The sequence below is a fragment of the Pseudarcicella hirudinis genome, from assembly GCF_900115665.1.
GTDB classification, from domain to species: domain Bacteria; phylum Bacteroidota; class Bacteroidia; order Cytophagales; family Spirosomataceae; genus Pseudarcicella; species Pseudarcicella hirudinis.
The window spans coordinates 230,687-288,357 of sequence record NZ_FOXH01000001.1 but is presented as its reverse complement, the minus strand read 5'-3'; the positions used below and the strand labels follow the sequence as shown (position 1 = coordinate 288,357).

The following is a 57,671-nucleotide window of genomic DNA, read 5'->3' as shown; positions in this document are numbered from 1 at the left end:
TGATTTACTACCATTATCAGTATAACTTGCAGACAAAGTATATCTTCCTCTGACATCATTCTCACTGTGCTCTTTCAGGGTAATGCTGCTCTGCACAGGAAGTTTGGTTTTCTGTTTTTTCCGATTTGTCAAAGAGAAGATATAATCCACCATTTCCTGGGCATCCTGTAATGAAACCTGCGGGTGTGCACTCATTACATGCTCAGTACCCCAGTTTCCACCACCTCCGCTGATAATTTTCTTTGCCAGCATCAAAGGAGCTTCTTTTTGGCCTTTATAGCGTTTTGCAACTTCAATCAAAGCCGGCCCTACAGATACTTTGTCGATGGTATGACAGGCTTTACAATCGCTGCTATTCATCAGATTTTTACCGACAGTATTCGTTTCTATATCTGTTCCTGCTTTGCTGTTTTTAGCCTCAGCGTCCAGTAAAGCAGGTTGCGCATTATAATCGAAAAGTACTTTAATTTTCTTAGGATCGATTGTTTTATCTTCCTCATCACTCACTTTCACTTTGTAAACAAAAGGTTTTTTGTCCCAGAAGAAAGATTTATTACCAGGGGTTTCAATTACTACTTTTGGTTTAACATTCCCGACTTTTACAATCAGTGTGTCAGTATTACTGAAGCCACTCTGATCGCTTACTTTCAGTACTGCTTTATATACACCGGGTTTCTGATAGGTAAAAGCCGGATTCGGCATTACAGAACCTACGGTCTTTCCATCAAATAACCATTCATAGCTAAGTCTGTCATCATCATCCGGATCTTTACTTCCTTTACTGCTGAATAGCACTCTCAAAGGAGCTTTTCCGGCAATTTCTCTTAATTCAGGCACATTTTTAGTTTCCGAAGTAAGGAAAACCGTCTGGTTAATATGAGCTGCCACAACAGAATCCGAGATACTGGCTTTAGCCAAAGGAGGACGGTTGCCGCTGTTATATTCTATTTTCACCAGGCGGGCATCATCATTGTCTGCGCCATATACCGAACCATATTCAAGCATATACATCACTCCGTCTTTTCCAAAAGTAAGGTCGATCGGGCGTCTGAAATCCCCCTGAGTGGCCATGAAAGGCTCACTTCTCAGGTAATTTTCATTTTTGTCAAAATCTAAAGCAATCACCCAGTTTCTCATCCAGTCGAAGACAAACAGTTTTCCGTCGTAGTATTCAGGAAATTTGTTTTTAGAAGAGGCGGTTTTATCAAAAGAGTAAAAAGAACCGGCCATTGCACTTCTACCTCCCAAGCCAAGCTCCGGAAATTCCTTTGAGGCGGCATAAGGATACCAGATCATGGCTGGTTGGGCAGGAGGCAGTTGCTTCAGGCCGGTGTTGTTAGGCGAATTGTTTACTGGTGCTTCAGCAATAAATTTTGGCCCGGCGGTTTTAGTTGTAAAATCCCATTTGGCATAAGCGTAATTATTTCCGACGAAATACGGCCATCCATAATTCCCTGCTTTTTTTGCCTGATTAAATTCATCATACCCTCTTGGGCCCTGAATGCTGTCTTTTCCGGCGTCGGGGCCAATTTCACCCCAGTATAAGACAGAACTATGAGGGTTTACAGCAATTCTATATGGATTCCGGCAGCCCATTACATATATTTCAGGCTTTGTTCCGGCAGTACCTTTCGGGAAAAGATTTCCTTCCGGAATAGTATAACTTCCATCTGCTTCCGGGTGAATCCTCAATACTTTTCCTTTAAAATCATTGGTATTTGCCGAAGATCTCTGAGAATCCAGGCTATAGTATTCACTTCCGCTGCGTTCATCAATCGGAGCATATCCGTCTGAAGGAAAAGGACTTGAACTATCTCCGGTCGACAGGTACAGATTTCCGTTTTTATCCCAGGCTAGTGATCCTCCGTGGTGAGCGCCGCTTACCTTTTGTACGGGAACTTTCAAAAGAACCTTTTCAGAAGAAAGGTTCAGGGTATTATCAGGATTTAGTGTAAATCGGGAAAGATTAAAATCAATCGGTTCATCCAAAACCGGAGGGGAATAGTACAGATAGATATAATGATTTCTCGAAAATCCGGGGTCTAATGTTACGCCCATCAATCCTGTGCCGCCAATCATAGCCACCTGAAATTTATGTACCAGAGCGTACTTATTGGTTTTTGTATCGTACAGAGAAAGCTTACCATTCATTTCTGTAAAAAAGATTCTGCCATCTTCTGCAACGGCTAGTTCCATCGGAGCATTCAGGTCATTAACCAGAACTGTTTTCACGAAACGGTTCTGTTCCGGAATAACTTTGGCATATGATTTACTGAAATCCAGGGTAACATTTTCTCCCATAGCATATCTGATACCTCCCAACAAATGCTGAAGAAAAAGTGGTTCTGTATAGCTGGAATCCTCATGTCCCCCTCCGGTATAAAAAGCTCTTCCTCCATCAAATTCATGATACCAGGCAATAGGGTGTTTTGCCCCGTTAGTTCCGCCTTCATAACTATTTTCATCAAGATAAGCGAGAATATTGATACCCGAATAAAAGGATTTATAATTGTACCATTCATCTGTCCGCTCCCATTTGTCCGGAAGGCCTTTCATAGAAATATGGGATTTGTCTGTTACTTCAACCGTTGCTTTTCTGACATTCGGATTATGCGGATGGCTTGAAAAATGTGCCCCCATCAGCTTGTCATACCAGGGCCAGTCATATTCGGTATCTGCGGCAGAGTGGATACCAACATAACCCCCTCCTGCCTGAATATATCTTTCAAAAGCCGTTTGCTGTTCAGCATTTAATACATTTCCGGTGGTACAGTTAAAAATTACAGCAGCATATTGTTTCAGGTTAGGTTCATTGAAAAGCGTCGCATTAGTGGTAGTATCTACGTCGAAGCCATTTTCGATACCAAGCTTACGAATGGCAGCAATACCATAAGGAATAGAAGTATGTTTCCAGCCTTTGGTTCTGGAAAAGACCAGCACTTTTAATTTTCCTGCCCGGTTACCGGAAATTCCGGCAGAGCATAAGATAAAAGCAAGGATAACAAGGGCTAATGAGCCTGTTTTAAAAATAGAGTTTGATTTTGGTAAAAGCATATATTTAAATAATCATAGTTGCATGGCTAAGTCAGGAGTTGTCTTTCTGAATGGCTGTCCCGAAAAATTCCGGTGTAAAAGTATTGATCATTAATTTCAAAATCAAGCAATATTTTTTATAAAAAACTGAAAAACAGATACTTACAATAAAAATAATACACTTTAGGCCCGAAACAATTCACTTGATTATTCCTTGATAATCAACGATTAACAGCTCAATAAGACAGGATTTGAACAGAAGGGCAATACACTTAATTATTTCCGGATTTTTTAAACTTATCGAAGATTATTATTTGATAAGGGATATATATGTATGAACGATTACATATATACGCCATCGCCATAGACAGGTTACATTCTTCCGTTGCAGAGTTTTAGTAAGGTGTCACTGCAACGGAAGATTTGTTATTTATTTCAATTCAAGCTCTTTTGTATTGATTTTGGATTGGTCTCCTACTATTTTTTGCATAGCAATCAGCATTTTTTCTCTTAGCTGAGGATATTGTCTGGCAATATTATGCATTTGTCCGGAATCTTTTGCCAGATCATACAATTGAAACTCCGGAGAAAGTCCGGTTTCAATATTCACATCCCGGATTATCTTCTGGCCTTTGCCGGGAGGAATCAAAAGGAAATTTCCTTGTCTGAAGGCCAGCCTTCCAGAAGCTTCCAGCACCAGTTCGTTTCTGCCCTTTTCTGATTTTCCGATCAGGACATTCAGCAAATCCTTGCTATCCGGAGAAGAATTTTTCACACCGGCCAACTTGGCAAATGAGGCCATTAAATCAACCTGGCAGATTACTGCATCTGAAATCATAGTTTTGGTAACGCCTTTCCAGCAGGCAATAAACGGAACTTTTGCTCCTGCTTCAAACAAACTATATTTTCCTCCTCTTAATCCTCCGGAAGGAGTATGTTTCCCTAATTTTTCAACAGCTTCATCATAATAACCATCATTTAATACAGGGCCATTATCACTTGAAAAGACCACGAGGGTATTTTCTAACAGACCTTCTTTTTTCAGCTTTTTCATAATCTCTCCTACACACCAGTCTGCTTCAAGAATTGCATCTCCGCGTGGCCCCATTCCTGATTTACCAACAAAACGCGCATTAGGGACACGGGGTACATGAGGTTCATGCAGGGCATAATACATGAAAAACGGCTTACCTGTTCTGGCAGGATGATGATCGTCTATAAACGATTTGACTTTGTTCAGAAATATATCTGCCATGTCCTCATCAACCCATAATGCAGATTTGCCACCTTTCATATATCCTATTCTCGGTACTCCGTTATGTACACTCTGGTTGTGTCCGTGCTGCCATTTAAGCTTCGTCATAAGCTCAGGATTGGAAATAGCTGTCGGTTCTCCTGCAAAGTTTTTCTGATAATCAACCAATAAAGGATCCGCGGGGTCTAATCCTGCTACTTTTCTGTTCTCTACAAACACTGTAGGTACACGGTCGTTGGTAGCCGCCATAATGTAGGAATAATCAAATCCAACGTCGTTCGGACTTTTTTGAATTTCTTTGTTCCAGTCGAGATTTCCGCTTCCCAGGCCCAGATGCCATTTTCCAACTACTCCGGTGAAATATCCGGCCTTTTTAAGCATTTTCGGAAGCGTAAGGGTACTTGTATCTATCAGTAGCGGAGCATCTCCCGGTAAAATACTTGTACCTTTCGTCCGCCAGGGATAGCTTCCGGTCAGAAAAGCAAAGCGGCTTGGCGTACAGGTTGAGGAGGTAGCATAACCATTGGTAAAACGAACGCCTCCATTTGCCAGCTCATCAATATTAGGTGTCTTTAAAGTACCTCTTTTGTAAGCACTTACATCTCCATAACCCAAATCATCAGCATAAATTACCAGGATATTAGGTCTCTTATCCGGATTACTGATTATTTTAAATCCGGCCAGAAAAACTGCCGGTAAAATAGCAAACAGCACAAGGAATCTGGCGGGTAATCTGAACTTTTTATTTATCATGAAGCAAGTATTGTTTTTATAAGAAATGTGTATCAATTGGTAAAAGTACAAATCTTATCATTAGTACTCCAATACCTTAGACCCTAAACTATAAATCAATAAAAGCAGATTTGGCCAGAGGATGTGCCGGAAGAAGAGAGTTGCTGGCCGAAGAAGGTAACCAGAGAAGATTAAACGAAGAGTATGAGGGAACCTGGATATGAAATCAGGATTCCCTCTTCATTTGTTAATTCACGTATTTAGTACGTAATGCGGCAAGTTTTTCCGGAGTCAATTCCATTTCAGTTACCAGGAACTTATCCATTGAGCCATATTGTTTTTCAATGGCCTGAAATGTGTTTTCCAGATAGGCAGGATTTGCGCCTAAAAGAGCTTTTACAGATTTCTCATCCATTCCCTGCTGAGTAATCATTTGCTGCATGCGTTCTTTTCCGGCTTTCCAGAATACATTGGTCGCTTCGTAGTCGGCCATTACAACTTTTTTATCTACACCTAAGGCTGATAAAACCAGAGCAGCACCAATTCCGGTTCTGTCTTTTCCGGCGGAACAATGAAACATTAATGCCTGATCACCGTTCAAGAGTAATAACTGGTCAAACATTGGCTTATATTTAGCTTTCAAATGATCTGTTTTGCTATAAGTGGCAATCATAACAGAATCACGACTTGCTTTGCTGCTCATCATAGCACTCATCTGCGAGAGTTTGATGTTTTCGCTTCCGGCAGGAAGATTTATCCATTGTGTTCCCTGAGGTAAACGGTCCGGTGAGTTTTTAATTTCATCCGGTCCGCGTAAATCACATACTGTAGCGATATGACGATCAGACAAAACCTGTAAATCCTTATCTGTAAGCTTACTTACATCAGCAGAACGATAAATCTTTCCCCATTTCACAGTATGTCCGCCTTTGGTCGGGTATCCGCCTAAATCACGGAAATTAGAACCTCCCTCCAACACAACTTCACGTTTTGGATTAAATACCAATGTATCTTTCTGCTGGCAATATGCGAAAGCCGGAATTAGCATTCCTGCTATTAAAAATATTTTTTTCATGACTTATATCGTTTAATTATTAATTTTTAAAAGAGAATGCTTTCAGCATCTTTTGAAAAATATCATTGTTCTGATAAATTCCTGAAAATGCTTCAGCGCCCGGACCAAAAGCAAAAACCGGAATCATTACTCCTGTGTGACCTTTCGTCACATATTTTGCTTCTACTTTCCCTGTTTTCATATCTCCGCCGGTAATGGCAAGTCCTCCGGTTTCATGATCTGCAGTAATGATTACCAGGGTATTTCCATCTTTTTGAGCAAAATCAATAGCTTCTCCGATCACTTTATCAAAATCAAGCATTTCATTGATTACATACTCTGTATCGTTAGCATGTCCGCCCCAGTCGATCTGAGAACCTTCTATCATTACGAAGAATCCTTTTTTATTCTGTTTCAGGATATTAAGGGCAACTTTGGTTGATTTCAATAATTCTTCTCCGCGTCCTTCAGAGATCTTTGGCTGTTGTTCCTCCGCCAGAAATGCTGCCAGTTTACCTGTTGAAACTTTCTCAACTTCAGCAATAGAATTGGCAATCTGATATTTACGTGTTTTCAGGCTATCAATCAGATTTTTACCATCCTTTCTGTTTGCAAAATATTTTCTGCCTCCACCAATAAATACATCGATATCTGTTTTAAGAAAATCTGCTGCAATTTCTTCATCCATACTTCTTGAAGGCTGGTGAGCGATAAAAGAAGCTGGCGTCGCATGGGTAATAGAACATGTTGCCAAAAGACCTGTTGCCAGACCATGTTTTTCAGCGATTTCAAGAATTGTCGGCAGGCTTTTTTTAGCACTGTCAACTCCGATTGCCCCGTTATAGGTTTTTTTCCCAATAGCAAAAGCCGTAGCACCCGCTCCCGAATCCGTTACGTATTCATCTGAAGCCTGATTTTTATGAAATCCGATAAACTGACTGCGTTCAAGATTCAGTTTACCTTTGTTTGCGGTAAGTCCTGCATAAATCTGCCCCACTCCCATTCCATCACCTATTAGTAGAATGATATTTTTAGGATGCTTTACTTCCGGTTTATTTTGTCCGAAAATAACAGTCGGAATACACAAAATAATGAGGAAAAATCTAAGAAATGTGTTCATAAGTATACATATAGTAAAAGTGAAAATCCGGTAATCCGACAGAATATGCCAAAGCATTTCTAAAGGATTACCGGAAAAGAATCTGTTTATTTTAATGACCAAAGGTCTTTATACAAATCATCTGTACCACCAAACTGGCTTTGAATTGCTTTGGTGTAATTCTCTGTATTATAAGTTTGCTCATCAACCGGATACTGCCAGCGTCTTGGTAATTTTCCGACAGCATTTAAGCCTGAACCGGTCGTTACAAAAGTAGAAGGATAACCCGTTCTGCGTTGGTTATAAAATGCCTCCCATCCTGAGTTCTGGAAAAATGCAATGTATTTTTGTGTAAGAATCTGTTTTAAACCATCTGCATTATCACCCATATAGACAACCGCAGGGTTTTTCAGGAAATTGCTGATTGAAACCGTAACTGTTCCAAGTGTTTTTCCGGTAAGGTCACCGATAGTAAGGCTGGATCCTTCTGAAAGTCCATAAAAACTCAGGGAAGCATTAATTCCTGCATTGTAATAAGTTGAAGCATTTGCTCCGCTTATCCAACCTCTGTTAACTGCTTCGGCAATATTGAAACACATTTCAGGATAACCGACGATGATATAAGGCTCAGGTCCTGTCTGTGAACCATAATATCTGTTAAAATTGGTAAAAGAATACTTTCCGGCTGTTGAATTGGTGAACAGGTCACCTACTCCCATTGAATTATCAGAACCTACATAAGCTGTAAAATCATCTACTTTTTTGCCTTTAATCAATTCCGCAGGAGCAGGAGTTGCTACTACAAATGTTCTCGGATCCTGTGTGGCAGTAGTAAGATTCAGATATGTTGCTGAAACATTCTGATAGTTATTGTTACCATCTTTAGGCGTATGAGGATAAACGTTATACGCAGCGTTAAATGTAAATACCATGTTATCAGCATTATTGGCCATAATCGGATATTTACCGGGATTATTGATTACATCAGCAAACTTCTGTTTAATTCCCAAGTCTGAAGTATCATCAGCTCTTTTGCTCAGGCTCACCAAAACTCTCAGTTTATAAGTATTGATCAGTTTTTGCCATTTTTTAAGATCATTACCATAATAAATATCTCCGTCAATTGCACTGATTGTACTGTTTAGCGGAATCAATTGGCTAAGATCAGTATTAGCATCTTCCAGTAATTGCAGACATTGCTTGTAAACATCTTTCTGACTGTCATATTTCGGGGTAAGGTTATCTAATCCTAAACCGGCTTCCGACATCGGGATATCTCCAACTCTCTGAGTAAGCCAGATAAACACATAAGCTCTGAAGAATTTTGCCAGTGCTGAATAAGCATTTACCTTCTGATTTAAGGTTTTAACAGCCTGCTCATCCATTTTATTAACGTTTTTCAAAATACCGTAAGCAGTCGCAGAACTTGACCAGCCATAAATATTTTGTCCACCGTAATAAAGGTTATTTGATACGATAAACTGGTTCCAGCGATGAACCTGATCCCAGGGACCTTCAAAAACGTTACCAGGTCTTCCGTCAGTTACGCCTCCGCCCTGATAAATATCATAAACAACTCTTCCCAAAAGTAATGAAGGAGGTACTACCTTATTTTCACTGGCTACGTTTGGGTTTAACTCTAAATCATCATATTTCTGACAACTGCTCAATACCGCCAGCAGAGGCATAATCAGTAATAATTTTGTGATATATCTTTTCATGTTGAATGCTGATTTTCAAGTTTTATGACAAACAAACATTGAGGATTGCCAAGTAACTTTTGTTAAAAATGGATTAAAAGGTCAGGTTAATATTCATCCCGAAACGACGGGTAGTAGCAGACTGCAAGCCCGGATTTTTCAATGTACTTCTGTCTGATGAGTTATAACCTGACGGATACTGGTCAAGGTCAAAGTCTGTTCTTTCTGCGAAATACAATAGATTTCTACCTACAATAGAAACTGAGGCACTTTTAATGAATTTGTTATTATTGAGGAATCTTGAAGGAATAGTGTATCCGATAATGATTTCTCTTAATTTCAGGAACGACTTGCTGGTCAGATATGCTTCGTCAATTGTGTTATTATAAACCGACTGAGCATAAGTCTGTACCGTTACTGCTTTTCCGTTTGGTGCAAATTTCAACTCATTGTAATTACTGATATTTCCGGTTGCATCAAATTTCGGAGTACCATCTGTAATCACTACCCCCTGGCCTACATAAGCAGGTGTGGCGGCAACTGTTCCAAGTTTAGTACTCTGCCATTCTTTTAGTCTGGCTGCACCATAAGCTCCCTCCGTCAATTCAATCTGATTTCCGGCATTAAGAGCATACGCGTAAACGTTGTCATAAATTACTCCGCCAACTCTTCCGTCAAGCTGGAAGCTGAATGAAAGGTTCTTGTATGAAAATTTATTGTTCACACCAATTACAAAATCCGGATTGGTATAACCTAAAAGCTGTTTGTTATTTGTTCCGGTCGGAGCATTTAAAGGAACACCTGTTGAGGAGTTGATAATCTGGCCATCCGGACTGCGAAGGAATTTATATCCGTAATATCCATCCAGTCTGTCACCGATTTTGAAAACGTGATCAGGACCAGCCAGATAAATACTGGTTTCTCCGTGGTAAATATCCTTAAGCGTTTCTTTATAGGTTGACCAGTTTGCCAGCACATCCCAGTTAAATCCATTGGTATTTTTGATAACTGAACCGGAAAGTGAGATCTCCCAGCCATTTTTCTGAGAAGTTACCCCGTTTACAGTCTGGCTGTAATAACCTGTTGAAGAAGCGATATCCAATGGGAAAATCTGAGGACCATTGATTGAAGTGAAATAAGTAACATCCAATCCTAATCTGTTTTTCAGGAATTTCATATCCAAACCTGCTTCATAAGAAGTTACAGAATAACTTTGAAGACTTCTGTTCGCCAAAGTACCGGAATAATTCGCAGAAGGTGTGTTGTTATACAGGTTACTGATATTGTAAGTGTTTTGGTTTGTATAACTTGGTCCGTCATATGAAGTAGTTACTTCACTGCCATATCCGATTAAGCCTGAAAGATTTGAGCCCGTTACCGCTTTATAGGCCGTACCGATTGTTGAACTGGTTAAACCACCTTTTACATTCGCATAAGAAGCACGTAGTTTCATGAATGAAACGGCTTCCGGTAAATTAATATAATCTGAAACTACAGTACTAACTGAAACTGAAGGATAGAATATTGAGCGGTTTTCTTTCGGCAAAGTAGAAAGCTGGTCAATTCTTCCGGTTGTACCAAGTGTAAGGAAGTTTTTATAGCTGAAATCTGCGGTATAATAAGCACTGGCAACCTCCATATCCGAACGGAAATTGTAGGCTTTTACCGGGAATTTCGAGTTACTGAAATCATAAACACCCGGAACAATCAGGAAGTCTGTAGTTGATAAGTTTGAATTATAACGGAAAGTTCTGAGGTTTCCTCCGGCAATTGCTGAAATGTGGAAATTTTTAGTAATATCCTTATTGAAGTTTAACAGGACATCTGTGTTATTTTCAAAAAGATCTCTTCTGTCTTCACGGTAATCACCTTGTCTTAAATCCGGAGATTTATATGTAATCATTGAATAAGGAAGTTTCTCTGTTCTCAACTGATTCCAGGTTGTTACCTGAGTTCTGGCAGAAAAATTAAGGAAATCATTGATTTTATAGCTTAGTTTTGCATAACCATAAATATCTGTCTTCTGATGCTCTCTCAACCATTCATAAGCCATGAAATACGGGTTATTTTCACGACCATATTCTGCATAATATTGCTGCACACCAGGCTTTCCTGTCGGGCCTTTGTAATAATCACGCATGTCATTGATATCCCAGCTGCTTGAACCATATACCTGGAAAATATAGGTATAACCTTCAGGGCCGGAACTCGCATCCGGAATATTCGGAGAATTTTGCAAGTTAAGGTTAAGGTTTCCTTCCAGTTTCAAACGGTCTGTAAAATTATAACCTGAAGAGATGTTGAAATTGGTAATATTCAATTTAGTATTTGGCGCCATCCCTTTCTGATAATTATTCGAAATTGACATACGCAGGTCATATTTTTCGCCACTTGCCGCCAGAGAAACGTTATTGGTTGAAATAACGCCCATTTCCATGAAATTCTGGAAGTTATTTGCTCCTTTTGCCAGCCATGGTGTTCCCTGACGAATACCTGTTACCGGATCTACCGGGCTGTCATATTGCGGAACATTTTGTCCTTCAAAACGCGGACCCCAGATATTGGTACGACGGAATTTACCATCTTCGTCATATGGTTTATTACCATAAGCATACTGATAGTTAACACCATAACCATATTCACTTTGTCTTTTCGGAATAGCTAAAAAACCTGTTTCAACCATTGTACTTGAATTGAAATCTACAGAGAATTTTCTTTTATCTTTCGTTCCTTTTTTAGTAGTAACCAGAATTGCTCCGTTCTGACCTCTGAAACCATATAAAGCTGCAGCATTTGGGCCTTTCAAAACGGTGTACGTTTCAATATCATCCGCACTGATATTCCAGGTGTCAGAGTTTACCGGAACACCGTCAACTACAAACAAAATGTCAGAATTTCCTCTTAAAATAATCTGAGGACGACCTAATAATTCAGCAGACGGACCTACCGTTAAACCGGCAATTTTACCAGCTAATGAGTTAAGCGGGTTAGGTTCTCTGGCTTTTACCAATTCCGATCCTTTTACATCCTGAGTAGTATAACCAATCGTTCTGGTTTCTTTTTTAATCCCTAAGGCAGTAACTACCACCTCTTCCAACTGCTTATCATCCGGTGCCAGGATAACATCCAGTGAATTACGGTTTCCAACTTTTATTTCCTGGCTGGCAAAACCGATCGATTGAAATGTCAGTATGGTATTGTCGTTTGTAATGCTAAGAGAGTAATTCCCGTTTACATCACTGCTTGTACCTCTGGTAGTCCCCTTTACCAAAATATTGATACCCGGAAGCTGGGTGCCATCAGTACTTACTACTTTCCCTTTTAATGTTCTTACCTGTGCATACGTAGCGCTCATTATCCCGGACAGGATCATTATCAGCGCACTTAATGCAAAAAAACGAGTAAAAGTCTTTTTCATTTTTTTCTATTTATGAGTTCAACTAAAAATTGAGAGTCATTGTAGCCGGGAAATATTCCCGGCTGTACGGTAGTTAGTTTTCGGCACAAAAGTATTTAGATTATTATGTGGGGGTAATTACAGAATTGTAAAGGATTTGTTAGAAGAACCTGGATTATTGTACTCAAAAAAGAAGGGTTTTATGCAGATTTTTTAAAGGTTTAATCGGTAACATATAACTTTAAAAAGAACTATTTAAACTTTATCCTACAGATGGGATTTATCGTTTTATTATTCTGTAAACAGGAAATGAATCAGATAACAATTTGAACATATATGGTTAATAATTAGCATGTTATATCATTGTTATGTACTTGATGCATGATAATTCTGTCCAAACGCTCATCTTATCTGAAGCGTCCGGAGAGAGCATATTCCGGCTCCTGATCCAATTACAATTCTTATCATTTTTCATATGCTGTCATAATCCTGACCCGATGCTTCAGGCATTTCAATCAAGTCTGTAGTTTAATTTCAGAAAACCTTAGAAAAGGAAAGGCATAAAAAATCCTTAATCTTTTGAAGACTAAGGATTCTACACTGTTTTTCTATAAACCAATTTTTACTTTACTTTTTCCCACCAGTTATATGATTGGAGACTGTCATTCAGATAAACCCATTCTCCGATCATAGGGTGCAGTAAGGGCAGATTTCTTTTCTTACTTTCTCTGACAACTCTGATAATGGGTTCATCCCAGGCATGAAGTGCCAAGGCAAATTTAGACCAGTGTACCGGAAATAATCTTTTCGCTTTTAGATCAACAGCAGCCTGAACAACCTCTTCCGGCTGCATATGAATGTATTTCCAGTTTTTATCATATTGCCCGTTCTCCAGAAAGACAAGGTCAAAAGGGCCAAATTTTTCACCGATTTCTGCAAAATGCTTGTCGTAACCAGAGTCCCCTCCTATATAAATCTTATGATTGGGTGTTGAAAGCACGTAGGACATCCACAATGTTCCGTCCCGTTTCAATCCCCTCCCGGAAAAATGACGTGCCGGAGTAGTATTCAGCACAAAACCATCTGCAAGGATTACCTGTTCATTCCAGTCTTCCTCAATGATATCCGCCGGATTATACCCCCAATATTCCAGGTGTTCTCCCACACCCAGTCCGACAATTACCTTTTTCACCTTAGGCTTCAATGCGATAATCGTTTCATAATCCAGGTGGTCATAATGATCATGTGAGATAAACAGATAATCAATCTCCGGCAATTCTTCAACCTTATAAACATCGGATCCTTTGAAGCTTTTCGTCGTATATGGAATGGGGGAAGCAGAACCGCTTAATACAGGATCTACCAGAATGCGTTTGCCATCCAGCTGCATAAAATAAGAGGAATGCCCAAACCATACAAGTACATCATCCGAAGGATTTAATTTCATCAGATCTACCTTCTTTGAAGGCAAAACAGAATCCGGCTCTACCCTTTTGCTTTTCTGGAAAAAAAACTCCTTAAAAACAGTATAATAACTGACGCCTTCTGTTAATGAAGGTGTTTCGGTCCTGTTCTGAAAAGAACCGTCTTTATAATTCGGCGATTGTCTGATGCGTTCCAGGCGTTTACCACTCGGTGATTTGCCAAATTTAGGAAGCTGCATATACCCTCCTGCTATCACTGCTACTCCTGCAATAAAAACTGTTATGACCATAAATATTCTTTTAATTATTTTCTTCATTTTTCTTTAAGTAAAATATCAATACAGCATTTTCAACCAATGACTCTATGATTTTATGTATCGGTAATCTTTTCAAATTTTCAGTTATTCAAGAAACATAAACTGACTAATCGCTCTATTCTTTGGACAAATTTATAAACTTATCATTTTCCAGATCATCTCAAAAGAATCATCGATCAGCAGTTTTCGTTCAGAATCGGAAAGCTTTGAATTTGAAATATAATCATGTACCCCATAGAGGTGACTGGTCAGCAACGTATTGATCAGGTCTTCCGGAAGTGGCTTAAACGTTTTTGTCAGAATACCGTCTTTTATCATATTCAGGATCAATCTGCTCTGTTTTTGTATCTCCTCCGGAGCGAGAAGCAATAAATAGGGAGAATTCAAAAACTGCTTTGTGAACTTAAATTCAAGATTATTCTCCAGACTCCAATCCATGCCTGCAATGTAAAACTGCCGGAATTGATCTTTAATTGACTCATTTCCCGCTGTCCCGATCTGCCAGCAAGCTGTAAGTCTTGTTTTAATATCTACGTAAAGCGCTACAATTAAATCATCCTTTGTTTTATAATAATGGAACAAGGTGCCGGTAGCAACACCTGCCTCCTGAGCGATCTTGCCGGTTGCAGTTCCATGGAAACCATAGGCTACAAATAGTTTTAGCGCTGCTTTTAATATTTCCTGTTGCTTATTCATAAAATTGACTAGTCACTCTACAAATATACCGGAAAAATAATTCAACATCAAAATATTAATGAACAATTGTTACTCTCAGAGCTTTAAGTCCTGAAACGCCCTGCAAATCTTCGACCTCAAGTTTTTCAATATCACTTTCCAATAAATTCTCAGCCTGTAAGGTTTTTATGTACTGAATATATTCCAGCTTGTCCGCTTCATTTGAATAAACGATAACAATTTTTCCAGTTTGGGTAATCCGCTCATTTGTGTTTTTGATATTAGCCTTATCAATCCGCTTTTTAACTACCTCAAATCTGATGTTATAGCTGCCGTCCACATCGAAACGCTTTTCATCCATTTTAAAACGAATGTCAATCGAGGAATGATAAACCATAATAAGTGTGGCAACATCCAAAGGATATGCAAGGGTTGGTTTTAGCCGGTAATGAGCCCTTTCCATTTCACAAAGTACCCTGAGCTGCCATAAGCGTAATTCATAAAGCTTTTTTATACCAAATTCCAGGGCAGGTGAGATAGAATGACCAATGTACAGATTATGTTCTACACCATCTGTTTTAAATCGTTCATAATAATGTGGGAATACAGACTGAGCTTCTTTCTGTCCTGTATCAAGAATCCGGGAAAGCTTATCATTAATCATTGTAATACTGGTCTCATACTTTCTTCTATAATCATGAAAAATACCTGTATCCCGCTCCATTTCACTGAAATAGCTGGTAATATCAGGCAATAAGTCAGGATTATTGAGCTCTTTCAGTCGCGTATGTATCTTATTTTCAAGATAATTGCTAATGTATAATTCTGTTCCTTCTCTCAGTCCGACTGAAAGGCTGCCAGAAAAGTCGTTTATTTGCTGTCTTTCCTGTAAAAAAGCATTGTCTCCGGCAACATAAAAGTCATTCACTTTTTCCAGAAGAGACAAGAGCATTTCCAATTGTTTTTGAAGGTCTTTCTGAACACTCAGGTTTCTGGCTTCGGAAGAACCTCTTATGTCAATCTGACCATACAAGGGATAAACATCCGGAAATACAATTTCTTTCAGGGTGTACTCTCTTCCTAACTGTTGTTCATACACGAGCCTCTTTGCCTCATCACGGAATTTCCAGTAAACGCTCTCATGAATGGTTGTATATTTATCCTGAATAACAGCCTGTACCTGATTTTGCAATCCAAAAGACAAGCGTTCTATTGTATCTGCCAAAAAAGGCATCACAACCTCCAGCTTATTGGCATTGATGCTGTTCAGCTCTTTTGTTCTGAAAGCAACAACTTCCATCACACCGAATAAATGGTCGTCTTTTACAACCGGAGCCAGGATAAAACTTTTAATTTGCTGATCCAGCAGGTGTTTAGCCAGAGGACTCAGCGGGTTTTTCTTCAGAAATTCTGAAACATCAGATACGGCAAAAAAAACTTTCCTTTCAATTATACTCCGATAAGAATCTAAACACAATAGTTTTCGGGCATCTTCATGGTGGTTTTCGGGTAAAATATAACTCGGTAATTGCTGCCCGAAAGTATCCGGACTAAATTTATTTTCATCCTCGTTAAAAACAGTAAAACCAATATTGAGATCAGGAATACGATAAATAGAGCGGAAAATAGATTCAATTGCTTCCCGGAAGCCATTTGTACTAATGGCAAGAAGCTTTTCTTTCAAAATTGAAACCGCATTTTCCACCGTGGCATCAAACAGAGTCATAATAGCAAATCCTTTCACAATCCAGCTTTCTTCAGGAAACTTTTCCTTCCATAAGGCCACATCATCGTAATTATTGAGTAAGTGCTCTATATCTTCCGGTGTCAGAGGCACTGATTTTTCTGTAGGCAGTATTTCCAGAAAATCAGCATTGTATAAAATCCTGTAATGCTTGATAATCCCCTCAGCCGTGGGAATGTCATAAAACAGCGGTTTATTGAAATCCAGTCTGGTTCCGTAATATTCATTGAGGATAAGGCAGCAGCTTATTACATAGTACTGATGTTCATCAAAATCACGAATATTAATATCAAAATCCGGCCCGGCGGCATTCAATATATTCCGGAATCGTTCTGTATGATTGAAAAAGATATTAGTATAAGGAATATTTATTGCCTTAATTTCATTCAGCGTAAGTGTTGCAGGAAAATAATCAGCCAGTAAACGTTTAATTAATTCCTTATTTCCGGTTACCTGAGAAATATCCGTTATACCATTTCTGAGTTCCGGATAAAGGGCAACTTCTTCCAGCAAAGATTGCGCACGAAGCGAATCTCCATGAGCAGCATTTGCCGCCACTTTCTCAAGGTTTTCAATAATATGACAAAAACAAAGTTGTAACCGGAAAGGTGTGTCCGAAAAAGAAAGCAAATCCATATTGGTATTTTATCATTACTGGCATAAAAATAACAATATAAATTGGTGTCTGTATCTTTTCCTTTGGTTGTTTGCCTTTAAACAAACCATTATTTACCTTTCTCGTTTAAGAGTTTTCCTGTAATGCTGCCATTGTCTTCCCAAACACAAAAAGCCTGCCGCTCATTAAGCGATACTATTCTCGGATATCTGCCATTTCCTAAACTAATCGGCTCACTTTGCCCGGACTGAATAAGCCAGACCTGATTCTGATTTTGCCAGGTGATAAATGTATTCTGATTAGTAGTAGCGATTGAAGCATTTCTGCCAGAAGAAATCAGTGATTCAGGTTCTCCGGGATTTGACTTAAACAGCTGTCCTTCCCGACGCCATACCGTAGTTAGTATTCCTTTTTTATTCAGACTGATTGCTCCCCCATCCATAGGGCATGCATTTAATTTCCAGGTTCCGCTTCCCATTTTCTGAGCAGGCAAAAAGGTATTACCTCCATCTTTAGAGGCAGTAACGTACATATCTCTTGAGCCATTGATCCAATTTCTGTACATTGCAAAAACCTGATTTTTATCCATTATTACCGAAGGCTGGCAACACTCGCAAACAGTAGAATCAGGTGAACGGTAAATAAGCTTATTCTTTGCCCAGGTTTTCCCTCCATCCTTAGAAACAGCACCAAAAATTTTATTTTTGCGATCATTACGCAAGTCAAGCCAGATAACAAAAAAAGTATGCTGACCGTCACTTGCTAAGGCATTAAATCCTTCTTTGGCAATTTCAGGCACATCATTAATAGCAAAGCGTTTTCCCCATTCTCCCGTCTTACGGTTTAGTACGTAGGCATATAAATCACCTTTTTTATCAATGGCTGTGATTACGGTTGAAAGTTTTGAAGAGGCAATCTGAGGCCCGCGCGACATCCCCAGATGTAATCCCGGCAAACTATCCACAGGTATTGGTGAGGCAAATGATTGCCCTTTATCCTTTGAAAAAGTATAATAAATTACATTCCCCTTCCCAAATACTATTTCTATTGACTCATTTTCTCCTACACAAACGGATGGCTGCATGCCTTTTCCGGGAAAAATAACTTTTTGCCCATAAGTAATTGATGTGCTTAATGCCAGAAGGAGAAGAATTTTGTTAAACATAACGACGGTTTAATGTTAAAATAGTGAATCAGATTTGCAGGATTCTTATAATTTACGGCCATTTCTAAGATCATACACAAATGCTAGATACAAATAAGTAAGAAATGTTTAATCCTTTTTTGCATTATAAGGAATCAAAACCGGTATTACTGTTGTTGTGTGTCAGTGAAAGATGTCTGAATATTTTAATTGATTAAATTTCCCGAAAATAATCTGTTTTGTAAATCTGCATTCGAGGATAGAATATTATCAACGGACTATTTTATAGAATTTACCTGAATATAGATCGTTCTGAACCTGACTATTATCATTACACTGTTCCGTTTCTTACAATTTTAAGTACTTTTTACACCTTTTCTTTGCAAGGTTTAGTTTTGTCATCTGATTGACAATCATGAAGATCCGCTAAAATCTGATAAAAACCGTATAGCTTAATTTCTGCCAAAATGATATTCAAAGAAATCCGCCCAAGTCTGAAGTTACAGGCATATATCAAATGCTTCTATCTTTATGAGTCTCATTCAGACTTAAACTACGACGATATCGTATTTCCAAGCGGAACAATGGAGATCATTTTCAATCTGGGAGAAGGAAACTGGAAAACAGGAAAAGGTAATGTATTTCATACCACACCTGCCATAGAACTATGGGGACAAATCACTAAGCCTATGAATATAAAGTCGTCAGGCAAAAACACCATGCTTGGCATTAGGTTTTATCCTCATTCAGCTGCCTATTTTTTTAATGAAAATGTCTCGGAATTTAACAATGAAGTAATTGATGCAGCAGACTTATTAGGCACATCTTTACGCAGTTTACAGGCAAGATTATTGGAAACAAAAGATCTTACTTCCAGAATATCACTTGTTGAAGCGTACTTTTTAAACAGATTGATTCTTTCCGAAAAGAAACATGCTAAAATCAAGTTTATCGGAGAAATTGTCAATAGTCTGCAAAACAACTTTGAGAGTGAAAACATCCATTCCATTTCCGTCAGGAATAACATCTCTGCACGTTATCTCAACATCCTGTTTTCACAATACACCGGATTACCGCCCAAACTTTTTCACAAAATCAATCGCTTCCAATACAGCCTGAATCTTGTAAATAACAATACTCAAAAGCTAACCAGCATAGCTTACGATTCCGGGTATTTCGACCAGTCGCACTTCATCAAAGAGTTTAAAATGTTTACCGGTACAACCCCTACCTCATTTTCTTTACAAGCCTCTCCCATCAATCAGATTCTGACAAATATTTAAGCACTTCCGATTTGTACAATTTCCGGAAATTCATCTGTTATAGCTTTGTAACTGACAAGCATTCAAATACAAAACTTTAACAAACACAAAAATGAATTTACCTAAAAAAGCAGAGGATGTTCATGCAGTTCTTGCAGACGCCTTTAACACGGGAGATGTCAAGGCAGTAATGAACCTATACGACGTTACAGGCATTATTGTTCCTGAACCTGGTAAACCGGTTTCCGGGAAAACACAGTTTGAAGAAGCCATTACCGGCATTCTATCGATCAAAGGCAGAATGGAAATTAAGACCGTTTATTGTTTTCAAACCGGAAATATTGCTCTGGGAAGGTCTGAATGGAGTATTACAGACAAGGGTGAAACAAAAATCAGTGCCAAAGGGATCGAAGTAATGAAACAACAGGTTGACGGAACCTGGAAAATTATTGTCGATCACGCTTTCGGTGCAGAAAATAACCTTGTCGCCTGAGCCATGTTTATCCTCCTGAAACAGCCTGACTTTTCAGGCTGTTTTATATTCAAAGCTTCTCTTTATTCTAAGAAAACTGAGGTTAAAATCGCCATTTTCAAATTCGGCAAAATGGAAAAACATTAAAAAAAGAAGCACTTCCGATTTGTACAATTTCATGATTTGCTTACTTCATAAATTTACCCCGGAATACTCGTTAATGTAATAAACACAACACTAATCATGAACAAATTATTCTTTTTCATTCTCGTGGCAGCGGCTTCCGCTTTACTGTCTTCCTGTACTGACCATTCCCCTCGTTCAGAAGAAGCAAAACAAGCCATCGCAGAAAGTAATGCGATTTATTTCCAGGCTTTTGTAAAAAATGATTCCTCCATATTTATTAACCGCCATGCAGAAGATGCCTGTATCATGGCTCCAAATGCTCCGCTTATGTGTGGCAGGACTGAAGCGGCAAAGTTCTTCAGAGCTGCCTATGATAATTATGGCATGAGAAACGGAAAATTTATCACCACAAATGTATATGGTAACGGAGCAGAATTTGTCACAGAAGAAGGAATCTGGCAATCCCTTGACGCAAATGGTACGCTGTTTGACGAGGGTAAATTTTTAGTTCTATGGAAAAAAACAAAAGATGGCTGGAAAATGTACCGGGATTCATTCAGCAGTAACAGGAATTTAAAACAGTCAACAAAACGATGAAAAACAGATTTGAAGATTTTCTGGCACTCCATAAAAATACTAAACCTCTGTTTTTAGGCAATGTATGGAATGTACAAAGTGCCAAAGCATTTGAACAGCAAAAATTTAAGGCAATTGCTACATCCAGTGCCGCAGTAGCAGAAAGTTTAGGCTACGCAGATGGTCAGGAAATGAGCATTGATGAATACATGTTTATCATTAAGCGCATTTCAGCCAGCAGCTCAATCCCTTTTTCTGTGGATCTTGAAGCCGGTTATGGAAATACTGTAACTGAAATCTGTAATAATATTGCCGAATTATACAACATAGGCGTATCTGGCATTAATATCGAAGATTCAATCATTGCCGACGGGAAAAGAAGCATGGAAAATGTTGAACATTTTACCAAAAAACTTCAACAAATCTGCCGGCAATTAAATGCAGAACGGATCAAAATGTTTATAAATGTGCGTTCCGATTCATTCCTGCTTAACCTTCCAAATGCTTTGGACGAAGCTTTATCCAGAATCCGTGCATATCAGGAAACAGGTGTACACGGGTTATTCCTGCCTTGTATCACAAAAATTCAGGATATTGAAAAAGTGGTAAAAAGTTCAAAACTTCCTGTAAATGTCATGTGCATGCCAGGTCTGCCGGATTTTGAACAATTACAAAATGCCGGTGTAAAAAGAATAAGCATCGGACCTTTCTTATACAAAAAAACTTACGGACAACTTGAGGAATCAATTGGCAAAATAACAGATGAAAATCGTTTTGACAGCCTTTTCTAACTCAGTCTGAATGGCATCAAACCGCAGCCAGAAGAAACAGCATCATTTTCGGAAGAAATTTCAAAGATGATGCTGTTTCTTGCTTTATGTCAAGCCACTCAAAATTAGATAACTATACGAAAGATCAGAACATTGATTTTCACGATAAAGTTGATTATCATTATCGGGAAATACCTGTTTTGCATTTAATTCATATGAAAATCCATTTAAAATCATGAAAAAAGGCATACTCTTTTTAGCATTATTTCTTCTTCTATTCAAATATTCATCGTATGCCCAGCAAGTAACAGACTCCACGAAAATCGGGCTAACTTTCAAAACTGCTCCGTGGTATGTACGGGCCATGCCGATTTCACTTTATACAGGTATAACCGGGAAATATGCAGACAGAATACCTCAGTATATTGAGGTTGGAAAATCATTCCGGGTGATAGACCTTGGTTTAGCCCTCGGGCGGTCATCCTTGCGTCCGGACAGTACATTATTCACAGAAGTCAAAGTAACGATGGACGTCTGTAATTACGGTATTTTTGCTAATGAAATGACAATCGGAGGAGGCAAACTTTTTGACCATAACGGGAGCATCATGCTGGAACTTTCTTATACCATTTTTGCTCAGTTAGGCCCTAAGTGGGGTTTGGGACTGGTGTCAGGCTACTATGATTATACTTCCGAAACGGTAGATAATTCAAGGGTATTTTACGGTCTGTTTTTCCGGTACGGCATTCAGCGAACAGACTCAGGAGGACTTTTTGGTCTGGGAAGGGGCCGTGGCAGATCGGGCAGAGGGCATGGCCACGGAAGGTAAAATAAATCCCCTGATTTCCCTTGGTGGTGTTTAAGCCCGGCATCACCAGCAATCAAAAGAAATTTTATTTAATGTTTTCTCTCCTAAAAGTGAGATACCCTTTCCTCCTGTAAGATTAAGAATTGAACTTAAAATCAATTCTTATGAAAAAGGTATTTCAATGCTTCATTTCGACTATTTTAACTCTGGGGTTATTATTTGGCCCTGGTTTTTTCTACAATCCGGCAATCATCAGAGACCCTCAGATCTGGGTCGTCGTTCTGGCAAGCGTAATTATGTTTTCAACCCAGCCTGAAATCAGCAAATCTGATATTTTCAATAGCAGTGACCAATACTCAATGCTGGGAATTATGCTGATGGGCATTGTTGTTACAAATATTACCGTAATAGAATTCGGAGTGTTCAAAAAGGTCAATAATTCCCTGAGTTTCATAAATATCATCGGATTATTAATGATTTCCGGAGGGCTGATTTTTAGAATTCATGCCATCAATGTGCTTGGAAAATACTTTAGTAATGCCGCTGAAATCAAAGATAAACATCAGTTATTTGAAGGAAATATTTATTCTGTCATACGCCATCCCAGTTATACAGGAGCTATTTCCAGCATTATCGGAACGATATTATGGCTAAATTCCCGGCAGACCTTACCTATTTCAATGTGTCTGGTATTTCTTGCGTATTTTCACCGGATTACTCAGGAAGAGAAAATTCTGTCCTTGCATTTCGGAGAAAAGTACCGGGAATACTGCAAACGAACCGGGGCATTATTACCAAAATTGCGCAGCCTGGTTTTCCTGAGCATGAAACTTCCTGAAAAAAAGTAGTGCAAATGTGATACACGGGTTCTTACCATACGATTAAAGGGTGTTCAATCTAAACACTTTTTATCATGGTAATAAACATAACACTGGCGGAAAACAGCAATCAGCGTTTTGCCGCACATCAATTAGTCAAAGAAACCTATTTACGGAAATTCAGCGTAAATATTGATGAATTACATTACCTGCATCCGGAGCAATTTGACTGTGACACACTCCTCGCCTATTCGGGAGAAAGTAATGAAGTACTGGGAACAATGAGTATTATGTATCCTAATCAAAGCGGCATTTTCCCTTGTGAATCTCTTTTTGGATTTAACCTTTCTCTTTACAATTTCGCAAAAAACAAATACGTTGAAATCGGTCGTTTTGCGACTTCTGAAAAGGCAAAAAGAAATCCTGCTGTAGTGATCTCATTATTTCTTGGCGCTATCAGACATTTACAGATCAGGCAGATTAATGGCTGGACTGCTACTGTAAAAAATGATGTATTTGATTTTCTGAGAAAAATAGCGCTTCCCTTGCATCGAATCGAACAGTTTCCGGTTTTGCGGGAGGAAGACCCCTTAAATACCTACGTCGGTGAGCGGTCAAATCTGCATTTGTTTGATGTAAGCCTTGAGGCAACCGTTTTTTCGTTCCAAAGATTCGAAGGCTACTTAAAAAAGGAGCTTGTAAAAATTCTGTTTTAATCATTTCTCCGACCCCTTTCTCAATACCCCGCAAATGGGGGTATTGAGAAAGATTTTTATTTTTCAGTTTTGTGCTTGCAAACAAAAATAACGCAACGTATATTTAACTTAATGCCAGACCCTTACATGAATCAAGCTATTAAAATACTCATCGCTGAAGATCATCCTGTGGTAGCTGAAGGATATGCAAATCTGCTAAAGGATTCTGCTGACTTTCATACAGTCGGGATTGCCGGTACTGCTCAGGAGGTATATCATTACCTGAAAACTCAGAAAATAGATGTCTTATTACTGGATCTGGTTCTCCCGAATATCAGACTTCATGAATACTCACAACTTGCCGGATATGACATCCTGGATTTCATCAAAACAAATAATATTGATGTGCGTGTAATTGTCCTTTCTTCTCACGAAGAACCCAGTTTTATCGTAAAAGCACAGTCCAAAGGTGCAATGGGTTATTTATCGAAAAAGGTTGACAGATTTGAGATCCGGGAAGCCATCCGAAGGGTTGAGCTGGAAAAAAAGGAATACATTCAGAAACACCTGCTTTCTCAGATTATTGACAATACAAATACAGATGGAATAACTTTAACCCAACGTGAAAGAAGTATTCTGATTTACATTTCAGAGGGTTTAACCAGTAAACAAATAGCCGATAAATTATCACTGGCCAATGATACCATAAGAGATTACAGGGAAGGTCTGATAAAGAAATTCGGAGCTAAAAACTCTGTTAATCTCGTGAAAATTGCTTCAGAAAATGGATATTTGATTCAATTATGATTAGATTCTGCATTATCCTGAACCTGTTTATTTACTTTCTTTCAGGCCTCCCCGCTCAGGCCAATGAAGCGGAACACACCTTATTGAACAGAAATCAGACAAATGACCAATGGATAATGCTGGAAGAAAGCGGCAAAACACTCAGTTATAAGGAAGTTGTCCGGCTCAATAACTGGAAAAGTATTGAAAAATTTCCGATTGTATTTTCCACCAGATCAAATGCAATCTGGCTTCAAAAAACCTTATACAATACTTCTTCTGCTAGGCAGTCTGTCAGAATTATTACTAAAGGAATCGACAGTTTAAATACATTCTGTATCAATCAAAACAATCAGGAAAAAACCTTTGTCACAGGGAAATTTATTCCATTGCTGAACAGATATGTTGCGAGTCAGTTTCTCGTAATTCCGGTTGATTTACCTGCCAAAAGCCAAACCAGAGTTTTCTTAAGGCTTTATAACCAAAGTTATCATCTATCTCTTCCTTATTTACAAATCCTTGATCCTAAAGACAGTATCAGGTTTATTAAAGTTGGCGAAATCGGCTATAATATATATTTTGGCGGACTGCTGTTAATGATTCTTTTCAGTATTATTCTTTTTTTCTTTTTTCAGGAACGTTTATATTTCTTTTATCTGTGCTGTCTGATCTGTTCTTTTATCATGGCAGCCATTTACAACGATTTCTACTATTTAATCATTGACAAAGCTCCGGAGTTTATCAGAAATAAAAACATTTTTGCGGTACTGACCACACTTCTGAATATACTCTATCTTCTTTTTGCGGAACGGTATCTCAATGTAGATACCCGCAAAAGTTCCCGGATTATTAAGTTTAGCAGAGTGATTATGGGGATTTTAATCCTCTTGCTGATAAGTCTGATCAGTCTAAAAAAGGAATTATTTTACTATCGGACTTTATTTTACCCCTTATTCGGGACGAATACACTCGTAATGTATTACCACCTTACACGAAGTATTCAAAAGAAATATTCTCCGTCATGGTATTTTCTGGTGGCTACCACGCCAATTGCTATCGTGAGTTTACTGGAAATAACCTCAGATTTCAATGGTGTTCCGGTTCAGACTATGCACGATTTTTATTACATAGGTACATTTATTGAGATGTTCTTTTTAACCATCGGTATTGTTTATCGCTTCAGAATAGAAAGAACCAATGCACAGATTTTACAACAGGAATTATTCGTAACTGAAATTAAAACGCAGGATCGGGAACGTGAGCGAATCGCAAAGGATTTGCACGATAATATCGGTGCTTCAATTGTGGGAGTTCAGTATCAGCTGCTTGAATTTGCAGAAAAATACTTTTCTAAAAATGAGTCTCCTCCGGATTTTCAGAAAACTATCCTCTCTTTAGAACAAACCTACAAAGATGTCAGAGGTTTATCGCACGACCTGACTCCCCAGATTTTGACTAATATGGGTCTGGTAGAGCAAATCAGAGAAAAGTACGGTTTTAAATCAAAGCCTGTTTTCAAACTTTCAATGCCAGGCGAACCACTTCATTTACCTGCCTTTATTGAGTTAACGCTTTATAAAATCGTCAATGAAGCTGTTTTAAATATCATTAAACACGCCAACGCAACAGAAGTCGGGATTGAGTTAAGCCAGGACCAAAAAACCTTAAAACTAAGGATCGAAGATAACGGAATAGGTTTTAACCTGAATCAGCATAAATACGGAATGGGTCTCAGTAATATCAGGTTCAGAGCAGAGAGTCAATTAAACGGAACCCTGACACTTGAAAGCAGTCCCGGTAACGGAACCATTATTCTGGTTAAAATTTTAATTAAAAATATCTCTAAGAAATCATAAAGTATTGCATCATTTTAAAGGATTTTCTGAATTTCATGAATGAACAGGCACTATATACCGGATTACTGAAGGGCGTATTAATCGGCCGGTTAGCTTATGCTAATCACTTAGCCACTTATTATTCCAACTGGCTTGAAAAGGGGGAGATTGAAGACCGGCTAAAACCGAAAATCTTTGAACAGCTGAAGGCATATTACGGCATTCTTTTGGAAGAAGAAGAAGAAATTGAAATGGAAAAGCTATTTTATCAATCTGAAAAAGAGCAACTTATCACCTTTCTTCAAAACCTTGAAATTGCCTATAACGACAATTTCCTGAATTCCATTTCTAAAAGGCGTAAATTGGTTGAAACGATTTATTCAGATATATCTAACCGGACAAACTTTGTTATCAGCGATGCTGAAATTCATGAAATCAAAAAGGCAGAAAGTACAAACAATGCTTCATTGGCCGGTGAAGTCTGGAAAAAAATCAATAAAACTGACCGGGAAGCAATTGATTTTCTCTGTAAAACTTCCCGCCCTAAAGTCAGCCATTTTGTATTGAATAACTCAGGAAATAAGGCGAATACTGATGAAATCCTGTCGAAATCAACTTTTGAATTTCTAAGAAAACTGGAAAAAATGCCGAAAGATAAAGGATATTATCAATGGCTGCCTGTAAGCATAGGCGATATCCTGAAAACAAGTATTTTTACATACTTTCTGAAAATCTGCATGCGCCGCTGGATCGATATGTTAAGAAGCCGGGAAAAAGAAGTTGCTGTATTTGATGATAAAATACATTACGACGGATTTTACGAAGAATTTGAAACTACTGAGTTTGAAGAGGTAAAACCAAGTCCGGCAATTCTAAAAGCAATCCGGCAATTACCTGAATCCTGTTATAAAATCATTGCAGGAAAATACTTTGGCGGAACCGAAGGTATCGGACTTACTTCTAAGGAGTTATCTCAGGAAATCGGTTATGCGGTGGGTTATATCAATAACAAACACAGAGGCTGTTTAGATGAATTAAGAGAAATATTAAACGCTGATAAATCAAACTGATATGCTGCCAGATAAAGAAACAAGAGATATACAGGCGTATCTGGATGATACACTTCCTCCTCTAAGACGTGAGAAATTTGAGCTACGACTAAAAAATGATCCCGATTTTAAAGCAAGGTTTGATGAAATGAAACCAATCCTGGAAACGATTGAAGACATTCAGCTGGAAAATAATATTAAGGAAATTATTGAAAGATTTGAAGTGGAAGTTGAGCCCGGGATCGTCAATGAACCGGTCAGAAAATTAAGGCCCGATTATTTCAGCATATTCCGTTATGCCTCGGCAGCCTGTGTGATTGCTCTGATTGGTTTTACAACTTATGAAATAAAGCATGAATCTGATATTGCATTAAGCCTTGCTGCGGAGAAATTTGAACAGGAAAGTTATGCGACAAAAGGCGATGTCGGCAACGGTTGTCCTGATGATAAAACTTTAGAAATATTTTATGCCGGAAAGTATGACAGTTTTCTGAAAACAATTCAGAAACAGCCTGAAAGTACCTGCACCGCTTATTTCAAAGGCATGAGTTTTATGGCATTAAACAATACAAATGAAGCCATTGCAATGTTCAAAAAAGCAAAAGAATCTACCAGCATTGATGAAATGTATTATAAGCATAGTGCCGAATGGAATTTATGTCTGGCCTTTTTAAAGAATAATGAGAAGAGAGAGGCCATTGAAATGCTGAATAATATCCTGAAAACACCGGATCATCAATTCGGGATTCAAGCCGGGGATTTATTAAAAACCCTTAAAAAAGAGCTTATTTTTTATAACCTAAGATTCTAGCCTTCAGGAAATTATGAAAAAAATACATTTTGTTTCTTTTTGCTTTTCATTATTGTGCTCCTTTTCCATATTAGCCAATAATGAAAAACGTGCGCTGTTAATCGCTATCGGAAACTATAAAAACAGTTCTTACTGGAAAACCCTTGAAGGTGCCGGTAATGATATGAGATTGATGAAAACCGTACTTCTTGACCAGAATTTTCCGGAAACAAATATAATTTCTCTTTCTAATGAAAACGCTACTAAAATCCGGATCATCTCAGCACTTGAAAATCTGACTAAATCGGCTCAGGAAGGAGACATCATCGTCATCCATTTTTCCGGTCATGGTATTCAAACAGCAGACCTTAATAAAGATGAAAAAGATCATTATGATGAATGTCTTATTCCTTATGACACGCCAGCTAAAACAGCCAGAGATTATACAGATAATGCTTTAATTAAGGATGATATTATCGGACAATGGATCGAAAAATTACGGGCTAAAGTGAAAAAAAATGGTCAGATCCTATTGATTCTGGACGCTTGCCATACCGGTACTGCCAGCAAAGGAGATAATTACGTTTCAGAAGAATCATTAAATTATACTGCTTCTCCCTATCCTGAACCGGCACAAAATACCTCACTTAATTCTTACAGATTAAAATTATTCAAAAATGAAAATTCGGGCAGGTTTGTGTTTATTGCGGCTTCAGCTGACAAACAGGTAAGCCATCAGATTAGTCCTGATCAAAAAGAAATTTTTGGTATTCTGACCTATGGACTATTCAAGGCTTTTCAAAAAATCAGACCCGGAACTTCATACCGGGATTTATTTTATAGTATGATAAGCATTGTCCAAAATAACTTACGGCAAACCCCAAATATTGAAGGAGATATCTCATCGTTGGTTTTTGCCGGGCAAATCCGGAAACCGGGTGAGAAATTCGCTTTTCATAAAACCGGAGAAAAAGAAGTAAAATTATACGCCGGTTTTCTGAATAATGTCAATATCGGAGCAAAATTTGAATTTAAGAAAGATGGTATTTACAGCAGCAATGCGTCTTCAATTATCGCAAAAGGTGTTGTTGAATCCTCTGGTCCTTTTGAAGCCATTGTCAGTATTACCGGAAACATTCCGGATAATACTTCAAATCTCGTTGCCATACAGACAGAGCAGGCATTTGGAGGTCATAAAATTGCCCTGAATATTAAGGACTTTTCTGATAAATCCCTGCAAAGATCACTGGAAGATAATTTTACAAATAAAAATATCATTTCTCTTTCCCACAAAAACCCTGATCTGGTAATACATGAAGAAGGAAATCATGTCCTAATCACCAACGCAACGTCAGGATTAGTCTATTCAAAAATCAGCAAAGATGAGAATACTACCCAAAATGTAATCAATAACGTTCTTGATTTTGGAAGAGCAAAAATTATATCAGCTCTTGAAATCAGCAACCCCGATTTTAAGGCTGATGTTTCTCTCAGACATGCGATAATAAGCAAGGAGAAAGACGGAACTTTTCGTAAAACTTTCACGAAAGATTCTCTAAGCGAAAATTTAGTATTTGACACCTCCCAGCAAGGTTGGTTTACCATCAAAAACACAGGCAAAGAACCCTTCTATTTTGCATTATTAGATATTCAACCTGATGGTATCATCAATGTCCTTTATCCGAATGAAGCCAAAGGATGGAATAAATATAATGTCGAAATACCTAAAGATCAGCAAAAAGAATTTCCTGTCTCGGGGTTCAGTAAACCTTACGGCGTGGAGATGTTTAAGGTCATTATGTCATCAGACTATAATGACTTTGCCTTCCTCAGTTCTTTAAAAAGAAATACCGTCAATTCTTATGATTCCCAAAAAGGCAATGAAAATCCGATAATTGCTCTTTTCAAAGATTTAACAGACGGGACTATGAAAAGGACAAAGGGAAATATTCCCTTTGTTGGCGGAACGGCAGAAATAATTCTAACAATTATTCCGGCGAAAAAATAATTCCTGTTTACCATAAAACCCAATCCACGGCAATGGTTTCACTCCTCGAGGTTGGTCTCTGGGTTTTATTTGATGCTTTTTCTACATTTTCAAAAATAAATTCTTTAAGCTTACTAACCTTCATGGAAGTATTTTTCTTCATAGCTTCCAGCATGTAGTAAGTAAAGAAGCTATGAAGAAGTTCGTTACTTTCATATGCTGATTCCAAGCCTGTGGATGCCGTAAAAATCGTTGATCCGGTATTTTTCGCTACGTTTACAAAAAGGCTCTGCATCAATTCAATGCGGTCTCTCAATCTGATTCCCGGAGATTTATTTTCAGGTGTCTCACCCCCTTTTTCAATCTTTGCTTTTTTCTTCTCAGCTTTTGTAAGTTTAGCTTTTTCAGATAAAGAAATTTTAGTCTGATGAATCATTTCTTCCTTATCTATTTCTCCGCTATGACAGGCATCTATCAATAACAACTTTTTTCGGGCAGGGATACTATCAAGGATATTTTCAAGTTCATCATAAGGTAATCCTTTTTCTTTCGGGTTCCTGAAATCTACCGCGTAGGTTGAAAGATAATAATCCTTTTTGTCATCCAGTAAACCATGCCCGGAGTACGCCATTATCACTTTATCATTTACACCGGTTTTCAGTAATTTTTTCTTCAAAGCTTTTATCTTTTCAATAGTAACATCCCTGTTAATCAGTGTATCAATGATTACATTGTTGTTATATTTCTTCTTCATTTCCTGTGCTAATACCCTTATATCCTTTGCACTATATGCCAGATTATGACTCTTGTCTGCAAATTCATTAATCCCGATTCCGATAAAATGTACCATTTCTTTAGGTTTTACCTCCGGGTTGTAGTTTACCTCGAAAGGCATACGATAGCTTTCAATACCATTTTCATTTCTGACAGAGGTTTCTATCCGGTTTACGCCAAGGGATAAGGTTAGGGTAATCGTGGTATCGAAATCTTTCCTGTTTCTTTTACGAATATCGATACCTCTTAAACCATAGACGGGTACTTCATTTATCCAGACATTAAACTGAACCAGTTTTCTTGTTTTATCCTCTCCTTTTATACGAAGTGTAAGTTTTTCTTTTTTCTGCTCAGGTTGAATGTCATGATTTATAAAATTGGCTTCAGGGAAACTATAATCGTTGTTAAAAACAGTAGTATCTATTTTCAGTTTTCCAATCCTTTTTTCATAAGCTCTGCGATAAGAATTTATCAGGGAAGTATCAGTATTACCGATAGCCTGAAGCACTTTATCCGGACGGTTGTACTTCACGTCCAATTGCTCGAAGGAGATGATTTTCAGATCCTTAGTAACATAATGCAGCTTTTTAACTGCCTCTCTTGATGGCAGGTAATATCCGTCAGGTAAATAATTGAAATAATCCAGGGAATCAATGCTAAAGAAGGTATATTTTAATTTTCCGGTTTCAGCATCCCAGATTTTACAGGTATTATCGACAGAAGCCGTCAGCACTTTTTTATTATCTTTAGAAAAACTTGCCGCTACAACCAGGGCATTATGTCCTCTCAGATCAAATAACATTGTACCTTTCTGAGCATCCCAGATTTTTGCCGTACCATCCAGAGAACCTGTAATCACCTTATCACCATTTGGGGAAAATGCTGCCACAAGCACTTTATCAGTATGACCAACAAGGCTTTTCTGTTCTTTTCCGGAAATGGCATCAAAGATTTTAGAACTGTAATCGTCAGAAGCTGTGACTACCTTTTGTCCGTTAAAGTTAAATTTCGCTGCATTAACAACTTCTTTATGCCCTTTTAATTCCAGCACTTTAGGGTCTTTATCCCAGATTGTTTCCGGTTTGAATTTCCCGAAATCATTTAAATTCCAGATTTTGACTTTATCATTCGCATGAACAGCCAAAATTTTATTTCCGTCATTTGAAAACTCAGGAGAGCTAAAACGGGTCGTAGCAAATTCACTGATTCCTTTTAAATATTTGCCATTGTCGGCATCCAATATAAATAACTGATTCAGGTGTGATTTAAGCAGCAACTTGCCATTTGGTGATAATTGCGGTTTCGCATATATATCATCCTCATACTTCTCCTCATTTCCAAAATGTTTTAATACTTTGCGGCTTTCGCTATCCCATATTTTTATGCTTTTATCAGAATCGGTTATGATCTTTTTATCATCCGAAGAATATTTTGCATAATCAATCTGGCTTTCAGAATCTGCCAGGTCTCCTGCAATCTGCCCTGTTAAGCGGGACCATATTTTAGGATTTCCGTATTGATAGGCAAGAATAATATTCGCATTATCATTCGAAAAGAATGCACTCAGACATGTTGCCAAATGTCCTTTGGTATCCAGGATTATATTGCCTTTTGCTATATCCCAAACCTTTGCGGTAAAATCATAAGAAGAAGTTATGATTTTACTCTCGTCAGAAGAAAATTGAGCAGAAGAAACCAGATTTATATGACCGTCGAAATTCCGCAGCAGTTTATTGGTACTTAAATCCCAGAGTTTGGCCGTGTGGTCAGAAGAGGCCGTTAAAAGTTTTTTGCCACCATCGGCAAATTTCAAGGTCTTTATACTGCCATGATGTCCGGACAATTTCCCCACAAATTTACCATTCAGGCTATTCCAGATCGTTATATCTCCCTCATCATCAGTGGCCAGTATTTTATTTTCAACGGGAAAGAATGCTCCATTTTCAAAGTGGCCGTCTATGTCATAAAGCATCCCGCCATGTTTAGCATCCCATACTCTTATACCATTATAAGAAACCGTTAAAAACTTGAGATTATCCTTCGAGAATTTCGCCATTTTAATATCTGACAAGACAACCTTCAGGTCTAATTTCCTGTTCCCGGTTTCGGTCTCCCAAATTCTTGTTGTGCCGTCTGTAGCTGTTGTAATTACCTTCTTACCATCTGAAGAAAATTCAGCATAATTAGCCTCAAAAGGTTTTAAATATTGTTTTTTCGAATTATAAAGGCTGTCAAACTTCACGATTTTTGGCGCTCCCCTTTTAGCTTCTTTCACGGGAATCTGATAGAGAGAATCTAATGATTTTATCAGCTTATTTGCCTCTTTTCTCCCTTGTGCCGTTTTAGGCATTTCTTTGAGAATTAATCGTTTGGCCTCCTCCAGTTCCTTTTGCATTTCTTTATAATCCTCTAAAGCCTCTTCTTCCTGTTTCTCTTCCGAATCCTCCATCTGATAATTTCCGGAAGCATCTTCAGTTCTAACCTGTTTATAACAAATCAAGCTATATAATAACTTCTTAGTATTGATGTCCCATATTTTGCAGGTCCCATCTGAAGAATTTGTCATAAATTTTCTTCCATCTGGTGAAAATCTAACGGATAAAATATTCAGGTCATGCTCTCTTAATACTTTAAGAAGATTTGCCGTTACAGCATCCCAGATTCTAACAGCACCGCTCCCATCGGCTGTAAAAATCATTTTCCCGTCAGGAGAAAATTCGGCAGAGCTTACACCTTGTTTATGCCCTGATAAAACCGCCAGCAATTTTCCGGTTCTGGTATCCCAAAGTTTTGCAGTATTATCAAGCGAAGCAGTCAGAAACCTTTTACTATCCGGTGAAAACCGGGCTGTATTCACTCTGTCAGTATGCCCGATAGGTAATACCAGCTTTGGCTGTTGAGCCAGCAACTGAACAAAACAAATACAGGATAATAATAAGGCTAAAAATGTTTTCATATTTTAAACACACAATATGTTGACTATCAATTACTTAATATGTTTTTTTATTTTTATTCTGTTTTTTTTCAAAAAATGTGAGTTTCTCCTATTCAGCTACGATAAAGGGTATCATTCAGGAACTTAACAAATCTACCAAATAAAAATATCTGAAATTACCCCTTTTTGCGGGGTTGTGGCAGGTTTGTTAAAAATTGAAATTTGTTCATATTATTAAACCTTTCGTTTCCATGAAAAATATCACAATAATGCTGATTTTCATATCGGTTCTTATACACGCAAAAACTATTTTCTCTCAGTCGGGAGACATTGGTATTGATTTTAAAAAGAAAGGGTATTTAAGGGATATTAATTACAAAACAAATAAAGTACTTATAGATTTTGTGGATGATAAACACATCGTAACAGAAATTTCACAAATGCCTCAAAATGCAGGCATTACAAATTTAAGACCGGGAATGGAGGTATATGCAGAAGGTGAATATTTCAGAAAAACGAAACAATCCTTAATCAAGAAAATCTCTGCAAATAAAGATTATAGCAATAAGGTAAAAATTAAAAAAGGCAGAATTGATGGTATTGAAAACGACTATGCATTTATAGACGGATTTAAAGTAAGGTTAAAAAACGGTACAATTATCAAAGGGACCAATGGCTATGATAAACAGTTTCATGCTTTAAATGAATTGCTTTTGGGAGACCTTGTGGAACTGAAGGGCCAATATAACACGGACGATGGTTTCGTTTATACCAATTCGCTTTCGGTTGAACCTGATATTGACACCGATGACGACCTTGAGGCAAAAAGTTATTTAATGAAGGTTCATGATCTTTTATACGAAGCATGGAAACATAAAGCCCGGAGAAAAAAGTATTACGGATGTCAGTTTGACGGTAATATTATTTCTGATAATGACGCTTTACAGGAATATGTCAATAAAGTCGGATTAAAACTCATTCCGGAACATATAAAATCCAAAATACCATTTGTATTTATTGTAATCAATGATGATAGTTTCAATGCGGGTTGTTACCCTAACGGTCTGTCAGTTGTAAATACCGGATTGTTTAAATATGTAAAAAATGAAGCTCAGCTTGCTGCTGTTTTAGGACATGAAATAGCACATGCAGTTTATGAACATGGAGCAAGAAGAAACAGCGATGTCCGGAACGCACTTAAGAAAAAAGAGTCCCTGAATAAGGCAAATAATATCTATGACATAGTGGGAAATGTTATACCCGGTTCATCAAACAGCCAGTATCCGGTGAACAATGTCAGAATAGAGTCCGGAACTACGAAAAGGCTATTAAAAGACCTGCCGGCTTCCATTATATCAAAGCAATTGTCAAACTATTCTGTTGAAGAAGAATCTCAGGCTGATAGGGTCGGATTATATTTATTAGTGCGGGCTGGTTATGATCCGAGAGAAGCCAGTCTTGTCTGGAAAAATGTATTTAACAAATACGGAAATGGAAAAGCCAAAACGGATTCTTACGTAGATAATACCATAAATGATATTTCAGATATCCGTAATCCGAATACCTCAGGTATTATAAACGCTTCCATAAACAGTATTCTGGCAACAAAAGCAGGCAATAATCTAAAACAAGCCAGACAAACCCATCCATACAATGTAAAAAGATATGAAGACCTGCTCGACAAAACTTACCTGTTCTGGTCTTCTGAGAGCATATTAAAAAACAGCACAAGAGGATTGATTTTCAAATAGCATTTTTCAGAAAGTACGATTTCATAAAACCTAACAGCAGCGATCATGAAAGATCTCAGAGAGTTGGCCGGATTTATATTATCCGTAGCAATAATATGGCATGTATATGCAGCCTTTTCTTCAAAAACTTCAATCTCAGGCCTCTTTAAAGAATCTCCTGAAATCGGATATGTCTGGAGCAACAATGGTGATACGAATCCCCGCTTCTTTTGGGAAAAAACAAAAGCAAAGTGGCAAGCTGGTCTTAATCACCCGCAATACCATGTCGTTTCTTCTGACCGGGAAGGAAGATGGATTCCCGATGCCGGATATAGATTTACCGGAGATGGTGTAAAAGATTTATCTGTACTCTGGCAGGAAAAAGTAAAGCATCCGACGATGAATGCTTATTCTTCAGCTGATGAAGGATACTGGATTCCCGAATTAGGGTACAAATTTGAGGCAAATCAGGAAGGCAAAGCAACAGGTACTATCTGGAATGCAGGAGAACAGTTTAATGATTTGAAAATTACAGCCTCCGGCAGAGTGGGTTATTTTGAAGCTTTCCCGGGATATCTGTTTTCTCATCCTGATAAAAATCTGGACGTCGTTTGGACACCAGGGTTAGCGCATCCAGTGTATCCTGATTCCGTCTCCGGTTCAACTGAAGGAGTATGGGTCAGCAGAGTTTTACCTCAGCAACCAAGCGCAGGAGATCATATTGTAAAAGGGTTTGCTATAGCTGCAATTGCAAATATTATTGAGTGGATTTCAGGAGAAAGCAATCATTATACAAACAGTATGAAGGAAGACGGCGCCAAAGAAGTATTAATCGGAAGCATTCAGGCAATTCAGGAAAACTAAGCCTGAAAAGATTCTTTTATCCGGTATTCTTATTTCAGCATTTCAATACATCTGCCCGCCAGATGATAAGCGCCTCATTGCATTTATACTTACAAATAACTGTCTTTTAATTAGTTAACAAACCTAAACAAAATACACAAATGGGTACAAAAGTAAACAATCCGGCTTCTCAGCATAACAGCACCGTCCCTGTCAATCAGAATATTGGCGGTTCAGTCAAAACCGGAGGAACCATAATTTCCGGACATGAGGATGATCAGAAATCTGAGAATCTTAACACACTTCTTGGCTTTTTAGTCTCATTTTCACGCACAGATTCCGGAGAATATTGGGTACTTCGTGAAGGGAATAATTTCATCGGGAAAGAAGCGGATTCAACGGTCAGACTTAATGAGGATACGGTCTCCGGAAAACATGCCACCCTGAATATCACCCGCAATACTGAGGAAAACAAATATGATATCGTACTGGTTGATACAGCTTCTACAAACGGGACATTTATCAATGGAAAAAAGATCCTGGCTTACAATGGCAAAATCGTTTCAAACAACGATAAAATTAAGATTGGCAATTATGAGTTAAAACTGATCATCATTGATAAATACCTTGAAAACCTGACTAAAAGTGAGTATTTCAAAGAAGTCATTGATTACGATTACTCTTCCCGTGATTTCTATGCGGGAGGAACCGCTGCAAAATACAACACATAACCTCCACTTCTACCACAAGCAATGGCTAAGATTAAATTGAAAGGACTGTTAAACACATACTTGTTTGACCCAAAAGATGAAAGCTCTGTTTTATCTCCCGGCGGAATGGGAATACCTTATAAGGGAATTGAAGCAGAAACAGGCAGAACTGTGGTTATTAAAGTTCTTTTTAGGGATTTGACCGAGAATGTAAGTAATGTAGAACGGGTAAAACGAGCCTCTGAAATCAAAATCAAGCATAATAATCTCATAGAAATGCTTGATTTTATTGAAAAAGACAGCATCTACCATGATATAAGTGTGTTTGTGGAAGGTACCGATCTGAGTAAAATAATTGACCACAGAAAGAAACAGGGAAAGGTTTTTTCTTATGAAGAATCGAAGGAAATAGTAAATGACATACTCGACGGGCTTGAGGTCCTGCATAAAAATAAAATTATTCACAGAGACATCGACCCTTCCAATATCAGGATTTGTGAAGATGGAAGTGCCAAGCTAATGGATTTTGGAGTGGTCCGGATTACCGGTGGCAAAACAAAATCCCTGACGGGCATGGGTACGCTGATCGGAAAGCCCAACTACTCTCCTCCCGAACAAATCCGGGGAGAGAGTGACAATATCAATGAAACGACAGACTTATATGCACTGGGAATCACGATTTATGAAATGCTTACGGGAAAAGTTCCTTTTGAGCGTGGCAATGAGTATGATACCATGCAGGCTCAGGTAAATGAAGCACTTCCTTTCAATAATATTCTGAGTGATGCCTTGTTTGATTTCCTGGTAAAAGCAACAGCCAAACAACAGCATAAACGTTTTCAGAATGTTTCAGCATTCCGCAACGCTTTTAACAATCCTGTGGAAAGAGCCTGGTGGCAAAAGAAACAAATGCAGATTTTAGTCGCATCGGGTATTATTGCAACACTTGGTGGTTCCGGCCTTTTTTTCAGACATCAGCATAATACTTCAATTGGTAAGACCAATATCGAAAAAGCCAATAAATTCCTAAGTATTGCGAAGTACGACAGTTCAAAAGTTTATTTTCAGAAAGCAGTAGAATACATTGATGACGGTTCTGTCAAACAAAAAATAGAAATGCTGAATGCCCTGATTCCGGCCATGTCTGATTTCTATAATGCCCGTTATAAAAATGCTTTTGATAAACTGAAGGAGGCTTCCGGCTTAGATTCTGGTGATGCAGACTATTACCTGGGAGAATTAACCTATAATGGTTTGGGAACAGTAAAGGACTACAGAAAAGGTTGGGAATATACAAATAGTGCAGTTAAAAAAGGTTTTGGAATGGCCAATTGGAGAATTGCTTTGGCTTTGGAAAACGGCCTTGGGATTAAAAAAGATAAAAATAAAGCCGATCAACATTACCTGGAATCTGTTGAAGCCATTAAAAAACTGGCTGAAGCCGGAGATCCCGAAGCATTGGGAAATCTCGGAGGAATGTACACAAGTGGTAAGGGACTCAGCAAAAACGAAAAACTGGGTTTCGAAAACTATCTGGCCGCAGCTAATAAAGGTTATGCTTTTGTTCAGGAAAATTTAGCGGATATGTACAGATACGGCATCGGAACTCCGGTAAATCTGCCGGAAGCTGTAAAATGGTACACAACCTCAGCTTCCAAAGGGCATCCGGCTGCTCAACTGACTTTGGGCAGAATGTATCTGTATGGAGAAGGTGTTTATCAGGACGCATCCAAAGGTCTGGATTTCATCAGAAAAGCATCTGATCAGAATTATTCGGCAGCACTTTCCGATTTAGGATATCAGTATTTTACCGGAAAATTTGTTCCTGCTGATTACAGAAAATCTGCTGATTATTATCTGAAAGCTGTAACGTACGACAATGACAATATCCCTGCTTTAGAATCACTGGCTTATTTTTGTAAAACCGGTTTGGGAGTAGATAAAAACTATAAAGAAGCTGAAAAATATTATTTAAAAGCCATCCGTCAGGATAGTTCAAGAGCAAATCAGGACTACTTCAATATCGCCAAACTATATTTCGAAGGAGGTTTCGGTCTGCGTAAAGATGAATTCATGTTTATTCATTATTGTGAACTGGCTGACAATGCCGGAAATACAGTGGCAAGAGAAAGTCTGGGTATTTATTACAATCAGCAGGGAACCGAAGCCTATCGAAGTGCCTTGTTTAATACTGCCAGAGAATATTTTAACAAAGCTGTCCTTAAAGGAAATGCCATTGCTTCCAGAAATTTAAAATACATGGACCAAAAAGGAAAATAATTATGCCGGATATTATTCTAAAAGGACAACATGGCTCCTATATTTTCAATCCTTTTCCCCCGAACTATCCGTTCGGAGGAGGTGGTATGGGTAAAGTCTATCATGGTAAAAGGCTGGATGGAAATCCGGTGGTAATTAAAATTCTGTATGGGGAACTCGCCATTGAAAATCAATTTGTTGAAAGGTTTTTCACAGAAGCAGAAATCCAGACAAAACTCAGTCATCCCCATATCATTAAAAGTTATGATTTTGTGATAACCAAAGGTAAATACCATATTATCAGCCGTCTGGTAACCGGAGTACTGATTGCAGATTATATCAGGAACAGACAGATCGGGGTAATTATAAGGCTTTTTGGAGAAATACTCGATGGTTTACAATTCCTGCATACTCAGGATCCAAAAATTATTCACCGTGATATCAAACCTGCCAATATTATGGTGGAATATGACAAGGCTATTATCATGGATTTGGGTGTTGCAAAAGTTACAGGCGGAAAAAGAAGCACTTCTATCGGAGTGGTTATCGGCACACCTCAATATTCTCCTCCGGAACAAATCAGGGGTGAGAGCCATAACATCAATGCCACTACAGACGTCTATGCAGCCGGAATTACCTTTTATGAATTACTGACAGGGAAACCGCCTTTTGATGGCAGCAATGAGTACACTATTATGGAAATGCAGGTAAAAAAGACCATTCCTGTTCATCCCTCAATTCCTGCAAAAATCTACAATGTACTAAAAAAAGCCACTGCCAAACAACAGAGTCAGAGGTATCAAAGTGCTTTAGAATTTAAGCAGGCACTTTTACAGGCAGCGAATGAAAAAGGAACCTGGTGGAACAAACTAATCTCGATTTTTGAATCATTAAAGTCTGAAAAATGATAAAATATAATTATGCTCCCCAAACGGCCATCGGAGGCAGAAAGGAAAACCAGGATACTGAAGGCAGTTTCTTAACGAAATTCGGTCTTTTAGCCGTCGTTTGTGACGGTATGGGAGGAGCAGCCGGAGGTAAAACTGCCTCATCAATGGCGGTTAATACAATTATTGAGGAAGTCATCAACTCATCAGGCAGTATGCCTGCACAGGCACTGGCGACAGCTATTAAAAAGGCCAATCAGGAGATATTTAACCGCAGCAGGCAGCAACCGCAGCTTCGTGGAATGGGAACAACCGTGACAGCCATATTAATCAATGAGGAAAAAGCCATTATTGCCCACGCAGGAGACAGCAGGGTATATCAATTAAGAGATGGGAAAAAGGTTTTTCGAACCAACGATCATTCCAAGGTTTTTGAATTGGTAAAAAGAGGGATCTTATCAGAAGAACAGGCACGTTTATCAGAAGAATCCAATATCATTCAACGGGCTTTGGGAATCGCTCCTGACATTGATGTTGAGATCAATGATAACATTCCTTTCCTGAAAGGTGATTTGTTTATGCTCTGTACCGACGGGGTTTGCGGAGCATTACCTGAAGAAGATCTTTTACTATTACTCCAAAAGGAAAAGAATGTAAAACGGCTTTCAGAACAATTGATTCAACAAATAGATTTCCTGGGGAATCAACAAGGCGGAGGGCATGATAATTTAACCGTGGCTTTGCTGCAACCTTTAATCAATTCAAAACTTGATGTTATTATTGATATGAAAACTAAAATAACAATTTATGCACTTGCTTCGATGGTGGCGATATTGTCCGCTGCGCTGATATATCTCCTTCTTTTCAGTGATTCCAGAGCTAAAATTACTCAAGGAGAAAATTCTGACCTGAAAAAAGAAAAAGCAAAAATCGATAGTTTACAAGGAGTTGTAATCAGGCAGGCAAACATTCTTTCAGGAAAAAATTCTGATCTGAAAAAAGAAAAAACTGATAGTTCGGAAAACAAAGGCATTAGTGTGAAAAAACAAGCAGACGCCCATTCCGGAAAAAATTCTGATCCGGGAAATGTAAACAAAAGTGCGAAGGTTAAAAAAGAAAAAGACAGTACTCCTAAAACCGGGCAGCCCAAATCCATTGAAGAAAACCCGGTAACACCTAAGGAAAAAGCAGATTCTTCAGAAAAAAAAAGTCCCGGCTCATCCAATATTTGGTAAAACCCGGAGACAAACAAGGACGGATCATTCTGGCCGAAAACAATATTCCATACACACCGGAAAATTTAAAAAAACTCGAACAACTGAATCCGGGAATAAACTTCAGTAAAGATTTACGCGTCAATACTACTATTCCGGTCAAAATACCTTTGCAATAAAGGTCATTTACATTCTATTAACCATAACCATTCAGAAAAATGAACATTATTACCATAGGCAGAGGGCCAAATAACAGAATCATAATTAATAATCCGCATGTAAGCAGTAATCATGCCGAGCTGCAAATTGATGATTATGGAAATTTGACACTAAACGACATAAGCCGTCACGGCACGCTTGTAAACGGACGGAAAATCCACAAGACTTCAGTTACAGTAAACCGGGGGGATAAAATACTGTTTGCCGACATTATACCCCTCGACTGGAACCAAATACCTTCTATTCAATCAAACAACAATAATTTTAAACATAACATATCTATCGGCACCAATGCTGACAATAAGATCCAGATTTACAACGAACAGGTAAGTCGCTATCATGCTATAGTCAAAATAGACAAAAAAGGTCAGTTATTCATTAATGACCAAAGTAGCAACGGCACATTTGTGAACGGAAACCGCATTTCAAAATATGTGGATTTTCCTGTCAACCGCGGAGATAAGGTAAGTTTTGCAAATGTTCAGGAACTTGATTGGAATAGAATACCAAAATCATCCCTGAATCCGACTTATTTAATCCTGTCGCTCCTGCTGGTTCTGGCAGCAGGTACCGGAATTTTTTATCAGAAAGCAATAAAAGAACTTCTTTTCAGAAACGATGTCTCCCGGAAATATGAAAACAGCATTGGTCTGATTTATAATTCTTACTACTTAGCGTATATTGATCATGGTGACACCTTATATTATATCGGGGAAGATTTTAAATTCGCTGATTTAAGAAAAGATCCCTATTCAAAAAACTCATTAAAACCCTTTGAAATTACCGGATCAGGTTTCTATGTAAGCGATGATGGCAAAATCATTACCAATAAACATGTAGCAGCACCCTGGGAAAGTGACCTGGCCATTGATAAAGAAAAAATTGAACAGGTAATAAATATTGTCCGGGCAAGCCACGGAGAATATTCGGTCAATTCAAAAGTAGTCGGAGTTGTTGTTAAAACGGGTATATTTCCCAATAATTCCAAATTAGAGAAGGACGATGTTTTCAAAAATATGCTGCCCTGTAGTCTTGTTAAATTAGCGGATGAAAAAGAAGTTGACTTAGCTTTGATACAATTAACTTCCCAAAAACTACCGGCCTTGTCCCGCCCGGTTACTGACATCATTACCCGAAAGGAAGAAATTACGTTAGATGATGACATAAGCATTTTCGGCTATCCGTTTGGCTTTAACCTGGCCCTGAAGAATAACGAGGGTAAGATTAAAGCAACATTCGACCACGGCAAAATCAGTAAAATTTCCGATAAATACGAAATACAATACAATGCACCGTCATTTCATGGCGCAAGCGGATCGCCTGTATTCAATAAAGACGGGAAATTAATTGCGGTCAATTACGCCGGGATTGAAAAATCACAGGGATATAATTTCGGAATTATCGCTACACATATCAAAAAACTTCTTGAAGATTAAATACCATGAAAAAATTTCATATTTAACAGTTTCTATAAACTTTACTGCTTTAGGACATTGTTACGGAATGTAAAAATACTGCGTTCTGTGAGGCACAGAACATGATGTGAGTGCCTCACAGAACACTTTCAAACCCCTACCTAATCCCTGTTCTTTTACGATCATATCATATATTGGCTCTGCAAAACAAAAAAAATCGTATATTTGCAGAAACAAAAATTGCAGTAACTACAAAATGTAAAATATAATTTCTTTCAGACGAATCAGAACGACAACCGCAAAACGGTTGCCTTATTGCTTAATCTTTACCGAAAGAAATTATGTTAATATTACAAAACATTTCATATACACACCCAAGCAAAGATTTACTGTTCAGCAGCATCAATCTCATAGTAAACAATCAAAATAAAATTGCTCTGATTGGTAATAACGGGATAGGAAAATCGACATTGCTCAAAATTATTGCAGGCGAACTGCAGCCTTCAGGCGGACAAATAAGTTTTAATGCCGAACCCTATTATGTACCGCAGATTTTCGGGCAATTCAATGATCTGACTATTGCACAAGCGTTAAGAATTGAAAACAAATTGAACGCTTTGAAAGAAATTCTGAACGGAAATACCACAGAAGAAAATTTCAATTGGCTTAATGAAGATTGGACCATAGAGGACCGTTGTAAAGAAGCACTGGATTATTGGGAATTAGGCGATTTGAACCTATCACAAAAAATGGAAATGCTAAGCGGCGGACAGAAAACAAAAGTTTTCCTCGCAGGCATTTCTATTCATCATCCCGAATTGGTTTTGTTAGATGAGCCAAGTAATCATTTAGATATTTCAGGAAGACAACTTTTGTATGATTTTATTCAATCTACCAAAAGCACTCTGATTGTTGTAAGCCACGACCGAAAACTGCTGAATCTTTCAGATACAGTCTGCGAATTAAGCAAACAGGGTATTAAAATTTATGGTGGCAACTACAACTTTTACAAAGAGCAAAAACAAATTGAAAATATCGCTTTGAGCCAGGATATTCAAAGCAAAGAAAGAGCTTTGCGAAAAGCCAAAGAAAAAGAACGGGAAACATTGGAGCGGCAACAAAAACTGGACAGTCGTGGAAAAGGCAAACAGGAAAAAGCAGGCGTTGCCCGAATCATGATGAACACGCTGAGAAACAATGCCGAAAACAGCACTTCAAAATTAAAAAGCCTTCACGCTGAAAAAATTGGAGGAATTACTGAAGAACTACAGGAACTACGCTCCTCTTTACCTGACATTGACAAAATGAAGTTCGGTTTTGACAATTCCTCTCTGCACAAAGGGAAAGTTTTGTTTACGGCAACCAACATCAGCTTCACCTATGGCAATAAATCGCTTTGGGCAGAAAACCTGAATTTTCAGATTATCAGTGGCGAACGCATTACCTTAAAAGGTACAAATGGTTCTGGAAAAACGACTTTGATAAAACTCATTTTAGGTGATATTGAGTCACAAACAGGAACAATTTACAGAGCTGACAATAAATCGGTTTACATCGACCAGGACTATTCGCTTATTAACAACAGGTTGAAAGTTTACGAACAAGCGCTGCAATTCAACATTGCTGCTTTGCAGGAACACGAAATCAAAATCAGACTGAATCGTTTTTTGTTTACCAAAGAAGATTGGGACAAACCTTGCCGTGCATTGAGTGGTGGTGAAAGAATGCGTTTAATGCTTTGTTGCCTGACCATTAACAGCAAATCGCCGGACATTATTATTTTTGACGAACCGACAAACAATTTAGACATCCAAAATGTCGAGATTCTGACAGCTTCCATCAATGAATATCAGGGAACATTGATTGTCGTTTCACACGATGAAACATTTCTGGAACAGATAAACATTGAACGAACTATTGAACTCAGATAATAACCGTGTTCTGTGGGCCACAATAACCGTATTCTGTGACCCACAGAACACTCTTAACCAGAGTTATCTTTATTATATTTCCATAAAACATAACTTTGGGGCTATACCTGAACCAAAGCGGAAGGCAGGCAATATATGATAATAGCATGTAAACATATCTTTAAAAGTAGCATATTTGTAATAAAACACGGAATTCCCCGAATCAGCTCCGTGATTATCAGGCGACATTTTTCTTCCGTTGATTAAATACAAATAAATTGGCTATCACTCAACTCTTTAAATATTTTCAAAAATTTACTCCTCTCCACTTAGATAATGAGGAACAGATACTGCTGGAGTCAAAGTTTATACAGCGAAGAGTTAAACGCCGGCAAATGATTTTGCAGGAAGGTTTTGTATGCAAACACTATTTTTTTGTAGCCGAAGGCTGTTTTAGAATGTACGGTATTGATGATAAAGGTTATGAACACAATATACAATTTGCTGCCGAAAGTGATTGGATAGCAGACATCGGAAGTTTTCATTCAAACAAGCCCAGCAAGCTATTTATTGAAGCGATAGAACCCTCAGTAATTTTACAAATAGAACAGCAGGATTTGTATTTTTTATACAATAATATTCCTAAACTCAACCGAATTTTTAAAGTCATTATTGAAAATAAATACGTAGAGTTACAAAATCATGTTTTACAGACTTTCAGCTCAACTGCCGAACAGCGTTATTTAAGTTTTCTTGAGCAATATTCTGATCTGGCATCCCGTCTGCCAAATACTCAAATTGCATCATATTTAGGTATCACTCCCGAATTTTTAAGTAAAATCCGTAAAGATCTGACAAAAAAATAGCTTTTACCCTTAAACTATATTAAGCGTATTACATAAGATAGTTTAAGGGTTTGGGTCCTCCTCCTGCCATAACTTTGCATTGTTAATTAATACTTACTAAAGTTAAAACAATGGAAAAATCAATCAAATCTAATATTGCAGTTATCGGACTGGGAAATATCGGTAAGGTAGTAGCAGGAAATCTGGTAAATAACAATCGCTCAGTTATCGTAGCGGATAGAAATGTTGAAAAAGCAAATGCCCTTGCTATTCAACTGGGAGAATCAGCTCAGCCAATGTCTATTGCTGAGGCCATCACTAAAGCCGACATTATTGTGATGGCGGTTTGGTTTGGTGCTATTAAGGAGATTTTTCACCAATATGAAGTACTTTTACAAGGGAAAATTATTGTTGATCCATCTAATCCGATTGCGCCAAATGAAAAAGGAGGCTTCGATAAAATCATTGCTGAAAATGAGTCAGCAGGCCAGATTAATGCTTCTTTATTACCTCAGGGAGCAAAACTTGCCAAAGCATTGGGCACTTTAGGAGCTGCTTCTCTGGCCAATGCAGCGAATCAACAGCCTGAAGCTGCTGTTTTGTTTTATGCTACGGATTACACAGATATCAATGAAAATATTGAACAGTTGATTCGGGACAATGGTTTTGAGCCTGTATATGTGGGTGGGTTAGAACATTCTATCCGCATTGAAGTATTTGGCGATTTACATGAGTTCGGGGCATTGGGCAAAACAGTTACTTTGGCAGAAGCAAAAGAGAAAATGTAACAATTAAAGCAAACAATGTAACTTATGTGTCCCGTCAAAAATTATCATTATTATGCTTTTTCCGGTCTGCGGATTGCAGACCGAAAAGACAATCATCAGAATTCTAAAGTGCTGAAAATGACAAAAAACATAATTGCCATAATAACCATAAATCTACTGGTTATTTCAAAAGGCTTATATGCTCAGCAAATCAAGTTAGATGTAAACAACCTTGAAGCCAATCAAGTGTATATGTCAGTAGAGAAGTTTCAGGGGAATGAGGTTGTCAGGGTCATTAAAGATTCCACAATAAAAGCCTTTGACGAGCCTACATTTGCAAAAATCAGAAACGTAGATTTTAAGGACGGAACAATTGAAGTGAAGGTATTAAGCCGATTAGTAAAAAATGCTCCGGAATTGGCAAGAGGGTTTATCGGTGTTGCTTTCAGAATTCATGAAAATAATTCAAAATTTGAAAGTATTTATATTCGTCCCACCAATGGCAGAGTCGAAAATCAATTGAGAAGAAATCGTTCTGTCCAGTATTTTTCCTTTCCGGATTACAAATTCGAAAGACTTAGAAAAGAGGCAGCAGGAGAATACGAATCCTATGCGGATATGGGTTTGAACGAATGGATAAAAATCAGGATTGTAGTAAAAGGCAAGCAAGCCAAATTGTTTCTGAACGAAAACAAGCAACCTTCATTAATTGTAAATGACCTGAAACATGGTGAAAATGTATCCGGTGCACTAGGCCTGTTTGTGGATATAGGTACAGAAGGATATTTCACAGATTTGAAAGTTACAAAACAATAATCATCTTAAATTTATAAGAATTATTAACCCTTCCCATCCTTAGTGTTCCGCATGGCTTCTCATCCTTATCTGTCTCCCAACACGGTGTTCTGTGACCCACAGAACACTCTTAAAATCTGCTCAAAAGTAAAGTGATAACCGATTATAAGTCAAAACCTTTGGAAAAAGGCATTTTTCAACAAAAAAGATCCGGGCAAAAATCCGGATCTTCTGAAACGCTTTTGATTATAATAATTGAAAAACTGATATTAGCCCTTTTTATCAGAATAAGTTCGCCCAGAATATCTTCCACCATAATTTTGACTTATTCATAAATCCGACCGGATATACACAAGCTGTACAATTATCAAGCTCATTGTATATTTTTCTGGCATTTTGAGGCTGATTGCTTCCAAGATAAGCAAGTACCAGGTGCCATTTAGTAGCTTCTTCAAAATAAGGACGGAGATTCTCTGTTTTTAAAACCTCCTGAAAATCTAATACCGCAGTTTGAAACTGACCTTCTGCAATATGACTCTGACCTGCGTAAAAATGGTCAAAAGCACTTTTCTGTGACGAAGACAAAACGGCAGGATCAACATCTCTGACAATGGTAAGGTCATTCTCAGAACCCGGTAACTGAACAGAAGATATTGAAGCATAAAGTATGAATAGCACACAAGCAGCAGCCAAAGAACCCAGATATAAGAAAACCGGCTTTTTCCAGCGTGGTACTACCGGCGTAAGTCCGATTGGTTCGGTTATTTCAAGTTCAGCTAAAGTGGCCCGGACACGGCTTTCTATCGTTGCGGCCTTCATAATTGTAAGCAGTCTTTTATAATCATCTACTTCTTTGGCTAAAAGTGGATCATTGGTAAGGAGTCTATCAAATTCTTCTTTCTCCGGTGTGTTCATTTCTCCCCGGCAGAATCTTTCAATAGCGTCTAATCTGTAATTTTCATCATCAAAATTCATGGCAACAACATTTCTCTTAGTTTTCTTACACACCTAAACTTGCGGAGCTTAACAGCCTCGGCCGAACCGAGTTCGTAACGGAGAGCAATTTCTTCCAAAGAATAGCCATCCACATAGAAAGCTATTAATATTTTCTGACAAATTTCATCTAATTTCTGAAAAATCTGCCAGGCAATCTGTTTATCTTCCTTCTGAAGCAACCTTTCTAAAGGCGGAGCATTACTTTCTTCATGACCTTCATTCAGAAAGGTATCTTCCCGCCGCCTTCTTCGTCCGTCAGCTTCCTTTTTTTTCAGCCATTTATGGTGAGCAATTCCTTTGAAATAACCCTCCATTTCTTTTTCAGACATGGCTTTAAACTTTTTTTCCCATACCTGGTGCAGAAAAGTTATGATTACTTCCTGAAAAATATCCTTGGCTTCTTCATAAGTTCCATGCTGTAAAAAGATATACGAGGCTACTTTAGGTTTATAGGTACGATAGAGATAAGCAGTCACTTTATCTACTTCAGATTCTGTACCGCCATTCAGTATTTCAATAACTTCATTAGGGCTAAATTTCTGATTCATAATGCTTTATAAATATTTCAGGGAAACATAATTTATCTTTTGAACCACCTTAAATCAACATATTAAACTAGCTGTAAAACACCTGACCGGAGATAAACCGAAAATCTTCATTCGACGATTCATCAAATCACTACTTAATATTCCCATCACCTCAGCTTAGGTTACATCTTAAAAAAAACAGGGGTGGGTTATTTCAGCACCATAAAAAAGTGTCCGGACATTTCGTCCGTACCACGACACCCATAACCAGAATTAAAATGAAAAGACATTCATTAATTCTACTACTGCTGGCAGTGATTGGTGCTGCTGCCTGCCAAAATGCAGAAACGGTTGCTCCCCGTCCCGCAAATGAAACCAAATCCTCTGTAAAAGGGGATTCGTTAAAATTGAAGGTAATGGAAGACGTTCCTCAGGACCCTCCGATTCTACCTTCTACCGGCGGGCCTCCCAAATAGGCTCCCGTAAGGTCTAAATTGAGTGTAAAAAGCTACCTCATCCCTCAAGCCTGAGGTAGCTTTTATTTTTAAGCCTGAAGGCTTGAAATATCTGACATGAAAGCATGGGATGAAAAACTCATTTAACTTTTATCCTTGCTTTCCAAATATTGTAATTTTTTTCCGCATTAGAACTAAAAAACAGTGTATTATCATTGCCCCAACACGGATCACCCTCATCTGTTTCTCCCTGGGTAATCTGAATAAGATCTGTTCCATCTGCTTTCATGACATAAATATGCTTATTTTCCTTCTTGGGATTTTCTCTGTTACTGGCAAAAGCGATATATCGGCCATCCTTTGAAAAAGCTCCGTCTCTGTTGTTATAATCTCCGGTCGTCAGCTGGGTTTTTTCTCCCGTTCTCAGATTCATCGTAAATACCTGTATCAGTTTGCCAACCTTCATATTATAAATGATTTTGTTATTATCCGCCGGATTTAAACTTAAATGGCTTCCTTCTCCTAGAACCGAATAATTTCCTCCTTTCATATCCATGGAACAGATCATCCTGCTTCCGCTCATAAGTGTGGTAAAAAGGATTTTACTTCCGTCTTTGGTAACCACTGGCTCAGCGTCATCTTCACCCATGGCACCTGCTGATATGTAAAATAAGCCATTTCCATTAATATCCGATCTCACAATTACAGGTTTTTCCGGTTTAATATAACTAAAAATAATGCCGGAATTATCAGGCATCCAGGTAGGATAAGCCGCATTATTTACCAAAGGATTGGTGATAGGCTTTCCTATTTCTTTTTTAACAATTCTCATCTTTTTATTAGTCTTTTGCTCAAGCTTGCCGTTGGTAATATTGAGAGAATATGATATTTCCAGCGCATTGTATAGTAAAAATTTACCATCCGGGCTAATCCTCGGAAATAATTCCTGAGTGGGGTCACTGGTTTCCCGGGTGAGGTTTTCAGCATTGCCGGTAGTTCCAGGCACCGAAGGAATCTGAGCTGACACCGAGAGACAGGCCAGCATTACCCCTTTAAAAAGGAGAATAAAGCAAAGTTTTTTCATGGTATAAATTTGATAATCAGACATAAATTAAAACAACTGTTAATTTTCAGGTAAAAATTGCTGCGCCTTTTACAGGCTATTTGATTTAAAATAATAGGGTAGAACCAGCACACGAATACAGCCTCATTTCAAGTGTAGTTTTATTTGCCGATTCCGATACCTAATCTTAAACCTGCATAATAAAGTGGTTCATTAAGGCTTCTGAATTGCTCGGCATTAATTACCTGAAAACGGGCAGAAATGTCAATTACGGTTGGTAGCTTATAAATTTCACACCCTATACTTCCGCCATATCCGATTTTACTGACCGAGGTCGAGCTTGTCTTATTTCCGTTTGGATTGACCACAATACCATCTTTATAGGATGACGAGGCCGTAATGATATTAAAAGAAGCCTCAGGCATGAGGTAAAAGCCTTTCATCAGGTACAATTTGATACCAGCCTGAATCGGAATTACCTGAAATTTATCCTGCGTAGCATATTGAACCACTTTAGTATTGGTAGTAATGTCAGTCGTAACATAATTACGTTTTACCTGCCAGACATTATACCCCGCTCCCAAACTCAGCGCAATGCCTTTCGTAACATGAAGATCGGCTCTGAGGCTTCCGCCAAAACCTTGCTGTAAGCCAATACTGTCGGAGGTAGAAACCCATTTTTTACTGAGAGGCTCCAACACATAGCTGGCTTCGGCACCTACACCAATAACAAACCGCGGAATATCCAGTAACTGCCTGGGTTTTCCTTTCCCGCTTTGTCCTGCAATTTCCTGGTCGAACGTGATCTTTTTTCTGTTCTGTTTCTTTACCACCGGATCAGATTTGGGTTTATCCTTATTCTTTTCTTTTTTAGCCGAAGGAGGTTTAACCGAAGCTGTCATATCCACTATTCTTCCATCAGCATATTCTATTTTTGCCACATCCGCCCCGGAAATAAAGTAGATCGTTTCTTCTTTATCATCAGGGTTTTTATATTCTATTTTACCCGGACTGGCATTTACAATTTTACCTTCCACTATACCGCCATCCTTTCTGATTATTCTGTCAGACATTACTTTTGGAGCGGCAGGCTTCGTTATTTCAGCCACCTTTTCTTCTTCTTTTTTTACTTCCACCACCGGTATTTCTTTGGACGCAGCAGACTTGGAGGTTTCGGTTGTTTTTACTCCATCCTTTTGTTTCTGTTTATTTGAAGCCACTTTTGAGGCCGCTGGTAAAGTCAGTTCTTCTACTTTTCCGTTGGCATATACTATTCGCCGGACATCTTTCCTGGCAATATGCTTCACCGGAGCTTTTGCATTTCCGGATATTTTATACAGGATTTCAGTCTCGGAAATTTCCTCAATCTTTCCTTCAATAATTGTCTTATCGGTCCGGTAGATCCTATCGGTTTTCACCTGAGCAAAAGCAGTACGATCTGACAACCAAAATGTTATCAGGATAATCAGTAAGGTTTTCTTCATATTTTTAGTTATTTAATTATTTTCTCTACTCTTTTCTTCAGTTTACTGTTTTCAAATAATTGTCCTGAGATGCCCAGACGCATTTCCCTGATAGTCAGCTTATTCATATTTGCAGCTCTTTCAAAATATTTGTCTGATTCGGGCATATTTCCTTCAAAAAAGTGATAAACGCCTAGTCCGAATAAAGCCTCCGGATCGGCAGACTGTAGTTTAAGTACTGCTTCAAATTCCTGTTTAGCCTCAGCAGTTTTACCGTTGAGGAGATAAATAAACCCAAACTCTTTTTTCGAAGCATCGGTGAGATTACCTGAAACGATCTTTTCATATGATTGGAAATCCGCTAATGCCAATGAATATTGATTAACCTTACTGTAGCAAAAAGCTCTTTGGTGAAAAGCTTCAGCCCGTTTCTGAATCCATTCTTCTCTTTTAAGGGCTGCGGAATATTCATTTACCGCTATTTCAAATTTCTTCCTCTTTCTGTAAGCCTCTCCGTTGTAAAAATGACCTTGTCCCGGATCAAAACCCAGTTCAATCGCCTTGTTAAAATCATCATTGGCTTTTGAATAATCATCTTTTTCCAGATAGGTCAGACCTCTCAGGAAATATCCATCAGAGTACCTTCGGTTGAATCGCAGGCATTCTTCAAAATCAGCAAGAGCTTTCAGGTAATTTTTTTGCTTAAAATAGGCATTTGCCCTCTTCCCGTAAACCAGTGATAATCCGTTATAATTCTCGGATTTTCTTATCCACTCTCCTGCCAGAGCCTTTGAATATGCTTCAATTGCAAGTGAATACTGCATCAGTTCAGTATGTGCATCTCCCTGATTAACAGGAGCCTGATAAATGGATGAAGATAATTCAAAAGCTTTTTCAAAATCAGAAATGCTTTCCTCCTGCTCATCATCTGAAAAAGCTGACAAGCCACGATAATAGTAAGCCCAGGCCTGTGAAGGATCTGCTTCAATAGCTTTGGAAAGCGCTTTACGGGCTTCTGAAAACCGATCTGACTCTTTAAAAGCAAGCCCTTGCCAAAACCATGCTTCATAATGATTTACCCAAAACATGGTAGCTATCCTGAATTGGTTGATCGCTATTTCATATTGCTTCAAATCATAATAACTTTTCCCCTCTTTGAAATAATTGTTAGCAAGGCTTAAAATGGCAGTATTCTGGTCGGCACTGGCCCCGACTCGCTGTAACTGCTGAAAGTCATTTATGGCATAGTTATATAATTTCAGCTTTTCATAGTTAAGTCCCCGGTAAAAAAGCACATTTGCCATGTTATAATTCAGATTTAATACCCTGGTGAATGCTTCTGCCGCCTCTTTAGCTTTCCCCCAATAATGAAGCATGAGGGCTTTTTCATAAGCTATTACAGCATTTTGAGGCTCAATCGTTAATACTTTATTCAGGAATTCAACTCCTTTTGTACTGTCTCTGATGCCAAAATATGATCTGGCCAGATCAATTAATGCAATGGTATTATTCTCATCAAATGTCAGATAAACCTTCAGGTCTGCAATTGATTCCGTATAAAGTTTCCGCTGGTAATTCAGCAATGCCCGATAGCGAAAAGCCTCCGCATTATTCGGATCGGTAGCAACAGCTTCCTTAAAGTTTTTTTCCGCCTGTCCAGACTTATTTTGTTTGGCAAGTGCTCTTGCTTTCCAGGTCAGAAAGTCAGAGAAAAGCGGCAATTTTGAATCGTCAATTTTCTTTTTCCCATTTCTTAATTTATCAATTTCTCTTTCGCATTCCTCCACCGCTTTATCAGCATTTCCCTCAATAATTTTTGCTTCAATGAATGATAAAACCCTGATTCTGAGATTTAAATTTTCTATTTTTCTAAGTAAAGAATCCTGATCCGGTTTTTGTTCATAAGCCTTTGCATACCAGTTCTTAGCCTCCGCGTACCGGTGAAGTCTTTCGGCATTTCTACCCTTCAGGGCAAATTCAAGGCTCATCCTTTCGGGTTTTGTCCTTAATTCTTCCTCCAATTGAGCAATTCTTCTCAGTTGTCTTGCAATATGTCTTGATTCAATATTGGGCCAAAAAGTTTTTACCTGTTCATATAATTTGCGGGCTTCTTCAAGATCTTCCTGTCCAAACGCAATATCGGCCTTATTCAAAATTTCTTTGACAATCTTTTCTTTGGCTTCCTGATCTATTTTAAATTCATCCGTCAGCCTTTTTATTTCCTTATCGAGAAGTTCCTGTATTTCCGGCTGAGACAATTCCGCTCCGACAGATTCTCCGGTTGTTTTCGTTTGAATATCGGGCCATAACTTTACATCATTCAGCCGTTCTTCCTGTTCATTTTGCGGCAAAACGTAGTTACCTATACGAACTATATAAACCAGCCACTTCTTACCTGCTTTATCAGCCCGAAACTCCATAGTTCTCTGATGAGAGGTATAACCGGATTTAGTCTGACGGTGCCTGCTTCCAAATTCACAATCAAAATCAATTTTAACATAAATGTATTCAGCCGTTCTTTTAACATTCGACATTCTGAGGTTCCTGAAAACGACAGAGCTTTCTTCTGTTTTCTCATAAAACAAATCAAAATCCCGAAGGTATCTATCGATTGATTTCTTAACGGCCCGACCGTTTAGAAGAGTTGCTTCCAGATCATCTTCAACGGTTATGTTCTTATTATAAAAAAGCTTATTAATGGGTCCGTTATAGCTGTGGGTTATCAGGTCTTCTGTAGATTTTCCATCAATTTCTTTGTAAGACAAGACATTCAGAAGGTCTCTGTATTCTTCTAAAAGTTGATTTGCCTGAAAAATAATCTGAGAGCCGTCTTTTACATATACAGGTATATTCTCCTTATCCTGCTGCGCTTTCAGGGATAAGGAAGAAATTAAAATAAGGCTTCCAATTATTACAGATACTTTCATTGTGTTACTTTCAGCGCTAATACGGCCTGTTTATAAAAATCCTTCTCCTCTTTATCGGCAGGCTGCAGCTGAGTGATCAGCCAGCCCGATTGCCTTGTCATTCTTTTAAAATTCTGAACGGAAAAGATCCAGCCCTCAATCTGGAGAAAATGGTAGGTAATTTCCTGCACATAATTAAATCTTATTTTCCCGGAAAGGATCGCTTCGATAATCGGTTGATTTTTAAGTGTCAGAAAGCCTTCATCCAGGTAACTTTCGATATTTATTTTATCCTCAAGTGCATCTTCCAGTTCTGTAAAATCCATCACATGGCTATAAGGATTAAGTCCCTTCCGGGTATCTCCTCCTGTCATTCGGACAGTACTTTTATTTTGTTTTGCTATACCGTATTCACTTGCACCGGCTATGACCCATTTGCTTCCACCGTTTGCAGTTCTCAAAACCTTCAGAACTAAGGTAATGTACTTATTACGAGCCCCATCCTGAAATAAACATTGCGCCTGAGCATACCAGTTTTTCTGAAAAAAGTTAAGAAACTGAGGATTTAAACTATCACAAACAGATGCTGCAAAAGCCGTTTTTAAAGAATCTTTGACAAAACTTTTCTTTTCAAACAAAGCCTTCAGCATTCTGATCCGGTCAGATTTAATAACGCCTGGTCTGCTTACATCCAGGTATTTCCGAAGAAGCGTGGACTCAGAATCATTAAATCTTTCCATAAATTCATCAATGGTTTTCACCTGGAAAGCAAACCTTTCTTCTGCCTGCCGATCGTAAATAACAGACTTATCTTCAATCCTTTGACGCTCTATCCGGGCTTGTGCATGACCGTAACTGACTGTAAACGCCCAAAATATCAAAATAAAGATTTTCATTCTCATCAGGATTTATTCAATCACCCTCATCTGGTCAAAAGTCTGTCCGGAAGTTTTTCCTGAAACCCTGATTTGCTCAATGGCAATGGGTTGTCGCATCAGTTTATTCCGGATCAGGAAATTTTTGATCCTGAATCGCTTGCTTCCGCTTTTATCGAGGCTGAAAACATCTACAAACGTTTCACTTTCAAACATGGCTAAAGCCGCTTCATAAGCACGGTTTGTTATGAGAATGTCCCCCCCGGAAACCATTATTTTCAGGTTATTTTTTAACAGGCGAAGTCTTTCTTTCACTTCAGGATTACCCTCTCCGCCTATAATAGTGGTATTAATTACCTCTGCCTGATTCTCCGGCTTTTTCTTTCCTTTGAGTTCTATGGGCTGCCTAACCGGATCGGGTACTTTTTTCTGAGAATTTCCTGGTATGGCTGTAGCTGTTGTTTTTTGAGTTTTCTCGGGATTCAGGCCAAAAAGCACAAGGGCCTTAAATTTCCCGGAAGAAGCACATGCCAGTTCATCCATTTTTTTTCTCAATTCTTCCGGATCCTTAAAAACCTGGTACTTTTTCTGTCCGGGCAACTCTATTGAAATGCGGGCATCAGTCTTGCTTTCCAGCACAAAAATTTCAGCAGAACTTTCAGGCAATTCTTTGAGATAGTTATCCGGATTAACGGGAGGCTGTACAAAGAGTTTCCTAAGCACAGCACTCCTCCAAAATCCGTCAATCTGAGGTTTGAGCAGTAACGTAATCTTACTTTTGTCAAACGATGGCGGTATTATCAATGCAGGAAAAAGATTATATTCCTGATTATTCCCGATTTTACGCAAGGTCCCTACCGGTAAAATTTCAGTATCCATACAGCCTCCATTTCCCTTATATTCTAATAATACTTTAAACACATCCGGCAGATGTGCGGTCGAGTCTTTTGATAATGGTGCATTTACTAAAATTGTAACCGGATAAGTATTCAGCATCTTCTTATCAAAAGCATTTAACATCTGTTCCTGTTGCGTTCTGAGTTCCGGAGTAAAGGGAACTATTTTCAGGGAAGCGGCATTTCCTTCTCCGGAAGAATTTCCGATACAATTCTCCATGAACAAAGAAATCAATAAGATGAGAGCACATTGTATTTTCATAGATCTATTTGTTGAGAATATCCAGCTGAATCCTTACACCTTCCTGAGCCAATGTCCGTCTTTGGTCGGCGTTGTGCTGACGATCGATCATTCTTCTCAATTCCTCATCAAGGAAAATCCCAAGCGTTTCAAGGTAATATTTACCGTCTTTTTCATCTTTATACAAGGAATGTGAACCTTCTTTAACAGGAATCAGCTCAACATTGGCAGTAATCGGTCTTGGATTTTTCTTATCCCTTAAAGAATTATCATCCAACAGTTTGTCTTCCGGCAAATAAATATACTTTCGTTCTTCTTTATGAATTCTGTAATGAAAATAAGAGGTGTAGAACACATAACCAGTACAAAATATATGCAACCAGGAAGCTACAAAATAACAGAAGAAGACCAATATCGAATAGGCATCATAATTTAAACCAAAGGGAATAAGATAGATTTTATAAACAATATAAAACCAGTAGAATTTAAATAACCCTGAAAAAAGTATGATTGTATACCAGAACCATGACCACCATTTCAGGTTGCTGATACTCCTGTTAATCTGATCTCTTTTCTGCTTCGTTTCCTCTATAAACAGTTTGTTTTTCAGAAGGCAGATTTTGCCATGATAAATATGAGAAATGACCGCCAGAATAATATCAACAACTATTGCTGCCAGAATCGCCATCAGACTTACGCCATACACCGAAGCGATTTTAGTAGCTGCTCCTTCCAAAATAATGATTAAGGCAAATCCGGCAAGCAGCAGTGAATAATTCACT

At 38.3% G+C, this 57,671-nt stretch carries 43 protein-coding genes (2 of these 43 running past the window's edge); 24 read left to right on the top strand and 19 right to left on the bottom strand.

Annotation, left to right across the window (positions count from 1 at the left end):
- From BM179_RS00990 to BM179_RS00945, 10 genes are all read right to left on the bottom strand, one after another.
- Nucleotides 1-3,054: the 5' portion of a ThuA domain-containing protein gene (locus tag BM179_RS00990; RefSeq protein ID WP_092010788.1), read on the bottom strand. 414 nt of this gene lie to the left of the window's left edge; 3,054 of the gene's 3,468 nt are visible here — the first part of the coding sequence; its start codon is at nt 3,052-3,054; its stop codon lies beyond the left edge, outside the window.
- 409 nt (nt 3,055-3,463) lie between these two features.
- Nucleotides 3,464-5,041: a sulfatase family protein gene (locus BM179_RS00985; protein WP_092010785.1), complete on the bottom strand. Its 1,578-nt coding sequence runs from the start codon at nt 5,039-5,041 to the stop codon at nt 3,464-3,466.
- Between the two features lie 226 nt (nt 5,042-5,267).
- Entirely contained in the window at nt 5,268-6,095 is an 828-nt protein-coding gene (locus BM179_RS00980) for a tyrosine-protein phosphatase (RefSeq protein WP_092010782.1), read from the bottom strand.
- 19 nt (nt 6,096-6,114) lie between these two features.
- Nucleotides 6,115-7,194 carry an alkaline phosphatase gene (locus tag BM179_RS00975; protein WP_092010779.1) on the bottom strand — a complete coding sequence of 360 codons (1,080 nt, stop codon included), beginning with the start codon at nt 7,192-7,194 and terminating at the stop codon, nt 6,115-6,117.
- 86 nt (nt 7,195-7,280) lie between these two features.
- Nucleotides 7,281-8,894 (bottom strand): SusD/RagB family nutrient-binding outer membrane lipoprotein, encoded by a 1,614-nt coding sequence (locus BM179_RS00970; protein ID WP_092010776.1) that lies wholly within the window; start codon nt 8,892-8,894, stop codon nt 7,281-7,283.
- A gap of 73 nt (nt 8,895-8,967) precedes the next feature.
- Complete coding sequence (locus BM179_RS00965) at nt 8,968-12,291, bottom strand: SusC/RagA family TonB-linked outer membrane protein (protein WP_092010773.1); 3,324 nt, start codon at nt 12,289-12,291, stop codon at nt 8,968-8,970.
- A 601-nt stretch (nt 12,292-12,892) separates the two neighbouring features.
- On the bottom strand, nt 12,893-14,011 hold the full coding sequence (locus BM179_RS00960) for an MBL fold metallo-hydrolase (RefSeq protein ID WP_229632870.1): 1,119 nt from the start codon (nt 14,009-14,011) through the stop codon (nt 12,893-12,895).
- Between the two features lie 132 nt (nt 14,012-14,143).
- Complete coding sequence (locus tag BM179_RS00955; RefSeq protein ID WP_092010770.1) at nt 14,144-14,707, bottom strand: TetR/AcrR family transcriptional regulator; 564 nt, start codon at nt 14,705-14,707, stop codon at nt 14,144-14,146.
- 55 nt (nt 14,708-14,762) lie between these two features.
- Nucleotides 14,763-17,066, bottom strand: a complete 2,304-nt coding sequence (locus tag BM179_RS00950; RefSeq protein ID WP_092010767.1) for a GAF domain-containing protein — start codon at nt 17,064-17,066, stop codon at nt 14,763-14,765.
- Nucleotides 17,067-17,155: 89 nt separating this feature from the next.
- Complete coding sequence (locus BM179_RS00945; protein ID WP_092010765.1) at nt 17,156-18,211, bottom strand: sialidase family protein; 1,056 nt, start codon at nt 18,209-18,211, stop codon at nt 17,156-17,158.
- Nucleotides 18,212-18,657: 446 nt separating this feature from the next.
- On the opposite strand from BM179_RS00945, the gene BM179_RS00940 reads away from it, so the two are divergent.
- The 12 genes from BM179_RS00940 (at nt 18,658) to BM179_RS00880 (ending at nt 30,185) form a co-directional block, all read left to right on the top strand.
- Complete coding sequence (locus BM179_RS00940) at nt 18,658-19,473, top strand: helix-turn-helix domain-containing protein (protein WP_092010762.1); 816 nt, start codon at nt 18,658-18,660, stop codon at nt 19,471-19,473.
- Nucleotides 19,474-19,564: 91 nt separating this feature from the next.
- Nucleotides 19,565-19,945 (top strand): YybH family protein, encoded by a 381-nt coding sequence (locus BM179_RS00935; RefSeq protein ID WP_092010759.1) that lies wholly within the window; start codon nt 19,565-19,567, stop codon nt 19,943-19,945.
- 222 nt (nt 19,946-20,167) lie between these two features.
- Nucleotides 20,168-20,647 carry a YybH family protein gene (locus BM179_RS00930; protein ID WP_092010756.1) on the top strand — a complete coding sequence of 160 codons (480 nt, stop codon included), beginning with the start codon at nt 20,168-20,170 and terminating at the stop codon, nt 20,645-20,647.
- Entirely contained in the window at nt 20,644-21,417 is a 774-nt protein-coding gene (locus tag BM179_RS00925; RefSeq protein WP_092010753.1) for an isocitrate lyase/PEP mutase family protein, read from the top strand. Before BM179_RS00930 ends, BM179_RS00925 begins: the two co-directional genes overlap by 4 nt.
- Nucleotides 21,418-21,631: 214 nt before the next feature.
- Nucleotides 21,632-22,225, top strand: coding sequence for a hypothetical protein (locus BM179_RS00915; RefSeq protein WP_143095112.1), 594 nt, complete (start codon nt 21,632-21,634; stop codon nt 22,223-22,225).
- Nucleotides 22,226-22,368: 143 nt separating this feature from the next.
- Complete coding sequence (locus BM179_RS00910) at nt 22,369-23,052, top strand: methyltransferase family protein (RefSeq protein ID WP_092010745.1); 684 nt, start codon at nt 22,369-22,371, stop codon at nt 23,050-23,052.
- A 65-nt stretch (nt 23,053-23,117) separates the two neighbouring features.
- The gene (locus BM179_RS00905) at nt 23,118-23,738 is read left to right on the top strand and encodes an N-acyl amino acid synthase FeeM domain-containing protein (RefSeq protein WP_092010743.1); all 621 of its coding nucleotides are present in this window, start codon (nt 23,118-23,120) and stop codon (nt 23,736-23,738) included.
- A gap of 126 nt (nt 23,739-23,864) precedes the next feature.
- Nucleotides 23,865-24,524, top strand: a complete 660-nt coding sequence (locus BM179_RS00900) for a response regulator transcription factor (RefSeq protein WP_177219266.1) — start codon at nt 23,865-23,867, stop codon at nt 24,522-24,524.
- Nucleotides 24,521-26,359 (top strand): sensor histidine kinase, encoded by a 1,839-nt coding sequence (locus BM179_RS00895; protein WP_092010737.1) that lies wholly within the window; start codon nt 24,521-24,523, stop codon nt 26,357-26,359. The genes BM179_RS00900 and BM179_RS00895 overlap by 4 nt, the downstream gene beginning before the upstream one ends.
- 35 nt (nt 26,360-26,394) lie before the next feature.
- Nucleotides 26,395-27,408 (top strand): RNA polymerase sigma factor, encoded by a 1,014-nt coding sequence (locus BM179_RS00890; protein WP_092010733.1) that lies wholly within the window; start codon nt 26,395-26,397, stop codon nt 27,406-27,408.
- A 1-nt stretch (nt 27,409) separates the two neighbouring features.
- Nucleotides 27,410-28,198 carry a hypothetical protein gene (locus BM179_RS00885; RefSeq protein ID WP_092010730.1) on the top strand — a complete coding sequence of 263 codons (789 nt, stop codon included), beginning with the start codon at nt 27,410-27,412 and terminating at the stop codon, nt 28,196-28,198.
- 13 nt (nt 28,199-28,211) lie between these two features.
- Nucleotides 28,212-30,185, top strand: a complete 1,974-nt coding sequence (locus BM179_RS00880) for a caspase family protein (RefSeq protein WP_092010726.1) — start codon at nt 28,212-28,214, stop codon at nt 30,183-30,185.
- A gap of 7 nt (nt 30,186-30,192) precedes the next feature.
- Here BM179_RS00880 and BM179_RS00875 read toward each other — a convergent pair whose 3' ends face one another.
- The gene (locus tag BM179_RS00875) at nt 30,193-33,894 is read right to left on the bottom strand and encodes a caspase family protein (protein WP_092010722.1); all 3,702 of its coding nucleotides are present in this window, start codon (nt 33,892-33,894) and stop codon (nt 30,193-30,195) included.
- A gap of 230 nt (nt 33,895-34,124) precedes the next feature.
- Between BM179_RS00875 and BM179_RS00870 the strand changes: the two genes are divergently transcribed.
- From BM179_RS00870 to BM179_RS00820, 11 genes are all read left to right on the top strand, one after another.
- Complete coding sequence (locus BM179_RS00870; protein WP_092010719.1) at nt 34,125-35,624, top strand: M48 family metallopeptidase; 1,500 nt, start codon at nt 34,125-34,127, stop codon at nt 35,622-35,624.
- A 45-nt stretch (nt 35,625-35,669) separates the two neighbouring features.
- On the top strand, nt 35,670-36,467 hold the full coding sequence (locus BM179_RS00865; protein WP_092010716.1) for a hypothetical protein: 798 nt from the start codon (nt 35,670-35,672) through the stop codon (nt 36,465-36,467).
- 140 nt (nt 36,468-36,607) lie between these two features.
- The gene (locus BM179_RS00860) at nt 36,608-37,177 is read left to right on the top strand and encodes an FHA domain-containing protein (RefSeq protein ID WP_092010713.1); all 570 of its coding nucleotides are present in this window, start codon (nt 36,608-36,610) and stop codon (nt 37,175-37,177) included.
- A gap of 21 nt (nt 37,178-37,198) precedes the next feature.
- Nucleotides 37,199-39,436, top strand: a complete 2,238-nt coding sequence (locus BM179_RS00855) for a serine/threonine-protein kinase (RefSeq protein WP_092010710.1) — start codon at nt 37,199-37,201, stop codon at nt 39,434-39,436.
- Nucleotides 39,437-39,438: 2 nt separating this feature from the next.
- Nucleotides 39,439-40,323, top strand: a complete 885-nt coding sequence (locus BM179_RS00850) for a serine/threonine-protein kinase (protein ID WP_092010707.1) — start codon at nt 39,439-39,441, stop codon at nt 40,321-40,323.
- Nucleotides 40,320-41,537 (top strand): PP2C family protein-serine/threonine phosphatase, encoded by a 1,218-nt coding sequence (locus BM179_RS00845; RefSeq protein ID WP_092010704.1) that lies wholly within the window; start codon nt 40,320-40,322, stop codon nt 41,535-41,537. Before BM179_RS00850 ends, BM179_RS00845 begins: the two co-directional genes overlap by 4 nt.
- A gap of 197 nt (nt 41,538-41,734) precedes the next feature.
- A complete protein-coding gene (locus BM179_RS00840) occupies nt 41,735-43,171 on the top strand; it encodes an FHA domain-containing protein (protein ID WP_092010690.1) in 1,437 nt (478 codons plus the stop codon).
- Between the two features lie 320 nt (nt 43,172-43,491).
- Nucleotides 43,492-45,081, top strand: a complete 1,590-nt coding sequence (locus BM179_RS00835; protein ID WP_092010687.1) for an ABC-F family ATP-binding cassette domain-containing protein — start codon at nt 43,492-43,494, stop codon at nt 45,079-45,081.
- Nucleotides 45,082-45,338: 257 nt separating this feature from the next.
- On the top strand, nt 45,339-45,926 hold the full coding sequence (locus tag BM179_RS00830; RefSeq protein WP_092010684.1) for a Crp/Fnr family transcriptional regulator: 588 nt from the start codon (nt 45,339-45,341) through the stop codon (nt 45,924-45,926).
- A gap of 110 nt (nt 45,927-46,036) precedes the next feature.
- Complete coding sequence (locus tag BM179_RS00825; protein ID WP_092010681.1) at nt 46,037-46,693, top strand: NADPH-dependent F420 reductase; 657 nt, start codon at nt 46,037-46,039, stop codon at nt 46,691-46,693.
- Between the two features lie 117 nt (nt 46,694-46,810).
- The gene (locus BM179_RS00820) at nt 46,811-47,488 is read left to right on the top strand and encodes a hypothetical protein (protein WP_092011957.1); all 678 of its coding nucleotides are present in this window, start codon (nt 46,811-46,813) and stop codon (nt 47,486-47,488) included.
- A 261-nt stretch (nt 47,489-47,749) separates the two neighbouring features.
- Here the strand turns inward: BM179_RS00820 and BM179_RS00815 are convergent, their stop codons facing one another.
- Together BM179_RS00815 and BM179_RS00810 are read right to left on the bottom strand one after the other, a co-directional pair.
- Entirely contained in the window at nt 47,750-48,442 is a 693-nt protein-coding gene (locus BM179_RS00815) for a hypothetical protein (protein WP_092010678.1), read from the bottom strand.
- Entirely contained in the window at nt 48,439-49,011 is a 573-nt protein-coding gene (locus tag BM179_RS00810) for an RNA polymerase sigma factor (protein ID WP_092010675.1), read from the bottom strand. The genes BM179_RS00815 and BM179_RS00810 overlap by 4 nt, the downstream gene beginning before the upstream one ends.
- A 257-nt stretch (nt 49,012-49,268) precedes the next feature.
- Here BM179_RS00810 and BM179_RS00805 point away from each other — a divergent pair, with 257 nt between their 5' ends.
- Nucleotides 49,269-49,466, top strand: a complete 198-nt coding sequence (locus tag BM179_RS00805; protein WP_092010672.1) for a hypothetical protein — start codon at nt 49,269-49,271, stop codon at nt 49,464-49,466.
- Between the two features lie 118 nt (nt 49,467-49,584).
- Here BM179_RS00805 and BM179_RS00800 read toward each other — a convergent pair whose 3' ends face one another.
- The 6 genes from BM179_RS00800 to BM179_RS00775 form a co-directional block, all read right to left on the bottom strand.
- A complete protein-coding gene (locus tag BM179_RS00800; RefSeq protein WP_092011954.1) occupies nt 49,585-50,529 on the bottom strand; it encodes a TolB family protein in 945 nt (314 codons plus the stop codon).
- A gap of 140 nt (nt 50,530-50,669) precedes the next feature.
- Nucleotides 50,670-51,992 (bottom strand): hypothetical protein, encoded by a 1,323-nt coding sequence (locus BM179_RS00795; RefSeq protein WP_092010669.1) that lies wholly within the window; start codon nt 51,990-51,992, stop codon nt 50,670-50,672.
- An 8-nt stretch (nt 51,993-52,000) separates the two neighbouring features.
- Entirely contained in the window at nt 52,001-54,898 is a 2,898-nt protein-coding gene (locus BM179_RS00790) for a tetratricopeptide repeat protein (RefSeq protein WP_092010666.1), read from the bottom strand.
- On the bottom strand, nt 54,895-55,773 hold the full coding sequence (locus BM179_RS00785) for a hypothetical protein (RefSeq protein WP_092010663.1): 879 nt from the start codon (nt 55,771-55,773) through the stop codon (nt 54,895-54,897). The genes BM179_RS00790 and BM179_RS00785 overlap by 4 nt, the downstream gene beginning before the upstream one ends.
- Nucleotides 55,774-55,785: 12 nt before the next feature.
- Complete coding sequence (locus BM179_RS00780; RefSeq protein WP_143095111.1) at nt 55,786-56,910, bottom strand: hypothetical protein; 1,125 nt, start codon at nt 56,908-56,910, stop codon at nt 55,786-55,788.
- A 4-nt stretch (nt 56,911-56,914) separates the two neighbouring features.
- A protein-coding gene (locus BM179_RS00775) for a hypothetical protein (RefSeq protein WP_092010657.1) crosses the window boundary here: on the bottom strand, nt 56,915-57,671 show its 3' portion. The gene runs 137 nt beyond the window's last position; the window shows 757 of its 894 coding nt (coding positions 138-894); the start codon falls outside the window, past its right edge; its stop codon occupies nt 56,915-56,917.

Excerpts from the sequence above, each read along its gene's own strand:
- BM179_RS00985 (WP_092010785.1), bottom strand. The coding sequence starts at position 5,041 with ATGATAAATAAAAAGTTCAGATTACCCGCCAGATTCCTTGTGCTGTTT.
- BM179_RS00980 (WP_092010782.1), bottom strand. The coding sequence starts at position 6,095 with ATGAAAAAAATATTTTTAATAGCAGGAATGCTAATTCCGGCTTTCGCA.
- BM179_RS00975 (WP_092010779.1), bottom strand. The coding sequence starts at position 7,194 with ATGAACACATTTCTTAGATTTTTCCTCATTATTTTGTGTATTCCGACT.
- BM179_RS00970 (WP_092010776.1), bottom strand. The coding sequence starts at position 8,894 with ATGAAAAGATATATCACAAAATTATTACTGATTATGCCTCTGCTGGCG.
- BM179_RS00965 (WP_092010773.1), bottom strand. The coding sequence starts at position 12,291 with ATGAAAAAGACTTTTACTCGTTTTTTTGCATTAAGTGCGCTGATAATG.
- BM179_RS00960 (WP_229632870.1), bottom strand. The coding sequence starts at position 14,011 with ATGAAGAAAATAATTAAAAGAATATTTATGGTCATAACAGTTTTTATT.
- BM179_RS00955 (WP_092010770.1), bottom strand. The coding sequence starts at position 14,707 with ATGAATAAGCAACAGGAAATATTAAAAGCAGCGCTAAAACTATTTGTA.
- BM179_RS00950 (WP_092010767.1), bottom strand. The coding sequence starts at position 17,066 with ATGGATTTGCTTTCTTTTTCGGACACACCTTTCCGGTTACAACTTTGT.
- BM179_RS00945 (WP_092010765.1), bottom strand. The coding sequence starts at position 18,211 with ATGTTTAACAAAATTCTTCTCCTTCTGGCATTAAGCACATCAATTACT.
- BM179_RS00940 (WP_092010762.1), top strand. The coding sequence starts at position 18,658 with ATGATATTCAAAGAAATCCGCCCAAGTCTGAAGTTACAGGCATATATC.
- BM179_RS00935 (WP_092010759.1), top strand. The coding sequence starts at position 19,565 with ATGAATTTACCTAAAAAAGCAGAGGATGTTCATGCAGTTCTTGCAGAC.
- BM179_RS00930 (WP_092010756.1), top strand. The coding sequence starts at position 20,168 with ATGAACAAATTATTCTTTTTCATTCTCGTGGCAGCGGCTTCCGCTTTA.
- BM179_RS00925 (WP_092010753.1), top strand. The coding sequence starts at position 20,644 with ATGAAAAACAGATTTGAAGATTTTCTGGCACTCCATAAAAATACTAAA.
- BM179_RS00915 (WP_143095112.1), top strand. The coding sequence starts at position 21,632 with ATGAAAAAAGGCATACTCTTTTTAGCATTATTTCTTCTTCTATTCAAA.
- BM179_RS00910 (WP_092010745.1), top strand. The coding sequence starts at position 22,369 with ATGAAAAAGGTATTTCAATGCTTCATTTCGACTATTTTAACTCTGGGG.
- BM179_RS00905 (WP_092010743.1), top strand. The coding sequence starts at position 23,118 with ATGGTAATAAACATAACACTGGCGGAAAACAGCAATCAGCGTTTTGCC.
- BM179_RS00900 (WP_177219266.1), top strand. The coding sequence starts at position 23,865 with ATGAATCAAGCTATTAAAATACTCATCGCTGAAGATCATCCTGTGGTA.
- BM179_RS00895 (WP_092010737.1), top strand. The coding sequence starts at position 24,521 with ATGATTAGATTCTGCATTATCCTGAACCTGTTTATTTACTTTCTTTCA.
- BM179_RS00890 (WP_092010733.1), top strand. The coding sequence starts at position 26,395 with ATGAATGAACAGGCACTATATACCGGATTACTGAAGGGCGTATTAATC.
- BM179_RS00885 (WP_092010730.1), top strand. The coding sequence starts at position 27,410 with ATGCTGCCAGATAAAGAAACAAGAGATATACAGGCGTATCTGGATGAT.
- BM179_RS00880 (WP_092010726.1), top strand. The coding sequence starts at position 28,212 with ATGAAAAAAATACATTTTGTTTCTTTTTGCTTTTCATTATTGTGCTCC.
- BM179_RS00875 (WP_092010722.1), bottom strand. The coding sequence starts at position 33,894 with ATGAAAACATTTTTAGCCTTATTATTATCCTGTATTTGTTTTGTTCAG.
- BM179_RS00870 (WP_092010719.1), top strand. The coding sequence starts at position 34,125 with ATGAAAAATATCACAATAATGCTGATTTTCATATCGGTTCTTATACAC.
- BM179_RS00865 (WP_092010716.1), top strand. The coding sequence starts at position 35,670 with ATGAAAGATCTCAGAGAGTTGGCCGGATTTATATTATCCGTAGCAATA.
- BM179_RS00860 (WP_092010713.1), top strand. The coding sequence starts at position 36,608 with ATGGGTACAAAAGTAAACAATCCGGCTTCTCAGCATAACAGCACCGTC.
- BM179_RS00855 (WP_092010710.1), top strand. The coding sequence starts at position 37,199 with ATGGCTAAGATTAAATTGAAAGGACTGTTAAACACATACTTGTTTGAC.
- BM179_RS00850 (WP_092010707.1), top strand. The coding sequence starts at position 39,439 with ATGCCGGATATTATTCTAAAAGGACAACATGGCTCCTATATTTTCAAT.
- BM179_RS00845 (WP_092010704.1), top strand. The coding sequence starts at position 40,320 with ATGATAAAATATAATTATGCTCCCCAAACGGCCATCGGAGGCAGAAAG.
- BM179_RS00840 (WP_092010690.1), top strand. The coding sequence starts at position 41,735 with ATGAACATTATTACCATAGGCAGAGGGCCAAATAACAGAATCATAATT.
- BM179_RS00835 (WP_092010687.1), top strand. The coding sequence starts at position 43,492 with ATGTTAATATTACAAAACATTTCATATACACACCCAAGCAAAGATTTA.
- BM179_RS00825 (WP_092010681.1), top strand. The coding sequence starts at position 46,037 with ATGGAAAAATCAATCAAATCTAATATTGCAGTTATCGGACTGGGAAAT.
- BM179_RS00820 (WP_092011957.1), top strand. The coding sequence starts at position 46,811 with ATGACAAAAAACATAATTGCCATAATAACCATAAATCTACTGGTTATT.
- BM179_RS00815 (WP_092010678.1), bottom strand. The coding sequence starts at position 48,442 with ATGAATTTTGATGATGAAAATTACAGATTAGACGCTATTGAAAGATTC.
- BM179_RS00810 (WP_092010675.1), bottom strand. The coding sequence starts at position 49,011 with ATGAATCAGAAATTTAGCCCTAATGAAGTTATTGAAATACTGAATGGC.
- BM179_RS00805 (WP_092010672.1), top strand. The coding sequence starts at position 49,269 with ATGAAAAGACATTCATTAATTCTACTACTGCTGGCAGTGATTGGTGCT.
- BM179_RS00800 (WP_092011954.1), bottom strand. The coding sequence starts at position 50,529 with ATGAAAAAACTTTGCTTTATTCTCCTTTTTAAAGGGGTAATGCTGGCC.
- BM179_RS00795 (WP_092010669.1), bottom strand. The coding sequence starts at position 51,992 with ATGAAGAAAACCTTACTGATTATCCTGATAACATTTTGGTTGTCAGAT.
- BM179_RS00790 (WP_092010666.1), bottom strand. The coding sequence starts at position 54,898 with ATGAAAGTATCTGTAATAATTGGAAGCCTTATTTTAATTTCTTCCTTA.
- BM179_RS00785 (WP_092010663.1), bottom strand. The coding sequence starts at position 55,773 with ATGAAAATCTTTATTTTGATATTTTGGGCGTTTACAGTCAGTTACGGT.
- BM179_RS00780 (WP_143095111.1), bottom strand. The coding sequence starts at position 56,910 with ATGAAAATACAATGTGCTCTCATCTTATTGATTTCTTTGTTCATGGAG.